The sequence below is a fragment of the Microbacterium sp. NPDC060132 genome, from assembly GCF_042729675.1.
GTDB lineage: Bacteria > Actinomycetota > Actinomycetes > Actinomycetales > Microbacteriaceae > Microbacterium > Microbacterium sufflavum.
In genome coordinates, this window is the sequence record NZ_JBHWXU010000001.1 from 1,166,988 (window position 1) to 1,220,920 (window position 53,933).

Consider the following 53,933-nt stretch of genomic DNA (forward strand, 5'->3'; position numbering starts at 1 on the left):
ACCACATCGCCGAACGACCGCGCAACGCGGCCACGCGCACGGCGATCGGTGTCGCGGGCGTCCTCTTCTATGCGGTGCTGTGGGCGGCGGCGTCGTCCGACCTCATCGCCACGCACTTCATGCTCACGATGGAGGGCGTGATCCACACACTCCAGGCGCTGCTGATCCTCGGTCCCGTGCTCGGGTACGTCCTGACGAAGCGGATCTGCCTGGCGCTGCAGAAGAAGGACCGCGAGATCGTGCTGCACGGCTTCGAAACGGGTCGCATCGTGCGACTGCCCGGCGGCGAGTTCGTCGAGGTGCACCAGCCCGTCGACGAGTACGAGCGCTGGAAACTCATCGACGTGGAGTCGTATCAGCCGCTGGTCGTACGGCCGAACGCGAAGGGGCGCATCCCGTGGCATCAGAACCTGCGCGCCGCCGTGTCCCGGTGGTTCTTCGAAGACAGGCTGCTGCCGCTCACCAGGGCCGAGGTGCACGCGGCCGACAGCGCCCACGGGTCGCACGCGGCGGTGGAGGCTCCGGACGCGGACGGCACCGCGGGGGACGGCCCGGAGCATGGCGCACACACCGACCGTTGACGCCGGCAGGCACCGCGGGGCGCGGGTGGCCCTGGGCGTGGGGGTGGTCGTGGTCGCGTTCCTCGTCGCTGGCACGCCGGCGGCCCTGGGGGCGTTCGCCATCGTGGTCGGGTTCGGCGCGGTCCGCCGTGCCCGGCGCCGCCCGGAGCGACTACCCCGCCTGACGTTCACGTTCGCCGTGGTCGATGTCGGCGGCGACGGCGCCCCGTGCCTGCTGCTGTCTCTGCCGCCCGACGCGGACGAGACCGTGGCGGAGGTGCTGCGTGCGCACGGGTGGAGCACCCTGGAGCCGCCCGTCAACGGTCCGGTCGCACCGGTGCGGCGGGTGGGCGTGGAGTTCCGCGGCGACGACGGCCTGCGGCTGCGCGACCTCGGGGTGCCCCGGCCCGCCTACGCCGAGGCGATGCGCCGGGGGGCGTGCCGGGCGGGTGGGGTGCGGCCGCCGAGCGGACGGGGTGGGTGCTGCTGCTCGCGGTGCCGGAGCAGGCGTGGCCGCTCGACCCCGACCGCACAGTGCGCTCGCCGGTGCTCGGCGCGTACGGGTTGCTGCACGGCTCCCGGGCGGGAGGTTCCCCTGCGGGATCGGTCAGGCGGTGATGCGCGGACGCCGGGGGATCCAGCAGGCCACGCGGTCGCGGTAGGCGCGGAAGTCGGCACCGAACCGCGCCTCCAGGTCGGCTTCCTCCAGTGGTCGCACGAGCGCGTTCCACACCAGCGACCCGCACAGGGCGTACAGCACCACGAGCCACGAGCCCGCCATCAGGCCGACCGCCACGCCCTGCGCGATGCCGCCGACCGCCATCGGGTTGCGCACGAACCGGTAGGGCCCCGCGACCACCAGCCGCCGGGGCATCGCCGAGGGCAGAGGTGTGCCCTCGCCCTGCACCGACATGGACGCCGCCGACCACATCGACAGCGCGAACGCGAGCGCGAACAGCACCGCACCGGCGATGCGCACGGCCACGGGGAACGGCACATGCAGCCCCCACCGATGCTCGGCGACGACGATCACGGCGGGCAGTGCCACCAGGAACACGGCGGAGAACACGAGGATCTGCACGGCCGTGCGGGACAGATGCGCCACGGGCCGGGCGGTCGCCGCGAGCCGGAACCGGAACGGCCCCCGCAGCAGCCACTCGGACGGAACCCGGCCGGTGAGCACGAGCACGGCGGCGCCGATCGACCCCAGCGCCGCGGCTGCCATGAGCAGCGCGCCCCATCCGGCCGCGCCCGTGACGGTGGCGTACAGCGCCATGCCGGCCGCGACCAGGGTCGTCCAGCCGGTGGTCGACCACACCGCGGCGCGCAGTCCCGCTGCCGCGAGGGCCGACCCGAGCACGAACAGCGGGATGTCGAGCAGCGCGACGAGCGAAGCGTCGAGAGAGCCGAGGGTCGCGGTGCGGATTCCGGGCCACACGAACACCGCGATCCACCACGCGGCGCCGGCGAGGGCCTGCGCTCCGAAGAACAGACGACCCCAGGAGCGCGGCGACATCCGGCGCCACAACTCCCCCATGCGGTCAGTCTAGGTCAGGCCGCGGCTCCCGCCGGCGGTGTCGCGTCAGCTCTGCGGGGCGTCGTTCCACGACCAGATGTCGTCGCCGCGCAGCACCGCGTCGGCCCCGCCGTCGCAGTAGATCGTCTGACCGGCCATGTGCGTGTTCGCCGGGCTGGTCAGCCACACCAGCAGTTCTGCGATGGACGACGCCGGCTGGTGGTAGTTGAGCGGCATCGGCACGGCGGCGTCCACCTGCGCCAGGCCCTCGGGCGACCCGAGCAGACCGGCGGTCATGGCGGTGATCACGGTGCCGGGGGCGACGGCGTTGAGGGGGATGCCGGCTCCGGCCCACGCGGGCGTCACCGACTCGCGGCGCACCCACCGCGACACCGCGCGCTTGCTCGACGAGTAGTTGAGGAACCCGCCCTCGGGGGTCGCGGCGAGCCGGTCGCCGATCTCCAGCGCGCGGGCCTCGTCACCAGCGAGGGCGGCGTCGACGAGCTCGGCGGACACCGGCTGCAGCGACGCCATCGACGACACCACGGCCGCACGCGGAGTATCGGCCAGGCTGAGCGTGGGGCGCAGGGCCTCCAGGAACTCGGTCACGCCGAAGAAGTTGATCGCCATGGTCTTCGCGATGGGGGCGGCGATGCCGGCGCACGCGATCACGGCGTCGATGCTGCCGTCCGCGGCTTCGATCGCGGCTTCCGCGGCGGCGATGCGGCCGTCGTGCGTGGAGAGGTCGCCCGCCACTTCAGCGCCGGCGAGGTCCACACCGATGACGGTGTGCCCCTGGGCGCGCAGCAGCGAGGTGGTGGCGGCTCCGATTCCGGATGCCGAGCCGGTGACGACGTAGGTGCGGGTCATGATGATTCCTCCTGGATGGACGGTGCCGACGGCGTGCCGGCGAGGGCGAAGACGAAGCGCGTGAGCTGGTGCCGGAACGCGGAGATCTCGTCCGCGTCCCAGCCGGCGAGGGCGTCTGCCACCAGGCGGTGACCGGCGTCGACCAGGCGCGCGTAGGCCTGCTCGCCGGCGGGTGCGAGGCGCACCTCGACCGTGCGGCCGGTGCGGATCGGGTCGACCACGCCCTGCGCGGCCATGCGGGCGACGAGCTTCGACGTGGTCGGGCGCGACATCGAGGCGTGCTCGGCGAGGGCACCGAACCCGAGTGCTCCCCCGTGCAGCCCGAGCAGGTACACGGCGCGGATGGCGGTGGGGTCGAGGGCGACGCCGACGCTCTCGGCCACCTGGGCCTGCACGTCGCTCTCGCTCCACGCCGACACCACGTTCACGAGGGCGACGTGGATGTCGGCGATGCTCTGGGCGTTCGCCATGCCCTCAGTCTACGCCTTTTGTTGCTTGAGGCAACTGTTCTCCGTCACGTACCCGGTCGAGCCCGAGTCGTCCACCAGCACATACGGCACCACATCAGCGGAGCTCCCGCGTCCACGACGCCAGTGCCGCTCCCGGCCGTCGCCGTACTCCAGCACGATCGCGCCCGGCACGGCACCGGCGGGAGCCACCACGTAGGAGCTGCCGCCCAGACCCGACGAGCGCAGTTGCACCACGATCCCGCCGTCGTTCGGTCGCGGAGGTGTCGTGTGCAGATCCATCGGCGTCACCGGCAGTGCGTACTCGCCACGCACCTGCAGCACCGCTGCGCCGGCGGCGCGCGGGCCCAGCGGCCTCACTCCGCCGCTCCGATGCGCGCAGCCCAGGCGGCCGTGTCCCGCACGCCACGGGCGTCGAGGTACGCGCGCACCGTGTCGTGCACGAGCCGGATCTCAGCCTCGTTGCCCATCGCGGCCTGCATCGTGCCGACGTCCGGGGTCGGCTTGCCGTCGATGCGCTCGAGCGCCTCCCACACGATGTCCTCGCGGGCGCCGCGTCCCAGGGCGTGCGGCATCGAGGTGAAGCGGATGCCGGTGCGGGCGGCTGGTCGTGACTCTTTCATGCGTGTTCCTCTCTCGTCCGGAGGGCAGGCTCGCGCGGAGGGGCCGGCGGCCCCTGGCGGCGCGCACGCCGGAGCGGGGGTCTCGCCCCCTGTGCGGTCGTGCGGTTCTGCGGCCCGCGGTGCTCCCCTGATCACCGTCGAGTGCGGCGCGGGAGCCCCGGTCTGGCCGTCCGGTTCCCTCCGACCGTAGCACGTTGTTTTGAGTCATTCAAAACAACGGATACCGAGCGGTGTGTCGTCTCAGGCGCTTCCGGACAACACCCGAGCGACGTACACCGCCGACGCACGCGACGCCCCGAGCGCCAGCACCGCCCGACCCGCGCGCACATCACCCTCTGCGGGCCACCCCGCATACACGACCACGGCGTCGGGGCGCACGGCGAGCACCGCATCCTGCACGGCCGCCTCGAACGGACTGCTCTGCGGCTGATTCACCAGCAGCACCACGTTTCCCGTCCGGTCCGCGGCGACCGCGGCCGCCCGTGCGGCAGCCGCCGTCGCATCGAGTCCGGCGAGCGATACGCGCTCCACCGGCATCCGCTCGCGCAGCGCCACGGTGAAGAAGTCCGACGCCTCCCCCACCGCGACACTGCGCTTCGTACGGGCGTCGACCACCGTGGCCGACGCACTGCCGAGGCGCACATCACCGACCACCGTGGCCGCCCGGGCGACGAGGTCTGCGCCCTCGAAGGCCGCCGGGCGCTCGGCGTCGTCCCCGTGGTCGCGGCGCCAGGCCGAGAGCTCGGCGAGCCGCGCCGCCGCCTCCTCCGCGCGCGCGACAGGCAACGCGCCCGACCGCAGCGCCTCGTACACGGCGTGCAGCACCTCCTCGAACTCGACCTGGTCGGTGCGCTCGCCGCCGACCTGCGGGTTGAGGGCGGGGTTGCCGATGCACACGAGGTCTGCGCCCGCGGCGAGGGCCCCGACCGCGCCGGGCCCCGAGCCGACCGTGCCGCGGATCGCCGCCATGTCGACCGCGTCGGTGATGAGCACCCCGTCGAAGCCCAGGTCGCGGGCCAGGCGCAGGCTCGTCGGGTTGAGGGTCGCCGGTGCGTCGCCGAGCGCGGGCACGCGGATGTGCGCCGTCATGAGGGTCTTCGCGCCCGCCTCGATCGCGGCGCGGAACGGCGGCAGATGCACGGCGTGCAGCTGTTCGAGCGTCACATCGGCGGTCGCCGGCGCCAGGTGCGAGTCGGTGACGGTGTCGCCGTGACCGGGGAAGTGCTTGGGGCACGCGGCGACCCCGGCGGACTGGATCCCCCGGACGGCCGCGGCGGCATGGCGGGCGACGACGTCGGGGTCGGCGCCGAACGAGCGGACGCCGATCACGGGGTTGCGCGGGTCGGCGTTGACGTCGACGGTCGGCGCCAGGTCGACGTCGATGCCCGCGGAGGCCACGAGCCGCCCGGTCCAGGCGGCGACGCGCTCGGTGAGGTCGATGTCGTCGAGACGGCCGAGCACCGCGTTGCCGGGCGTCGATGAGCCCGCGGCCGCTTCCAGGCGCGTGACGATGCCGCCCTCCTCGTCCACGCCGATCAGCGCTCCGGGGTGTCGTCCGTGGATCTCCGCCGAGAGCGCGCGCGGCTGATCCGGGTCGGCGGGATCGAGGTTCTGCGCGAAGTACACGACGCCGGCGAGACCGTGGTCGAGCGCTCGCCGGAGCCAGTCGGGGGCGGTGCGTCCGGCGAATCCGGGCCACAGCAGGCTGTGGGCGAGGCGGCTCAGGGCGGGGTCGCGCGGCGCGGGCATGAGCATCTCTCGATCGTGGGCGGCCTGTTCACGACGAAACTAAACTACGAACGCGCGACCGTCAATGAAAATTCATGACACCAGCACGCACGCCCGGATGACCGCCTGCACCACCACCGGCACCTGCTCCGGCGTGAGGCACTGCGGATTCAGTGCGATCTCGTCGCCGTCCACGCCCACCACGACCGCGGGATCGCCGGAGCGCAGACGCTCCGCAACCGCCGCGGCCGTCGCGTGCAGCGGCCGTACGTAGGCGCGCGGGATCGAGGCGGGCTGGATGCCGGGGCGCTCCAGCACGTGGCGCCGCACGCGCAGATCCGCGCACCCCGCGAGCCCCGCGACCAGCTCCGACACCATCCGCTCCCGGGCGGCCTGCTCCGCGGCCTCGTCCCGCCGAGCGAACAGCTCGACCGCCGCCACCAGCCCCACGATCGTCTCCTTGTCGGTCTTCATCCCCCGGGCGACACCGTGGTGCGGATAGGCGACGGCCGCGCACGCGGCCACCAGCTCGCGCCGACCGAGGATCATCCCCGACGACTGCGGCCCACGGACCTCCTTGCCACCGCTGAGCACCACGAGGTCGGCACCCTCGTCGAGCATCTGCCGCACCAGCGCCCGCGGCGGCACCTCGGCGGCGGCGTCCACCACCAGCGGGATGCCGTGCTCGTGCAGCACCGCGGCGACCTCCGCGAGCGGCGGCGAGCCGGGCAGCGACCGGGCCTCCGCCATCCACAGCAGGAGCGCGGTCCGGTCGCTGAGGGCACGGCGCAGCTCCTCCACGCTCGTCCCCGTCGCGTCCTCCACCTCGACCACGCGGGCACCCGCGACCGCCACCGCCGTGTCGTAGCGGTTGCGATGGCCGCGCAGCATCAGGCACTCGTCCGGCAGTCCGGAGGCGCGCGGTAGCCGGGCGCGCAGCTCCGGGTGGTCGCGGGTCATCGCGGCGGCCGTGGCGACCGTGAGCCCCGCGGCCGCTCCCGCGGTGACACAGGCGGCCTCCACATCGAGCGCGGCGGCGATGCGTTCCCCCGCCCGAGCTTGCAGGGCGTGCAGGTCGACGTAGGCCCCGGCGGCCTCGCGCATCGCGTCGAGCACCTCGGGCGCCAGGAGCGAGCCGCCGACCGCGGTCACCGTGCCCCACGCGTTGATCAGCGGTCGAAGTCCCAGGTCGCGGTAGACGCTCATGAGCGCACACGCTAGCGCCTCGATCGCTTCCGGCGGCCGTGCCATCACCCCGACCGCTCCCTCGCGAGACGCCGTTCCCGACCGGCCGGCGATGACGGCTTTTTTGCCGCTCAGCAGGAAATTTGACTTCTATGCCGTTCCGGGTATGGTCAGGGGTTACGCCAGCCACGAAAAGGGGAAGCGCACATGTCCGGAAAGTCCACCCAGGGTCGAGCGAGCAAGAAGGCCCCGCAGCTCTCACTCAAGGAGAAGCGGGCCGCCAAGAAGGCCAAGAACGCTCCAGACGAGTTCCTCAAGCCCCGCAAGGGCGCGAAGGGCTGAGGACTCCCCGGACGGCGGCATCGCGGCGGACGCTGCGGATGCGCGTCCGAGAGGTGCGCCGGATACCCGCGCGACGAGGTGCTGTCAACGGCCCTCCCCTCGTGCGGCATCCGGCGCACCCTGGACGTCTCATCCGACGAGAGGAGCACGCCATGACGCTCGACGAGGGCCACCTGAACGATCCGGAGCGCATGCAGCCGGAGGAGGAGGACAGGGTCGAGTCCGGCGCGGAGCCCACCGACCCCACGTATCCGTCCCCCGATGCCGGGTCCGCCCGACCCGGTGCCGGTCCGATCTCGGAGCACCTCGCCGAGCGGGGCGGGGACGACGCCGACCTCATCGAGAACGTGCCGGCGGGCGGTGCGGGGGCCGACGCGGGCGCCGGGCAGGCCGCCCGCGTGGACCCGTCATCCGACGCCTCGGTACCGGACGAGTCCGAGCACAACGACGAGCCCGGCATCGGCACTCGTCGCGCGGAGGACTGATCACCCCACGGTCACACCGTGGACGGATGCAGCACGACCTTGATGCAGCCGTCCTCCTTCTGCTGGAACGTGCGGTACAGGTCGGGTGCGTCGTCGAGCGGGGCGTGATGCGTGGTGAGGTCCATCACGCCGAGCGGATCGGCGGCGTCCTCCACGAGCGGCAGCAGGTCGTCGATCCAGTTCTTGACGTTGCACTGCCCCATCCGCAGCGTGACCTGCTTGTCGAACATCGTCTTCATCGGCAGGATGTCGGCGTCACCCGCATAGACGCCGCTCAGCGACACGGTCCCGCCCCGTCGCACCGCGTCGATCGAGGCATAGACCGCGGCGAGGCGGTCGATCCCCGCCTTGTCGAGCAGCTGTCGCGCGGCGGGATCGGGCAGCAGCCCCACGGCCTTCTGCACGAACTCGATGCCGCTGTTCCCGTGGGCTTCGAGCCCCACCGCGTCGACCACGGAGTCGGCCCCGCGGCCCTCGGTGGTGTCGCGGATCTCGGCGACGACGGTGTCGGTGAGGTCGAGCGTCTCGATGCCGTGCCGTTCGGCCATGGCCCGCCGCTCGGGCACCGGGTCGACGGCGATGACGCGGTGCCCGCGGTGACGGCCCACCCTGGCGACGAACTGCCCGACCGGGCCGAGGCCCATCACGGCGAGGGTGCCGCCCTCCGGCACCTGCGCGTACTCCACGCCCTGCCACGCGGTGGGGAGGATGTCGCTGAGGAACAGGTAGCGCTCGTCGGGAAGGTCGGGCGCGACCTTGATGTGGTTGTAGTCCGCAAGCGGCACCCGCAGGTACTCCGCCTGTCCGCCCGGCACCTGGCCGTAGAGCTTGGTGTACCCGAACAGGGCTGCTCCGCTGCCGTACTCGCGCACCTGCGTGGTCTCGCACTGCGACTGCAGGCCGCGACGGCAGAAGAAGCACTCCCCGCACGCGATGTTGAACGGAATGACGACGCGGTCTCCGGGCTGCAGCGAGGTGACGTTCGCGCCCACCTCGACCACCACACCCATGGGCTCGTGCCCGAGGATGTCGCCGCGACCCAGGAATGGACCGAGCAGCTCGTACAGATGCAGGTCGGAGCCGCAGATCGCCGATGAGGTGATGCGGATGATCGCGTCCTCCGGCTGCTGGATCTGCGGGTCGGGGACCTCCTCGACCGTCACCGTGCGCTTGCCCTGCCAGGTCAGTGCCTTCATGATGTCCTCTGCTCCGGTCGACTGTGGTCGTCCCAGCCTCCGCGTCGCCGGTCGGTGTGAACACCCGGTTGACAGGTGCCGTGGCGCATGCGATCCCGCGCTCAGTGGAAGGGGCAGCCGCGGCCGGAGCCGGCCGCGCGCACCCGTCCGCCGGACGCGGGCTTGGTGGGCAGCCGTCGTCGGTTCACCGCGAGGCCCTCGTCGAGCACGCGCAGCCGCGGGTCGCTGAGCACCGCGATCGCAGCCGTGAGTCCCGCGACCACGAGCTTCTCGCCGGGGCAGCGGTGTCCCGTGGCGACGTCGGCCCCGCCCTGCGGGATGAACGTCTTCACCTCTTCGTGGTCGGTCACGTCGGTGAAGCGCTCCGGGGCGAAGCGGTGCGCGTGCGCCCACGACTGCTCGTCGGTGTCGGTGCCGAGGATGTCGAGCACCACGCGACCGCCCTTCGGCACCCGCACGCCGTCGATCTCGATGTCGGTGAGCGCACGCCCCGGGAGCATCGGCACGAACAGTCCCGTGCGCCGCACCTCCTGCGCGAACCGGGTGGCGAGAGCGCCGCCCACGAGAGCCTGCCGTTCCGCGGTCTCGGCCGCGATGCGGGCGCGCCACTCCGGGTGGTCGTGGAGCTGCTTCGCCGCGAACGCCACGAACCGGGCGGCGGCGATCATCGGCCGGATGCTGTTCTGCAGTTCGATGCCCGCGGTCCTGGCGGGAAGCAGGGTGCCGTCGGCGCTGCGGTGCGCGGCCCACAGCGCGAGCGCGGTGCCCTCGGGAGCCGTGAGCGTTCCGGCGCGGACGGCCTCGATGAGGCGCTGAGCGTGCCGGTCGGACCACATCCGGTTCGCGGTCGCGGCGAGGTAGGCGGGCGAGTACGGCGCGCCGAACCCGTCGACGATCTGGGCCAGCCGAGCGGCCCAGCGCGTCTTCGCGGCGGGGGTCCCCGGAAGGCCCGCCCAGCCCATGATCGCGCGTCCGAACGCCCCGACGGCCGCGTCATAGGCGCTGCGGGTGCCGCCGTCGAGCCAGGCGTCGCGCTCCCGCGCCCACTCCCGCTCGAGCCAGGGCGTGAGCCGCGCGACCTGCTCGTCCTCGTAGGCGACCGCGACGAACGTCGCCTTGCGGTGACGGTGGGCGTCGCCGTCGAGGCTGTGCACGGAGCCGTGCCCGAACAGCGTCTCCTGCACGATCGCGGGCATCGCACCGTGCCGGGCGATGCGACTGTCGTCGTAGAACAGGTCGATGCCCTCGGCGCCGCGGACGAGGGCGGCCTCGTCGCCGAGCAGGCGCATCGGGGCAGACCGGGCGCCCGGTCGTGCACGCCGCCAGATGCGGGCTCCGAAGTCGTAGCCGCGGGTCAGGAGGAACGGGGAGTCGTCGCGCACGATCGTCTCGACGCCGTGCGAGATCCGGCCGGTGAGTCTGTGGAGCATGACTCGACCCTCGCAGCGCTGGGACCGGTCCTCCAGGGGGGAGCGTTCGGCGATGGACTGTGCTAGCGGTGAGGGGACGACGCTTGTCAAGCGCCTGTGCAGGCGGTGTGCGCGCCCGTCACACTGGCGGCGGAACGGAGGAACCATGGCGACGAACACCCGAGACCTGGCGTGCACCACCGAGGACGTGTTCCGTGTGCTGGCGGACGGCTGGCTGTACCCCGCGTGGGTCGTCGGAGCGTCGCGCATGCGCGATGTCGACGCTGCCTGGCCCGCTCCGGGCGCGCAGCTGCACCATTCGGTCGGCGTGTGGCCCGCGCTGCTCGACGACACGACCGAGCTGCTGCAGTGGCATCCGCCGCACCGGGCGGTGCTGCGTGCGCGCGGCTGGCCGGTCGGCGAGGCGCAGGTCACCCTGCGGGCGAGGTCGACGGCGACCGGCTGCCAGGTGCGTATCGACGAGGAACCCGTGAAGGGCCCGGCGACCCTGCTCCCCCGCTTCCTGACCGCACCGATCCTGCGGTGGCGCAACGCCGAGACGCTGCATCGGCTGGCCTATCTGGCCGAAGGGCGTGCCGGGTGATCGGTTGCGCGGGGATTCATGCCCCGGATCGCATATAGTCTTCGGCGGCCTGGACCTGGGCCGGCGTCGGACGCACACCGGTGTAGAGCACGAACTGCTCGAGCGCCTGGAGGGTCGCGACCTCGGCGCCGGTGATGACCGTGGCGCCCGCCGCACGCCCCGCAGCCACCACGGGGGTCTCCGCCGGCAGCGCGACCACATCGAACACCACCGTCGATGCCGCGATCGCCTGCTCGCTGAACGAGAGCGCGTGCTCCTCGCCCCCGCCCGCCATGCCGATCGGCGTGACGTTGACGAGCACGTCCGCTGTCGCCTCGCCGGGCTCCGGACGCCAGTCGAAGCCGTACTGGTCCGCGAGGGCACGCCCGCGGGCTTCGTTGCGGGCGACGATCGTGAGGTCGGTGAAGCCCCCGTCGCGGAAGGCCGCAGCGGTCGCCTTCGCCATGCCGCCCGAACCCCGCAGCAGCACAGACGACCGCGGGTCGATGCCGTTGCGGGCGATCAGGGTCGCGATCGCCGAGTAGTCGGTGTTGTAGGCGGTCAGTACCCCGTCGTCGTTCACGATGGTGTTGACGGAGTCGATCGCGCGCGCGGAGGCGTCCATCTGATCGACGAGGGCGATGACATCCTCCTTATAGGGCATGGAGATCGCGCATCCGCGGATGCCGAGTCCGCGGACACCGGCGATCGCCTGGGCCAGATCGGTCGGCGCGAAGGCCTTGTAGATCCAGTTGAGCCCCAGTGCCTCGTAGAGGTGGTTGTGGAAGCGGGTTCCGTTGTTGCTGGGTCGCGCGGACAGCGAGATGCACAGCGTCATGTCCTTGTTCAGCATCGTCACCGCCTCAGGCTACCGGCGGCGAGGATCCGTGGCGGGAACGGTCGTCCTCCCCTATGGTGAAGGTGCATGCACAGGGGATTGATCGTCTCCGTCTCTCCCCAGGAGACGGACGGCCCACCCCAGGGGCACGACGATCCGTGTATGCGATTGGGCCCTCTCGAGTAGTTCAGTCCCCAATGGGCTACTCGAGGGGGCCGCTCTCGTTCATTCTCCCACCAATTTTCGGATTTGTCCCCCAAAAGGGGGACAAGGAGGTCCGAAAGGGGTTAGGCTGTCTCTGACGCACCCTCCGGTCGTCTTCGGCCCTCATCGCTCCCCCCGCGGTGAGGGCCACACCATTTTCCGGGAGCGGATCGAGAGCCCCGCCGCGCTGGTCGCATGACGCTCATGCAACATTTGGATTACCTTCTTGCCTCTCCTATTGCCGCCGGGGTCGCCTCCACTAGCGTTAGCGATGTCGGTGCACCCCTGCGTCGGCTTCTAGATCAGCAGAACAGGCAGTACATGAGCACCCAGGGCACGGTCAAGTGGTTCAACTCGGAGAAGGGCTTCGGCTTCATCTCCCCCGACGACGGAGGCGCTGACGTCTTCGCGCACTACTCCGCCATCCAGTCATCCGGCTACCGGTCTCTCGACGAGAACCAGCGAGTCGAGTTCGATGTGGCGCAGGGTCCGAAGGGCCTGCAGGCAGAGAACATCCGCCCGCTCTGACGCGGACGACACCGGGACTCCCCGTCTGAAGAACGCACTCGAGCGTCCTTTCGACGGGGAGTTCCGTTTTCTGCGTCAGTGGTGACGGGCTCAGCCGAGCAGCAGAGCCCGCAGTTCGTCGACCGAGGCGACGCGGAACGCCGCGTCGTCTCCCTCGTGCGGGTCGCTGAAGCCCCACTCGACGAAGATCACGGGGACGCCGTTGGCCTTGCCGCCCTCGACATCATGATGGCGGTCGCCGACGAGGACGGGGCGTGACGTGTCGACGCCGAGCGCGCCCAGGCGGCGCAGGGCTTCGGCGACGATGTCGGTCTTCGACGCGAGCGTCGCCTCGTCCGGAGTCGCGCCGACGGTCGTGAGGAAGGCGGGCCGGAGACCGAAGTGGTCGACCAGCGCATCGACCTGGTTCTCCGGCTTGGAGCTCGCGGTCGCCTGCGGCACTCCCGCGGCATGCAGGTCGTGGATGAGCTCGGCGACACCGGGATACGTGCGCACGTCCGTGGTGTAACCGTCGGCCTTGCCCAGCGTGCGGTAGAACGCCACGGCCTCGGCGGACTCCGCGGGCGTCATGCCGGCCTGGTCCTGGAACGACTGGAACATGGGCGGCCCGATCCAGTGCACCAGTTCCTCCCGCGTCGGGGCGGGACGGCCGAAGTGCGTGAGGGCGACGTGCAGCCGACGGAGGATGCCGACCGAGGCGTCGACGATCGTGCCGTCGACGTCCCAGAGCACGCAGGTGTAAGGGGAGGGGGCCATCTCTCCAGCCTATGGGTCCGCGGACGCCTGCCCGGTCCTGCTGCACGGGTGTGCAGTCTCACGCGTGCTCCCCGGATCGCGTGGCCGCGGCGCGAACGGCGGAATGCTGCACCGTAGGGTCGTGACAGCGGCGGGAACGCGAGTGAGACTGGGGAGATGTTCGTGTCGATGGAAGTGATCACCATCCTGGGGTCGACGGTGACGATCATCGTCGCGATGGCAAGCGGCTTCGGCTGGCTCGTCACGCGCATGGATGCGCGATTTGCAGCGTCGGATGCGCGGATGGCTGAGCGGTTCGCGATGGTCGAGGGGCCGTTCTCGGGCATGGAAGAGCGGATGGATGCGCGGTTCGCAGCGTCGGATGCGCGGATGGATGAGCGGTTCGCGATGGTCGAGGGGCGGTTCTCGAGCATGGAAGAGCGGATGGATGCGCGGTTCGCGGCGTCGGATGCGCGGTTCGCGATGGTGGAGGAGCGATTCTCCGGCATGGACGCGCGTTTCGGGGCCCTGGAGGAACGGCTGACGGGGATCGAGCACGAGGTGACCGAGGTCAGGATCGCGGTCGCCCGGCTGGAAGGGCCACCGCGACGGCTGATCTCCGTGCGCTGACCGCGGCGAGCGGTGTCAGAACAGCCGGGGGATGCCCGACTCGATGCCCTTCATGTCGTCGTAGTCGAGCACCAGGCAGCGGATGCCGCGGTCTTCGGCGAGCACGCGGGCTTGCGGCTTGATCTCCTGCGCGGCGAAGACGCCCTGCACGGGGGAGAGGTGGGGGTCGCGGCCCAGCAGCTCCAGGTAGCGCGTCAGCTGCTCCACGCCGTCGATGTCGCCCCGGCGCTTGACCTCCACGGCGATCGCAGCGCCCTCCGCGTCACGCACCAGCAGGTCGACCGGACCGATGGCGGTCGGATACTCCCGGCGCACCAGGGTCGCGCCCTCGGCGATGAGCTCGACCTGCTCGGCCAGCAGGCGCTGCAGGTCCGCCTCGACGCCGTCCTTCTGCAGCCCGGGGTCGATGCCCAGTTCGTGCTGCGAGTCGTGGATGATCTCGTAGATCTGCACACGCAGCGCATCGCCCGTCTTCTTGTGCGTGACGCGCCACACCTCGACGACGCCGGCGGTCGCCTCCTCCTCGCCCGGGACCTCCGTGGCGAGGGAGCAGGGCGGGCTCATCCAGTTGAGGGGCTTGTAGCTTCCCCCATCGGAGTGCACGAGCAGGCTCCCGTCGCCCTTGTGCACGAGCAGGCGCGTGGCGAGCGGGAGGTGGGCGTTGAGCCGGCCGGAGTAGTCCACCGAGCAGCGGGCGATGACGAGACGCACCCGACGAGCCTACTTCGTCGCCGACGCTGCGCCGACCGGCTCAGAGGATCGAGCCGAGCGCGTCGAACAGCCCGAGCTCGGTGGCGGCCGACCGCGCGATCAGGAACCCGATGATGCCGATGATCCATGCCGTGTTCTCGGCGCCCGTGCGCTCCATCCACGCCGCGAAGCGCTCCAGCGGGCGCTGCACGAGCGGCGCCGCCACGAGCCGCAGCACCAAGAGGACGAGGGCGGGCGCGATCATGAGCGCGCAATAGCCGACCAGCGCGAGCACGCGGAACGGGGTGTCGACACCCGCGTCGGCGAGCATCGCCATGGCCACGAGGTAGGGGAGCATCGTGGCGACCTCGACGAGCCCCGCGGCGATCGCGACCGCCATCACCGCGAACCCTCGCGTGCGCGGGTCGAGCAGGCGTTCGCGCCACCGCATGAGGCGTCCAGGGCGCGCGGGTGCGTGCCCCGTGGTCGCGGACTCGGGGCGTTCGAGAGCGGAACCCGTGGCGGCGACGGGCGAATCGGACGACGCGCCGGTCCATCGCGGTTCGGGCTCCGGGTCGGAGGCGGCCGCTCGAAACAGCGGGGCCGGGTCGGGTGTCGCCGCGGAGGCGCGACCGGAGGCGGACGGCCTCCCGGTCCACGGCGACACCCGCGGCGGCTGCCGCTCCCCATCGCCGACCGCTGCGGGCTTCGAGGTGGGCATCGCGAACGCGGTGATCAGCAGCGCGACGCCCACCAGCAGCCGCGTGATCATCCCCGCCGGGGACGCGAGGAAGTCGGACGCGACGTCCGCCAGGTTCACCAGTCCCCACAGGAACAGCAGCCCGACCGCCAGGTAGAACCCCGCGATCGTCACCAGATACAGCACGATGCGACCCGCTCGCACGCGCCCCGGGTGCAGCAGCAGGAAGACGGGGATCAGCAGGGTGCCCACGCTGAGCCCGTCGATGAGCGCCAGCACCGCGAGCGACAGGGGGAGGGGGAGTCCGCCGAAGAGTTCCATGCCTCCACCGTCGTGGCCGGCGCGGCCGGGCGGATCGGGCGAAAGTACCGTCTGCCGCACGACCCTCATCCCTTCGTCGGATGCGACCCCGCGGTCACCGTGGTTGCATGAGGTCATGCACGAACGGGGCGAGGGCGGTCTCGGCGCCTGGTATCGGCGCCACCGCTGGTGGGCGGATCCGCTCGGGGCGCTGGTGCTCTCCGTGGTCATGGCCGCCTTCGGCTTCCACGGGCTCTGGGGTCCGTTCTCGCTGCTGTCGGACGACGTGTCGCCGTGGTGGGCGCTGGTGCTCGCGGTTCCGGCGTGCGTGCTCTCGCTCGGCAAGGCACGACGGCCGTGGACGGTGCTGGTGCTGGTGGCGGTGCTGTTCCTCGCCGATCTGCTCACCGTGGGGGGCGTCGGCACCCTGGTCGTGCTGCTGGACGTGCTGTGGATGGCGGCGTTCCGCGCCGGACCGCGCGGCCGCCGCGTGCTCCTGATCTCTCTGGGCACGGCGACCGCGGCGCTGTTCTTCGCCGCACTGCTGTTCGCCGACGTCGACGTGCCGGTGGCCGTGCTGTTCGGAGTGCAGTTCGGGGCCATCTTCGGAACCGACTACTGGTGGGCGGTCGCGGTCTCGCAGGCGCACGAGCTGGCGGAGCTGCACCGTCAACGCGCCGAGGACGCCGCCGCCGCCGCGGAACGCGACCGCACCGAGGCCGTGCAGCGGGAGCGGGAGGCCATGGCGCGCGAGCTGCACGACGTGGTGGCCGGGCACGTGCTGGCGATGGCGATCCGGGCCGAGGCGGCGCTCGCGACGCGTCCGGACCGCTCCGACGACCGGGCGGCGCTGCGGGCCGTGCGCGACGCGGGCCTCGACGCGCACGGTGCGTTGCGGTCGATGATCTCGGTGCTGCGCCGCGGCGGCGGCCCGCTCATGCCCACGCCGAGCTGGGCGGACCTCGACGGCATCGTGCAGGAGGCGCGGCGGTCGGGGCTGACGGTCCGCCTCGACGCGGCGGAGCTCGGCGACCTCGGCGATCTCGGCGGGGGCGGCGAGCAGGCGGTCGTGCGGGTGGTGCGGGAGGCGCTCGGCAACTGCGTGCGGCACGCGCGGGGTGCGCAGGTCGAGGTGCGGATCGCACGCTCCGGCGACGAGGCGCTGGTGCGGGTGCGGTCGCTCGGCGGGACGGCAGCGGTCGCCCCGATGCGACACGACAGCGAGGGGTGGGGGTTGCAGATGCTGCGGGAGCGGGTGGCGGCGCTGGGGGGCGTGTTCCAGGCGGGGCCCGACGGCGACGGCTGGACCGTGGAGGCGCGGCTGCCGGCGGGAGCGCGGTCGTGAGCGCCCCGACGGTGCTGCTGGCGGACGACCACGGCGCGATCCGTGCGGGGCTGCGCATCATGCTCGAGACGCACGACATCGTGGTGGCGGGCGAAGCGGCCGATGGCGAGGTGGCCGTGCGCAACGCCGCCGCCCTGCGCCCCGACGTGGTGCTGATGGATCTGCGCATGCCGGGGCGCGACGGCGTCTCGGCCACGAGGGAGATCGTCGACCGGGGTCTGGCGGACGTGCTGGTGCTCACCAGCTTCGACGAGGACGAGCTCGTGCTCGCGGCGATCCGCGCCGGGGCCGTGGGGTTCCTGCTCAAGACCGTGGATGCGCCGACGCTGGTGCAGGCGGTGCGCGGGGTCGCGGCGGGCGAGGGCGCCCTCGACCCGCGCGTGACCAGGCGTGCGCTCGCCGCGGTGGCGGAGTCCGCGGTCGACGGTCCGCCCGCCGCCGCCACCCCCGCCCTGGGCGAGCTCACCGCGCGGGAGCAGGAGGTGCTCGACGGGATCTTGCAGGGCTGGTCGAACGCGCAGCTCGCCGCCCGGCTGCGCATCTCGGTGCCCACGGTGAAGACGCACGTGTCGAACGTGCTCGCGAAGCTGGGTGCGCGCAGCCGCTCGCACGCGGCGGCACTCGTCCGGGCGTGCGGCGGCTGAGCCTCAGCTCCGGGCGGCGGTCGTGGCGGGGGTCTTCTCGTCGTCGCGCAGCGGGCGGGCGGCCCCGGAGAACAGCCCGGAGACCACGACCAGCGCGACCAGGATGAACAGCGTGTTGAGCAGGCCGATGTGCTCGCTGATCACGCCGAGCACGGGCGGGCCGCCGAGGAACGCGACGTAGCCGATCGTGGCCGCGGCGCTCACGCGGGCGGCGGCCTTGGCCGGGTCGTCGGCCGCGGCGGACATGCCGAGCGGGAACCCGAGCGAGGCGCCGACACCCCAGAGCGCGGCGCCGAGCAGCACGAGCGGCAGCGTCGGCGCGAGGATGAACAGCAGGATGCCGCTGGCGGCCGTCGCGGCGAGGATGCGCAGCACCAGCACCCGGCCGAAGCGGTCGACCAGGGGGCCGCCGAACAGGCGCACGACGGTCATGCCGGTCGAGAACACGGCGAGGGCGACGGCACCGGAACCCTCGGCGAGACCGTGGCCCTGCTCGGTGCCGAGGGCGATCCAGTCGTTCGCGCCGCCCTCGGCGAACGACATGCCGAGCATGACGGTGCCGAGCAGGTAGGTGCGCGGTTCGCGCCACGCCTCCAGCGCGGTGTGCAGGCGCTGGCGGAACGGCGGCTTCTCGTGCTCCTCCGGGTCGAGGGCCGCCTCTCGCACCGGCACCTGGAAGAAGCAGATCACCGCGATCACGGCGATCAAGACCCCGACGGAGATCGCGTGCGTGCCGACATCGATGCGAAGGTGCGCCGCGAGCGCACCGATACCGGCGCCCAGGACGGTGCCGAAGCTGAAGAACGCGTGGAAGACGGGAAGGATCGTGCGGCCCATCTGCTGTTCGATCGCGGTGGCCTCGACGTTCATCATCACGTCGACGCAGCCGTTGCCGAAGCCGAACAGCACCATGCCGACCAGCACCAGGGGGACCGAGGCGAACACGGTGGCTCCGAGTCCGACGAGCGCGATGCCGGCGGCGAACGTGAGCATCGACAGGAGCATGCCGCGACGCGCACCCGTACGCGCCATGACCGCGGGGCTCGTGGAGATGCCGAGGATGGAGGCGATGCCCATGCCGAGCAGGATCAGTCCGACCTGCGCGTTGTCGAGACCGAGGGCCTCCTTGATACCCGGCACGCGCGATGCCCAGGTCGCGATCGAGAGGCCGCTGGCCAGGAAGATGGCGAAGATCGCGGTGCGCCAGCGCACGAACTGCGAGCGGGTGAGGGCGGTGTCCATGACCCACAGCCTATATCGAATCGATTCGACGCCGGAGTGCAGATCCCGGCTATCCTCGGAGTATGAGCAGCAGGGAGACCCCGCGCCGACCCACGATCGCGGATGTCGCGCGCGAGGCGGGGGTCGCGACCTCCACCGCGTCCGTGGTCTTCAGCGGCAAGGCCAAGGTCGCCCCCGCCACGCGCGACCGCGTTCTCGCCGCGGCGACCGAGCTCGGCTACACCGGACCCGACCCCCGCGCCGCCTCGCTCCGTCGCGGCCGCAGCGGCATCGTCGCGGTCGTGCTGGAGGGCCACCTGCGGGCCGCGTTCCTCGACCCGGTGACGACCGCGATGATGGACGGCCTCACCGATGGACTCGCCGACCTCAGCGCCGGGATCCTGCTGATGCGCGACGAGCCGGGCGAGGACGGGTCCGCGATCGCGAGCGCCCCGGTCGACGCGGTCGTGCTGATCGGGTGCTCCGGGCGCACGCGGGCCTCACTCGAGATCGTGCGGGGGCGCGGCCTCCCCGTGGTCGTGATCGAGGGCGACGCCGGGCTCGACGTGCCGCGCATCACGCTCGACAACGTGGCCGCCTCCGCCGACGTCGCCCGGCACGTCCGCGAACTCGGGCACCGCGACGTCGCACTGGTCACGCTCGCGCTCGACGCCGACCGCGAGCGCACCCTCATCACGCCGGAGCGACTCGCCACCGCGACCGTCGACGTCACGGTCGACCGGCTCCGGGGAATGCGCGAGATCTTCCCCGACGCCCCGGCGATCTCCGCGTCGGGCAGCCTGATCGACGAGGGCATCCTGGTGGGCCGCATGCTGCTGTCCGACCCGGAGAAGCGTCCGACGGCCGTGCTCGCGCAGAGCGACCTGCTCGCGGTCGGCGTGATCCGCGCGGCGGAGGAGCTCGGGCTGCGCGTGCCGGAGGACCTGTCGGTGGCGGGGTTCGACGGCATCGCGCTGGACGGCCTGGGCGACCTCACGCTCACCACGAGCGTGCAGCCCGCGGTCGAGAAGGGTCGCGCGGCGGGGGAGCAGGTGGCGCGCATGCTCCGCGGGGAGCCGGGCGAGACGCAGGACCTCTCGTGCCGCTTCCGCGCGGGCACCACGACCGCGCCGCCCCCCGCGCGCTGAGCCGCCTGCCCTCAGGAATGCGCGGGACCGAGGCGCAGCGCCGTCTCGCCGAAGTCCAGGATGCGGTACCGCCCGCACTCGATCGTCGCCACCGGTTCGACCCCGGCGGGCAGCTGCCACGGCACGGTCTGCGCGTCCTCCACCAGGAACGACACCTCCCCCACCGTGAAGTCCCGCCGGTCGACCAGCCAGGCGTAGCCGTTCAGCGCGTGGTCGACCTGCACCAGGCGTGACGGGTCGTCGAGGTGCAGCTTGGGCAGCCGCACGGTCCAGAACTGCCCGGCACCCGTGCGTCCCGATGCGTCGACCCAGTCGGTGACGCAGGTCAGGTCGGCGTCGGGTGCCTGCGCGGCGGCCGCCAGTCGCGGCACGCTCAGTCCGGCGGCGAGGAGCAGCAGGGCACCCAGCGCCGCGACCGCACCGCGCACGAGCCGGGACGACGGCAGCACGGCGCGCGGATCGGCGACCAGGGCCAGGACCGGCGCGAACGCCAGCGGCTGGAGGTATCGCGCGGCCTGGGTGCCGAGCGCCACCGCCCCGAGCAGCACCAGGGCGGGAGCAACCCACGCGACCGCGGCGACGAGCCGCGCGCCGGGCGCCGATGCCCGCCGCATGCGCATCACCGCGAGGGCGAGGAGGGCGGCGACCACGACCAGCGCGAGCACCCCCGGCGGCGTCGAGAGCCGGCCCGCGAACAGCCCGGCGTACAGCTCGAGGGACTCCCGCCACCGCCACGGCTGCACGTAGCCGGCGCCCGTGTTCGCGATCCATGCCGAGAACGGAATGCGACAGAGGAAGCCGAGCAGCGTGCCGCCGAGCAGGGCCGCGCCGAGCAGCAGCGCGGGCCGCCGGCTCCGGACGGAGAACCCGAGCACGACCAGCACGGCCAGCAGCGGCACCGTGGCCCAGGCCGCGAACAGCGGATTGGTCAGCGTGGACACCGCGGCCGTCGCGCCGAGGGCCCAGAGCAGCACGACCCCGCCGCCCGGGCGGTCGAGGAAGCGGCGGGCCAGACCGACCGCGGCGACCGCTCCGATCGTGGTCGCGGCGTAGTAGGTGGTCGTGAGCGAGAGCGACGCGAGCTCGAGGGCATCGCGCGACGGCGACGCCTCGGTGAACACGAGAAGCGCGAACACCCCGAGCGCCGCGAGCGACCACGCGACCGGGGCGGCACCCGCGCGGCGACGACCGGCGACGAGCCGCGCCACGCCGTAGAACCCGAGCAGGTTGACCACCGCGTTCACCGCGAGCAGGCCATCGACGTCGAGCGGCAGCAGCGCGCCGAGGGCGACGTGCACGGCGGACTCCGGAAGGAACAGCACGCTCGACAGCGCCCACTCGCCGACCCCGCCGCCGTCGAGGATCGCGCGCGAGATCAGTCCCACGACCAGGGAATCCCCGTCACGGAAGAGCAGCGAGGAGCGGGGCGATGCGGCGAGCTGACCCGCCGCGACGAGGGCGATCGCGAGGGCCGTGAGCCACCCCGCCAGCTCCCTCCGTGCGCCCCCGTGCATGCGAACACTCTGGCACGTCGCGCAGACCCGCGAACCGCCCGGCCCCATCATCCCGGTAAACTGGACGGACACCGCCCGCCTGAGCCGCAAGGCCGACGAGCCCCGAGGAGCCGCGTATATGCTGATGCTCCTCGCCGTGTTCCTCCTCGGGTCGCTGCTGTTGCCCGTTCTGGTGCGCTGGCTGGGAGCACAGGCTTTCGCCGTCGCCGCGCTCGTCCCCGCCGCCGCGTTCGTGCACGCGCTGGTGCTCACGCCGCAGGTGCTCGACGGCCCTGTGCCGTTCGAATCCGTGCCGTGGATCCCGCAGCTCGGGCTCTCGCTCTCCATGAACATGGACGTGCTCGGGTGGGTCCTCACCCTGATCGTGACCGGCGTCGGCGCGCTCGTGCTGCTCTACTGCCGCTGGTACTTCCACGACGACGCGGCCGGCATCGGCCAGTTCGCCGGGGTGCTGCTCGGCTTCGCTGGCGCGATGTACGGCCTCGTGCTCACCGACGATCTGGTGATGCTCGTGATGTTCTGGGAGGTGACGAGCATCCTCTCGTACCTCCTGATCGGGCACTACCGCCGCCGCGCCGCCAGCCGTCGAGCCGCGCTGCAGGCTCTGCTGGTGACGACCCTCGGCGGCCTGGTGATGTTCGTCGGCGTCGTGCTGCTCGTCGTGGACGCCGGCACGTCGAGCATCCGCGAGATCCTCGCGCTCGCCCCCACCGGGCCCCTGGTCGACGCCGCCATCGTGATGCTGCTGATCGGCGCCATCAGCAAGTCGGCGCTGTTCCCGTTCCACTTCTGGCTCCCCGGTGCGATGGCCGCCCCCACGCCGGTCAGCGCCTACCTGCACGCCGCCGCGATGGTGAAGGCGGGCATCTACCTCATCGCGCGCTTCGCCCCGATCTTCGCGCTGAGCGCCACCTGGCGACCGATCATCATCAGCCTCGGCATCCTCACCATGCTGCTCGGCGGGATCCAGGCGCTGCGCGAGACCGACCTCAAGCGCGTGCTCGCCTTCGGCACCGTCAGCCAGCTGGGGTTCTTCGCCGTCGTGGTCGGCTACGGCACGCAGGCCGCCGCCCTCGCCGGACTCGCGCTCGTGATCGGGCACGCCCTGTTCAAGTCGGCGCTGTTCCTGATCGTCGGCGTGATCGACCGGCAGCTCTCCACGCGTGACATCACCGAGCTCTCCGGGGTCGGACGGCAGGCGCCGGTCATGGCGACCGCGGCCTTCATCTCGGTCGCGTCGATGGCGGGCATCGCGCCCACCATCGGCTTCGTCGCCAAGGAGTCCACGCTCACGGCGCTCCTGGACGACGCGCAGGGCGGCTCGATCTGGGGACTCGTGGCGCTGATCGGCGTCGTCCTCGGTTCCATGCTCACCGCGGCATATGGCGTGCGCTTCCTGTGGGGAGCGTTCTGGACCAAACGCGACGACCGCGGCGAGCGGCTGCCCGACACCGCGTGGCCCGACCCGCCCGTCGGCTTCCTCTCCGCGCCGATCATCCTCGCCGGGGTCACCCTCGCGGCGGGCATCGGCGCCCCCGCGCTCGACATCGCCCTGCAGCCCTACGCGCTCACCGCGAACCCCGGCCTCGACCACGAGGGCGCCGCCGTCGAAGGCCCCGGTCACCTCGCGCTCTGGCACGGGTTCGAACCAGCGCTCGGGATCTCGATCCTCACGGTCCTGCTGGGCATCGGGCTGTTCCTGCTCACGCGACGCAGCGGCTGGGACCGTCGGCCGCGCCTGCTGCCCTTCACCGCCGCCGACGCCTACTACCTCGTGATGCGCGGCATCGACCGGCTGTCCGTGCTCAGCACCACCCTCACGCAGCGCGGCTCGCTGCCCGTCTACGTCGGCACGATCTTCGTGGTGTTCGTCGCGGCCGAGGTCACCGCGCTCATCGCGAGCGACATCGACCGCTACCAGCTGTCGCTCTGGCACACCCCGGCACAGCTCGCGGTCGCGCCGATCATGGCGGTCGCGGGCGTGGTGGCGGTGCGCGCTAGGAAGCGGTACACCGGCGTCGTGCTGGCCTCGGTCACGGGTCTCGGCATGGTCGTGCTCTTCGCGACCAGCGGCGCACCCGACCTCGCGCTCACGCAGATCCTCGTCGAGACGGTCACCATGGTCACGTTCGCCCTGGTGCTGCGGCGGCTCCCCGCGCGGATGGGCGAGCACAACGCCTCGGTCAGCCGCATCCCCCGGGCGCTGCTCGGCATCGGCGTCGGCCTCACCATGGCGTTCGTCGCGATCGTGGCCACCCAGTCGCGCGTCGCCGACCCGATCTCGGAGATCTTCCCGCAGATCGCCTACGAGATCGGCCACGGCAAGAACGTGGTGAACGTGGCCCTGGTCGACCTGCGCGGCTGGGACACGATGGGCGAGCTGTCGGTTCTCGTGCTCGCGGCGACCGGTGTCGCCTCCCTCGTCTTCGTGACCCACCGCGCCGATCTGCTCGCCGCGACCAAGACCCTGCCGCGCTCCGTGCGCAAGGCCGCCCGCAGCCGTCCGCTCGTCGAGACCACCGACGGCGTGCGCTTCCAGACGTCCGAGAACCGCAGCGCCCCGCGCGCCTGGCTGGTCGGCGGACAGAAGATGAAGCCGGAGAACAGGTCGATCCTGCTCGAGGTCATCGTGCGCATCCTGTTCCACACCATCATCGTGGTGTCGATCTTCCTGCTGTTCGCGGGTCACAACCTGCCGGGCGGCGGCTTCGCCGGCGGACTCGTCGCGGGCATGGCGCTCGTGATGCGCTACATCGCCGGCGGCCGCTGGGAGCTCGGTGCCGCCGCACCCACCGACGCCGGACGCCTGCTCGGGGCGGGCCTCATCCTCGCGGTCGGCACGGCCGTGGTGCCGCTGTTCTTCGGGATGGCGCCGCTCACCAGCACCTTCTGGGAGTGGGAGATCCCGGGCATCGGTCACATGGAGTTCGTCACCTCGACGATCTTCGACGTGGGTGTGTACCTCGTGGTGATCGGGCTCGTGCTCGACGTGCTGCGCAGCCTCGGCGCCGAGGTGGACCGGCAGTCCGCGCTCCGCCCCGGTCAGAGCACCGCGATCGACTTCACCTCACGGACAGGGGGGAACGGCTGATGGACGTCTCCCTGGCCCTCATCGCGATCATGGCCGTGCTCTTCGCGTGCGGCGTCTACGCGATGCTCGAGCGCAGCCTGACCCGGGTGCTGATCGGCTTCCTGCTGCTCGGCAACGCCACGAACCTGCTGCTGCTGATCGTGATGGGCGTGCCGGGCAACGCCCCCTTCTTCGGCACGAACGGCGACCTCAGCGATCCGCTCCCGCAGGCGCTGACCCTCACCGCCATCGTGATCACCTTCGCGGTGTCGGCGTTCCTGCTCGCCCTCATCTACCGCTCCTGGCAGCTCGGCCAGGCCGACACGGTCGAGGACGACGAGGCCGACATCGCCCTGCGCGAGCGCACCGACGCCGACGAAGACCTCATGGACGACGAGTCGGAGACCGACGACGACGAGGCGACCACCGACTTCGTCGGCGTGCAGACCGCGCCCATCACGGTGCTGCACATGCGGGACCACCCCGACATCCACGACGACGCCCCCTACGACTCGCCGTACAGCGCGCAGCGGGAGGACGAACCCGAACCCGAGGCCGACGAGGATCCAGACCACGACCACACGACAGACGGGGAGGGCAGGTCATGACCACGCTCGTCCCGCTCCTGGTCGCCCTGCCGCTGCTGGGCGCCGCGGTCACCCTCGTGTTCGGGCGCAATGCCCGGCTCCAGGTGCTCGTCACGGTCGCCACCCTCGCGATCGTCTCGGTCATCGCCGCGGTGCTGCTGGTCGTGGTCGATGCGGGATCCCCGCTCGCGGTCTCGGTCGGCGGGTGGCCGGTGCCGTTCGGCATCGTGCTCTACGTCGACCGGCTCGCCGCGCTGCTCGTGCTCGTGTCGAGCGTCGTGCTGCTCGCGGTCCTCCTCTTCTCGATCGGTCAGGGCGTCGCAGACGGCGCGGACGAGACCCCGATCTCGATCTTCAACCCCTCCTACCTGATCCTCGCGGCCGGCATCTTCAACGCCTTCATCGCGGGCGACCTGTTCAACCTCTACGTCGGCTTCGAGATCCTGCTCGTCGCGTCGTACGTGCTGATCACGCTGGGCAGCACCGAGTCGCGCATCCGCACGGGTGCGGTGTACATCGTCGTCTCGCTCGTGTCGTCGATCCTGTTCCTCGCCTCGATCGCGATGATCTACGGCGCCCTCGGCACCGTGAACATGGCGCAGATCGCCGAGCGCATGTCGGAGCTGCCGCAGGACACGCAGCTCGTGCTGCACCTGATGCTCGTGGTCGCCTTCGGCATCAAGGCCGCCATCTTCCCCGTCTCCTTCTGGCTGCCCGACTCCTACCCGACCGCGCCGGCCCCGGTCACGGCGGTGTTCGCCGGACTGCTGACGAAGGTCGGCGTGTACGCGCTGATCCGCACCGAGACGCAGCTCTTCGCCTCCAACAGCATCGACACGCTGCTGCTCATCATCGCGCTGGCGACCATGGTCGTCGGGGTGCTGGGTGCCGTGGCGCAGGCGGAGCTGAAACGGATCCTGTCGTTCACCCTCGTGAGCCACGTGGGCTACATGATCTTCGGCCTGGCGATCGCGACGCCCGCGGCGATCGGCGCCACCGTGTACTACATCGTGCACCACATCGTGGTGCAGACCACCCTCTTCCTCGCCGTGGGACTCATCGAGCGTCGGGCGGGAAGCACCTCGATCCTGCGGGTGAAGGGGCTGCTCAAGATCGCGCCCGTGATCGCGGTGCTGTACTTCATCCCCGCGATCAACCTCGGCGGTCTGCCCCCGTTCTCCGGGTTCATCGGCAAGTTCGCGCTGTTCGAGGCCGCCGCCTCCGTGGGCACGCCCCTGATGATCGTGCTGATCTTCGGCGGCATCATCACCTCGCTGCTCACGCTGTACGCGCTCATGCGGGCGTGGAACCTGGCGTTCTGGCGCGAGGAGGAGGACTCCACCGAGACCGAGGGACGCATCTCCTACCTGACGGGCGCACCCGCGGCCGACGAGCAGCAGGAGACCAGGCGCATCCCGAAGATCATGACGGTCGCCACCGCGGGCATGGTCACGGTCACGGTGGCCCTGACGATCTTCGCCGGTCCGCTGTACGCTCTGTGCGATCGCATCGGGGCTGGCCTGCTGCAGCCGGTCAACCTCGTCCAACTGGAAGACGAGGTGGAGGGATGAGGCCGGAGACGCGGCGCCTGTGGCGCGACATCGGCATGCAGCTGCCGTTCCTCGCCTGGCTGATCGTGCTGTGGATGCTGCTGTGGGCGCAGTTCACCGTGCTCTCGTTCCTGACCGGGCTCGTGGTCGCGATCTTCGTGACGCGCGTGTTCCGGCTGCCGACGGTCGAGCTGTCCGGCCGCGTGAACCTCTGGTACGCCGCGCTGTTCATCGTGCAGTTCCTCTGGGCAGTGCTGCGCGGCGCCCTGTCGGTCACGGTGCAGGTGTTCGACTTCCGCCGGCAGCCGGGCACCGCGATCGTCGCCGTGCCGCTGCGGTACGCGGACGACCTCGTCATGACGCACGTCGCGGTGGTGTCGTCGCTGATCCCCGGTTCGCTCGTGGTGGAGGCCGACCGCGACCGGCGCATCCTCTACCTGCACGTGATCGGCGTGCGCAGCAAGGAAGACGTCGAGGAGCAGCGGCAGGGGGTGCTCGGCTGGGAGAAGCGGGTCGTGCGCGCGCTGGGCGACCCGTCGCAGTACCGCCGCCTCAAGGCCGACGAGCGCGCGGGTCGCATCGATCCGGCCAGGGTGGGGGGTGCCCGATGAACGTGCTGCTCCTGGTGATCATGGCGGTGTTCGGTGTCGCCGCGATCCTCGCCGTCATCCGCATCGTGCGTGGTCCGTCGATCCTCGACCGCGCGGTCGCCGCCGACGTGCTGCTCACCGAGGTCATGTGCGTGCTGGGCGCGGAGATGGCGATCAACGGTCACACCCGCAACATCCCGGTGCTGCTGATCATCGCCGCCGTCGGCGTGTTCGGGTCGATCGCGGTCGCCCGGTTCGTCGCGAGAAGGGACAACACGACGCCATGAACGTGTTCGGCCTGATGATCCCCGACGCCGTGATCGACGTCGCGGTGCTGGTGCTGATCCTGATCGGTGCGCTGCTGTGCCTCTCCGCCGCGGTGGGGCTGCTGCACTTCCGCGACGTGCCGACGCGGTTGCACGCCGCGACCAAGCCGCAGGTGCTCGGGCTGCTGGTGATCTGCGTGGCGATCGCGCTGTCGCAGCGGTCGATCGGCGGCGTGCTGTTCGGCCTGGTGCTGGTCGCCCCGGTGGTGCTGATGCAGTTCGCCACGGCGCCCCTGTCCGCGCACATGGTCGGGCGGCAGGCGTATCGCAACGGCACGATCGAGCAGCGCGGGCTCGTGGTGGACGAGCTCGCCGAGTCCAAGCAGACGCCGCCCGCCGCGGGCTGACCTCGCCCGCGCGTCAGGTACGGTCGGCGAACGCCTCGATCAGGCGTGCGGCGGGTTCGGAGTCGCTGATGAGGGTGCCGTGCCCGTGGTCGGGGATCACGGAGAGCTCCGCGCCGGGGATGGCGTCGAGGATGACCTGACACCAGCTCATCGGGGCCAGCGGGTCGTCTTCCCCGCGCAGCACGAGCACGGGGCAGTGGATGCGGCGGAAGGCCTTCTCGGGCTGATGCACGATGGTCGCCCGCATCTTGCGGATCAGGTGCGGACCGCCGCGGAGGTACTCGCGCGCGCCGCGCCAGATGACGAGCGGCCGCTCGCCCACGAGGTCCTGCAGCAGGTAGCGCGCCTGGGCCCCGATGTTGCGCGCGGCCTTGTCGACCGTCGGTCCCGCGAGCACCACCCCCGCCACGAGCTCGGGGTGCCGGGCGGCGAGCTCGGCCGCGATCTGGCTGCCCATCGAGTGCCCGATCACCACCACGGGTTCCGCGTCGACGTGGCGCAGATACGCGGCGACCAGGTCGGCGTGGCGCTGCATGGTGAGGGTGCGCGTGGGCTCGGGCGCTTCGCCGAACCCGGGGAGGTCGAGCGCGATCACGCGTCCGTTCAGCCGCTGGGTGAGGTCGAGGTACACGCTGCGGCCCATGCCGATGCCGTGCAGCAGCAGGTAGGTGTGCGGCCCCTCGCCGAAGCTCTCCGCGATGAGGGTCGCGCCGCCGTGCTCGAACTCCAGCAGCGTCGCGGTCGTCCCCTTCGGGGCGAGATAACTGGAGGGCACCGGTCCACGCTAGCCGAGGAACCTCTGCGGGTCTCTCAGCCGGCGGGGGCCAGGATCAAAGTGTCGCGCGCGGACCGGCCGACCGCGCCCGGTGTGAACGCCCAGGGGCGCTGCACGCCCGAGGCCCAGTCCTCCGTCTGGTCGACGTAGTGCTCGTGGTAGGCGTGACCGGAGGCACCCGTCAGATGGATCCACGTGGAGGCGTCGAGGTCGTCGAGGTCGACCACCATCCGCATGGAGGGCACGGTCGTGGTGGCGTACGACTCGCCGATGGTCCAGCCGGTCGCGTCCACCACCGATGCGCCGCCGCCGACCGGGTAGGGTCCGCGGTTGAACAGTGCCTCGATCGGGGCGATTCCGGACGAGCCGAACGTGCCGCTACGGAGCGTGATGGCGTGCAGGTCGCCCCAGTTCCAGCGCGTCGTGTCGGTGCCCTGCAGCGCGGCGAGCTCGTCGTACGCCTCCTCGGCCGACCGGGCCAGCATCTGGGGCATGCCGTCGACGTCGATGCGGTCGTTGCGCCACAGCGGGTCGGACGGGTCTTCGAGCAGGTCGCCGACCACGGTGAACAGCCGTCCCTGGCCGTCGGTGGGCAGGGGCACGGCGCGCTCGGCGAAGAGGTTCTGCACGAGGCGCGACCACAGCACGTTCGCGTACGCGGCGGCCGCGGAGGTCTTGTCGTTCTGCGCGTCCCACGTGCGGAGCAGCTCGACGGCCGTCCGCGGTCCGGTACCGTCGACCTCGACGTCGCCCATGGCGCTGACCAGCTGCTTGCCGATCCACATCTCGCCGTCCATCTGGATGTCGCGCAGGTCCTCCGCGGTCAGCGGCGCGGCGGCCGCGCGGCGCTCGATCAGGTGGGCGATGCGGGCAGCGCGGTACCCCTGGTCCCAGTCGCGCGACAGGAAGTACTCGTAGTCGTCGGTGACGATCGCGTTGTTCGCGGTCACGATGTAGCCGGACGCGGGGTTGTACGCCACGGGCAGCTCCTCGAACGGGATGTAGCCGGTCCAGTCGTAGCCGCTGTCCCACCCCGGCTGCGGCATCCACCCGTCGCCGGCCCCGCGGATGGGCAGCCGCCCCGGCGTCTGGTAGCCGATGTTGCCGTCGACGTCGGCGTAGATGAGGTTCTGCGCCGGAACGTCGAACAGGGCGGCGGCGGCGCGGAAGTCGTCGAAGTCCTGCGCGGTGGAGAGGGCGAAGATCGCGGTCGCGGTGGTGCCGGGGTCGAGGGCCGTCCAGCGCAGGCTCAGGGCGTATTCGGCGGCGTCGCTTCCCGGTGGAGCGGGGGCGGTGCCCTCGGCCCGGAGCGCGGGGTCCGGCGCGTCGGCGATCGCGGTGAAGTCGTCGGTGAGGCCGGAGATGATGGGGCCGTGCACGGTGGAGCGGATCGTGAGCTCGATGTCGTCGCCACCAGCGACCGCGATGGTCTCGGTGGTCTCCTCGAGCGGCACGAGCGCGCCGTCGCGCCAGTACGCGTCGCCCTCGATGCGCTCGACGTACAGGTCGGTCACGTCGGTGGTGAGGTTGGTGAAGCCCCATGCGACGCGCTGGTTGTGGCCGATCACGATGCCCGGGAGACCGGAGAACGAGAAGCCCCCCACGTCGAACGGGCAGTCGGCGTCGACCGTCGAGCACTTCAGCTGCACCTGGTACCAGACCGAGGGCAGGGAGGCGCCGAGGTGCGGGTCGTTCGCCAGCAGCGGCATGCCCGACGCGGTCAGCTCTCCCGAGACGACCCAGGAGTTGGAGCCGATGCCCTCGCCGGCGTCTCCGACCAGGACGCTCGCGGCTTCGATCACGTTCGCCGTCTCCTGCCACTCGATCGTGGTGACGGCCTGCTGCACCTCGCCGTCCTTCGGCGGCAGGCTGAACGCGGCGGCGTCTGCGGTGGTGTCGAGCGGCTCCACCGTGGAGATCTGCGGCACGATCACCGGGTTCCGGTCGAACGGGTAGGAGGGGTACAGCTTCGCGAGCAGGGCGTGCGTGTCCTCCGGGTCGCCGCCGTCGGCGAGGGCGCCCGCGAGCAGCGCGCGCTCCGTCTCATCCTCGACGTTGGTGCGGAGGTCCCAGGCCATGGCCTTGAGCCACGCGACGGAGTCGGCCGGCTCCCACGGCTCCGGTTCGTAGTCGGGGTTCTGCAGGCCCAGCACCGCGTACTCGAGCGACAGCTCCGCTCCGGACCGGGACGACAGGTAGGCGTTCACACCGTCGGCGTACGCCTCGTAGTAGCCGCGGGTCGTGTCGTCCATCGCCTCGACCTCGGCCTCGGCGACCTTGCGCCAGCCGAGCGTGCGCAGGAACGCATCGGTGCCGGCCTGGGACGCACCGAACAGCTCGGCCACGCGGCCCGACGTCACGTGCCGACGGAAGTCCATCTCGAAGAAGCGGTCCTGCGCGTGCACGAACCCCTGCGCGAAGAACAGGTCTTCCGAGGAGTCGGCGGTGATGGTCGGGATCCCGCTCGCGTCGCGCTGCACGGTCACCTCGGCGGCGAGGCCGTCCAGCCGCAGGGTGCCCGAGGTCTGCGGGAACGAGCGCTGGATGGTCCATGTCACGAAGAACGCCGCGGCCACCGCGATCACCACGATCGCGGCGACGACGAGGAACGCGATGCGCCCGATGCGGACACCGAGCGACTGGCGGGAGGGTGCGGGTGACACCGGCGAAACGGTCATCATCGTCGAGAACTCTTTCGGGTCGCGGTTGGGACTCAGTCCCACCGAGCCCCGGTGCGCGTTTCAGGGCCGCGCTCTCGCATCCTAGCCCGCCCGCGCTCGCCGCGGCACGTCCCGCGGCGAGCGACCGCGTCAGCCGATCAGGCTGGGCTGCAGATCGCGCAGCGTGCGGCGATGCGTCATGCGCGTCACCCCGATCGCCGCGAGCACGAGGGCACCGACGAGCCACACCCCGAGCACGGCCAGATCCCACCCGGCGCGGGCGTAGTCGCCGCCGTACATCAGCTGCCGCATCGCGTCGACCACGTAGCCGAGCGGCAGCACGTGGTGCAGGGCGGCGAGCGGGGTGGGCAGCGTCTGCCAGGGGAACGTGCCGCCCGCGGTGACCAGCTGCAGCACCATGAGCACGAGGCCGAGGAACTGTCCGACCGAGCCCAGCCAGACGTTCAGCGCCAGGATGATCGCCGCGAACGTGGCAGAAGCGAACATCAACACCCCGAGCGTGCCGAGGGGGTGGTCGAACGTGAAGCCGAGCGTGAGCGCCAGGATGCCCATGAGCCCGAGCATCTGCACGGCGCCGAGCATGGCGGGTGTGAGCCAGCCGGCGAGCGTGATGCGCACGGGGGAGTGCAGGGCGGTGACGGCGCGGCGCGAGATGGGCTTCACGATGAGGAACAGCGCGTAGATGCCGATCCAGGCCGACAGTGCTGCGAAGAAGGGGGCCAGTCCGGCGCCGTAGTCCTCCGCGGATGCCACCTTGTCGCTCGACACCTTCACGGGGTCGGCGATGGTGTCGGCCTGCTGGCTGCGAAGCTCTGGGGTGGACTCCGGGATCTGCTGCACCCCGTCGGCGAGGCCGTCGCGGAGTTCGACGGTGCCGGACGAGAGGGTGGCGAGACCGTCGCGCAGCTGGGCGGCGCCGGCGTTCGCGGAGGCGGCGCCGGTCGCGACCGTCCCCGCGCCGCTCGCGAGGTCGGTGGCGCCGGAGGCGAGGGCGGCGGCGCCGGCCGCGAGCTGGTCGACCTTGCCGACCGCAGCCTGCACCTGCGCGTTGCCCTCCTCCAGGCGGGTGCCGAGCGGGTCGAGCCGCGCCAGCACCCGGTCGATCTCCTCGGGGGTGAGGCCCTGGTCGGCGAGGGCCGTGGCGATGTCGGAGCGCACCTGCGGCAGGGCGGCGGTGGCCTCCTGCACGGCGGCGCCCGCACGGTCGGCCACGTCGGCGAGCTGGCGGTTGCCCGCGCTGACCTGCTGCGCGCCGTTCGCGAGGGTCTGGGCGCCGCTCGCGAGCTGCGCCGTGCCGTCGGCGAGCTGGGCGGTGCCGTCGGCGAGGGCGGAGCTGCCCGACGCGGCGGTTCCGGCGCCGTCGGCGAGCTGGCTCGCGCCGTCGGTCGCCGACACGAGGCTGTCGCGGATGTCGCTCAGCCCGGTGAGCAGCCGTTCGGCGGCCTCGCTGCCGACCATCTCGGCGACGGAGCTGCGGATCTTCTCGACCGCCTGCGTGCCCATGGAGGAAGCGAGGTAGTTGTTGGCGTCGTTGGTCTCCAGCTCGATGCGCGCCTGGTGCGGGTCGGTGCCCGCGGCCGAGGTGAGGGCGGCGGAGAAGTCCGACGGGATGGTGACGGTGAAGTCGACCGTGCCGTGGCGCAGTGCGTCGGCGGCCTCGTCGGCGGTCATCCGCTGCCAGTCGAACGCGTTGCCGTCGAGGAGGTTCTCGGCCACCTCCTCGCCGTAGTTCACGGTCTCGCCGGTCGCGGACTCCGTGCCCGTCGTGGGGGCGGGGGCGCCCTCGTCGTCGACCACGAGGGCCACGGGCACCTCGGGGAACTTGGCGTACGGGTCCTGGTTGGCCCACAGGTACAGGCCGCCGTAGAGGATGGGCACGCAGACCAGGGCGACCAGGGCGAGGATGCCCATCCGGCTGGCGGTGAGACGCCGGAGCTCGGCGGCGATCATGGACGGGACCTTCATCGCGCGTCTCCTCTCTCTTCGGCCTCGGGTTCGGGTTCGGGTTCGGGTGCGGCCCCGAGCTCGGCTTCGGCCTCGGGTTCGGCCTCGGGTGCTGGCTCGGGTGCAGGTGCCGGCTCGGTTTCGGGTTCGGGTGCTGGCTCGGGTGCGGGTGCCGGCTCGGGTGCGGCCTCGGGTGCGGGTACCGGCTCGGGTGCGGCGAGGACCAGCGGCTCGACGGGGCCTGAGGCGTTGACGGCGTCGAGCTCGTGCATGCGCTCGAGGGCCACGGCGGCCGAGCCCCCGACGATCACGAGCATCGCGTAGCCGCGGTCGGCGAACTCGCCCGCGATGCGCCACCAGCCGTCCGGGCTTCCGCCGTGGCGGTCGGGGGCGACGAGCACGATGCCCTCCACACCGCGCCGCAGGACTGCGAGCTCGCACAGCAGGCGCACGCGCGCGGCGGGGTCGATGTTCCCGATGGGGACCGACGCGAGCTCCTCGAACCCGAGTCGCGCGAGCCAGCGCCGCGCGTGCAGCGGGGTGGCACCGGCCCCGGCGAACATCAGCTCCTCGCCCACGACCCCCGCGAGCGTGATGTCGGGGTGGGGGTCGCTGACGTCGGGGGCGTCGACGAGGGCGACGCGGTGGCGCAGGTCTTTGGCGTCGCTCGCCCCGTCGATGCTCACCCGCCCGCTGTCGGGGCGCATGCGCCCGCTCGCGATGAGGCCGAGCACGGTGGGCCGTTGCTCGGTCTCGGCGAGGGCGTAGCGCACGGCCCCCGTGTGGAACTCCAGACTCGTGACCGGGAGCGCCTGGCCGTTGCGGCCCTTGCTCACCTCGTGCAGGGCGATTCTCATGCGCGGACCTCCTGCCCGGTCGCGGCGAGCTCCGGGTGGTCGGAGAGCAGCTCGTCGACCTCGCGCCACGACAGCCCGGCGATGCTCAGGACCGCGCGCACGGCGAGGTCGCCCGTGGCGGGGTCGGCGGCCTCGGTGCGCGAGACGACGGTGCGGGCGATCTCTTCGATGAGCCGCGCCAGCGTCGGTCCGCTCAGGTCGGTGCGGAAGCTGCCGGCGTCCTGCCCCGACCGCACCAGGGCCGCCAGGGTGTCGCGAAGCGGGGAGAGCGCCGCGGCCGTGTGGGTGACGTGCGCCTCGTCGAGGGCGAGGGCTGCGGCGACCTGCACGTGCACGGCCTCCCGCCACAGCAGGGAGGCGAGGCGGGCGAGGGCGACGCGGGGGTCGGCGTCGTCGACCGAGGCGGCGATGGCGTTGAAGCGCTGCGCGCCGCTGGAGACGAGTTCGCGGATCAGTGCCTCGCGGTCGTCGAAGTGGCCGTAGAGCGTGCGGCGCGACAGGCCGGCGCTACGGGCGATGGCGTCGATCGAGGCGTGCGGGTCCAGGGCGAGGGCGGCGCGGGCGGCGGCGAGGATGCCGGCGCGGTTCTCCACGGCGTCGCGGCGGGGGGCACGGGTGGTCATGCATTCAGGATACTTTTCATGCACAAGGTTGTGCAAGATAGTTTTCGGATTGCTGGTCGCTACGGCCGCGCTGACATGTCGGTCCTTCCCATTTCAACTGTGTTATGTTACGCGTTGCGCTCGGGCGCGGATTCAGGGGGGCCCTGTGGATCGGAGCGAATCCGACGGCAGCGGTGTCCGAGGAGGCGGGGGGAACCGCCATGACGGAGAGGGGTGCGGTGTGCCTGGGATGGACAGTCCGCTGGAGCGGCGGACGATGAGCGACGACGTGTACGACCGATTGCGCGAAGCGATCGTGACGGGCGAGCTGCGACCGGGGGAGCGGCTGCGGGATCACGAGCTCGCCGACGCTCTCGGGACCTCGAAGACGCCCGTGCGGCATGCGCTCGACCGCCTTGCCGAGCTGGGCCTCGTGGACATGCAGCGCAATCGCTTCACCCGGGTCGCTCCGATCGACCTCGACGACGTGCGCGACGCGATCGCCCTGTTCGGCGACGTCTGGATCGGCTCGGTGCGACACGCCACCCCGGTCATGGGCGACGACGACGTGACCTATCTGTCGGAGCTGGTGGAGGACATGTCGTCCGCCGTGGATGCGTCCGACGTCGCCGCGTTCAGCGCTGCCCTGCGCACGATCGCGGTGGCGTACGCGCGCATCGAGGGAAACGCCACGCGCTCGAACGTGATCGAGTTCCTCGGCCCGCAGATCCGTCGCTTCAGCGCGCAGGCGAGGGGCGACTTCGACTTCGCGGCACTCCGCTCGGCCACCGCCGGGATCGGTCTCGCCATGACGCAGCGCGACGCGGTCGGCACGCGCGCCGCTCTCATCACCCTGTTCGACACCGTGCTCCCTGCGGTCATCGACCGCGCCGAGGAGCGCAGCCGCCACGTGGACGTGCCGCCGGCCGACGCCTGACACGACGAAGGGGCGCTCCGCGTGGAGCGCCCCTTCGCCGTGACCGTGCTCAGTCGGTGCCGGAGTCGAAGGCCGCGCGCTCCGATGCCGTGTCCACCGCGTCGGCCAGCGTCTCGTCGGCCTCGGAGACCGAACCCTCGACGGCGCCCGTGATCTCGGCGGACTCGCCCGCGGTCACGCGACCGACGAGCTCGCCCGTGGCGCCGCCGACGAGGCCGAGTCCCGCGTACTGCTCGAGGCGTGCGCGCGAGTCGGCGATGTCGAGGTTGCGCATCGTGAGCTGACCGATGCGGTCGACCGGACCGAACGCGGCGTCGCCGACGCGCTCCATCGACAGCTTCTCCGGGCCGTACGACAGGTTCGGCGACACCGTGTCGAGGATCGTCCAGTCGTCGCCGCGGCGCAGGCGGATCGTGACCGTGCCGGAGATCGTCGAGCCGACCCAGCGCTGGATGGACTCGCGCAGCATGAGCGACTGCGGCTCGAGCCAGCGGCCCTCGTACATGAGGCGGCCGAGGCGGCGGCCCTGCTCGTGGTAGGTCGCGAGGGTGTCCTCGTTGAGGATGCCGTTGACCAGGCGCTCGTACGCGATGAAGAGCAGCGCCATGGCCGGGGCCTCGTAGATGCCGCGCGACTTCGCCTCGATGATGCGGTTCTCGATCTGGTCGCTCATGCCCAGCCCGTGACGTCCGCCGATCGCGTTCGCCTCCATCACGAGCGCCACCGGGTCGGCGAACTCGACGCCGTTGATCGCGACGGGACGGCCGCCCTCGAACGTGACCGACACGTCCTCGGACTCGATCGCGACGGACGGGTCCCAGAACTTCACGCCCATGATCGGGTCGACGGTCTCCAGCGACACGTCCAGGTGCTCCAGCGTCTTCGCCTCGTGCGTCGCGCCCCAGATGTTCGCGTCGGTCGAGTACGCCTTCTCGGCGGAGTCGCGGTACGGGAAGTCGTGGGCGACGAGCCAGTCGCTCATCTCCTTGCGTCCGCCGAGCTCGGTCACGAAGTCGGCGTCGAGCCACGGCTTGTAGATGCGCAGTCGCGGGTTGGCCAGCAGGCCGTAGCGGTAGAACCGCTCGATGTCGTTGCCCTTGTAGGTGGAGCCGTCGCCCCAGATGTCGACGCCGTCCTCGCGCATCGCGCGCACCAGGAGCGTGCCCGTCACGGCGCGGCCCAGGGGCGTGGTGTTGAAGTAGGTCTTGCCGCCGGAGCGGATGTGGAACGCGCCGCACGACAGCGCGACGAAGCCCTCCTCGACCAGCGCGGTCTTGCAGTCGATCAGCCGGGAGGCCTCGGCGCCGTACTCCAGCGCGCGGCCGGGGATCGATGCGATGTCGTCTTCGTCGTACTGCCCCAGGTCGCCCGTGTAGGTGAACGGCACCGCACCCTTGTCGCGCATCCAGGCGACGGCGACGGAGGTGTCGAGTCCTCCGGAGAAGGCGATGCCGACGCGCTCGCCGACGGGCAGGGACTGGAGGACCTTGGACATGCCTTCCAGTCTATCGGCGGGCGGCGTGTCGCCTTTCCGTGCGTCAGATCAGGCGTACCTGCACACCGAGTGCCGCGTAGGTGCCCAGCGCCCGCCCGCGCGTGACGTCGAGCGCATCGCCGTGCGCCGGGTTCTGGTCGTGGACGGCCACGCCGGGGCTTGGCGTCCGAAGTCCTCTTCCCGTGCCAGAGTGGGGCCGGAGGTGCGTATGGGTGGAGCGATCCTGTGGGGAGCCGTCGCCGCGGCGCCGCTGTTCGTCGGTGCGGTCCTGGCCCTGCTGCGCACCTGGCCGCCGCGCTGGCTCGGCATCGTGCTCGGCTTCGGCGCGGGAGCCCTCATGGCCTCCATCGCGTTCGAGCTGTGGGAGGAGGGGCTGGACCGCGGCGGACCGCTCCCTCTCGTGGCCGGTGTCGCGCTCGGCGCCCTCAGCTACTACGTCGCCGCCCGCATCCTCGACGCCCGCGCCGCCCGCACGAAGGGGCAGGCCGGGGGCGGGCAGCTCGCCGTCGGCGCTCTGCTGGACGGCATCCCCGAGCAGCTCGTGCTCGGCATCGGTCTGGCCTCGGGGGAGCCGGTGAGCATCGCGCTCGTGGTCGCCATCCTGGTGTCGAACCTGCCGGAGTCGATCGGGTCCGCCGCCGACCTGCTCGACGGCGGGATGGCGAAGTCGCGCGTGCTGCTGCTGTGGCTGGGGGTCGCGGTGGCGTGCGCCGCCGCCACGGTCGCCGGGTTCGCCCTCGCCAGTGTGACCGGCGATGTCTTCCGCTCCGGGGCGAGCGGCTTCGCGGCCGGCGCGCTGCTGGTCATGCTCGTCGACTCGATGGTGCCCGAGGCGCAGTCCAAGGCCAAGGAGTCGACGGGGCTCGCGACCGTGCTCGGCTTCGCGCTCGCCGCGGGGCTCGCCTTCGCGTCCTGACGCGGGGTCAGACCTTCGGGGTGCGGCTGTCGCGCTGCACGCTGCGGCCCGACATCGTCTCGATGTGCAGCAGCAGGGCCAGGTCGCGGTCCTCTCCGGCCCACGGGTGCACGCGGGCCGAGATGCCGGCCGCATCCTCCTCGGGCGCGCGCGACAGGGTGCCGTGCATCAGCACGCTCCACGCCGTGGCGCCCAGCGGGTCGTGATAGTCGACCTCGAACGCGACCGCCGCCGGCACCGTCGTCACGGCGGCCAGCAGCCCCTCCGCCGAGGTGCGCAACAGGATGTCGCGGCCGGACAGGGCGTAGTTGACCGGGTGGATGTGCACGCGGCCGTCGTGCAGGAAGCCGATGCGGCCGACCGTGGTGGTGGTCAGCAGTTCGTAGGACTGATCGGGCTCGAGCTCTCGGATCATGCGGATGCTCCCTCCGTCTGGCGCCAGTGTAGCCAGCGGCCGGTGGATGTTCGAGGGCCCATCGCCCGGACCGGACGAGGCTCCTTCGTTCGGCCCGGCTTCGTTCAGCCCGGCCAGGCGCGCAACTCGGCCGTGAGCTGCGCGAAGTACTCGGGTGGACCGGCCTCGGCGAACCACAGCCAGAGCTCCGCGGCGTGGATCGGGAACCACGCCCGCACCGCCGCGGGGTCGGCACCGTAGCCCTCGATCAGCGCATCGGCCGAGCGGGGATCCTTGCGCGCGGCGCCCCATGCCGCGCGGGACAGCTCGCGCACCGGATCGCCCGCGTGCGCGGCCTCCCAGTCCACGACACCGGTGATGCGGCCGTCCGCCGCGAGCACGTTGCCGTCGGTCCAGTCCCCGTGGCAGAAGACGACGCCGGCCGAGGGCGGGATCGCCAGGGGAAGGGCAGGACCGTCGGCGGCGCGGTACCGGGCGATGATCGCGGCGTCGTCGGGCGCGGGCGGCAGGTCCTCCGGGGCGACGAGGTCGTGCAGCCGCCGGAGGAGGACGGCCGACGCCCGCAGTGCGGCGAGCCGCGTGTCCGCATCACCCTCGTCCAGCCGGGCGCCGGGCAGCTCGGTCATCAGGATCACTCCGGCGCGCTCCTCCACGACCTGTGGCACCGGCAGCCCCGAATCCGCGAGGGCACGCAGCGCGCGCACCTCGGTGTCGTGACGCGCCGGGTCGGACAACCGCTTCTCGACCAGCCGGCGCCCGTCGCGCTCGACCAGTCGCACCGTCCCGACCGCACCCTGCCGCATCCCGCCATCCTCGCAGCACCCCGACGGAAGGCGGAGTGATCGGCCCGTATCCGCCGCAGGTGGCGGGTTACCCTCGGGTGCGGCCCGCACGATCCTGGGGGCATGCCACCGCGTCGGGGCGAGGACAAAGGAGTTCTGATGACCGACACGCTCGCCCGTCCCCCGTTCGACCCCGAGCTGGAGGCGGCCCTCGCCCTGGTCGGCGACCAACTGCCCCCCACGCTCACCGCCGACATGATCCCGCTCCTGCGCGAGAGCCCCGTCAGCGGCGAGGACGAGATCTTCTCGGTGCTCTCGGAGCGCGGCTTCACCTGGCGCGACGTGTCGATCACCGGCCACGACGACGGAGAGATCGTGGTGTCGGTGATCGAGAAGCAGGGCCGCACCGGCACCGGGCCCGGCTTCTTCCACACCCACGGCGGCGGCATGATCATCGGGAACCGCTGGCTCGGCGTGGTCGGCTTCCTGGACTGGGCCGAGCGTTACAACGGCGTCATCGTGACCGTCGAGTACCGGCTGGCCCCCGAGTTCCCGGATCCCTACCCGGTGGAGGACTGCTACGCGGGGCTGCGCTGGGCGGCCGACCACGCGGACGAGCTCGGCATCGACCCGACCCGCCTGCTGATCGGCGGAGGCAGCGCCGGCGGAGGCCTGGCGGCCGGCACGGCGCTCCTCGCCCGAGACCGGCGCGGCCCCGAGCTGATCGGGCAGCTGCTGATCTACCCGATGCTCGACGACCGCGACGCCACCGTCTCGACGCGGCAGATCGACGGCATCGGGGTGTGGGACCGCGGCTCCAACCTCACCGGATGGACGGCGCTCCTGGGTGACCGCCGGGGCGGCGACGACGTCTCGATCTACGCGGCACCGGCCAGGGCCACCGACCTCAGCGGTCTCCCGCCCGCGTTCATCGACTGCGGCAGCGCGGAGGTCTTCCGCGACGAGGACGTCGCCTACGCCACGAAGCTCTGGGAAGCGGGCGTGCACGCCGAGCTGCACGTCTGGGCCGGGGGCTTCCACGGCTTCGACATGTTCGCCCCGCACGCCGCCGTCGCGCAGGCCATGCTGGCCGCCCGCGACAACTGGGTGAACCGCCTGCTCGCCTGAGCCCCTGCTCGACCCGCTCCCGTCGCCCGTTCCGTCGCCCGCCAGCGCCGGGAGCGAGGAGACGGCGACGGGAGCGGCCGCAGTAGGGTGGAACCCCCGCGCGATGGAGCCCGACATGCAAGATCTGCTGGGGCGGATCACCGCCCTCGATCCCGATGCCAGCGAGACTCTGAAGGTCGTGACGTACTTCGACGCGCTGGTCTCCCGCTCCGTCGGCGTGGAGAGCATGCTCAGGGGTGCGGCCGTGCTCAGCGGCGCGACGGTCGGCCAGAGGGATGGTGCGCAGGTCGTGCGCGTCCGCGCCGACGGCGTCCGCATCGATCCCGTCGTGCTGTCCTCGACCTGGCCGACGCGCGAGAGCGGCCCGGACGCGGTGGTCTGGATCGAGCGGGAGGGTGAGCTGCACACGAACGACGCGATGATCCTGGAACGCCTCGCTCTCGCGCTCGGCATCATCCGCGCTCGGCGACGGGTCGGCGAGGACGGCGCCGTCGAGCTCGCCATCAGCTCCTACGCGGCCGTCGACGAGCGGGCGGCGGTGCTGCCCCGACTGCGTCTCGCCCCGGGAGCACTGCGGGTGGTGGCGTCGCCGCCCGATCCGTCGCCGTCGCCCGCGCACCCGTCGGCGATCGTCGCCACTCGCCACGGCCTCACGCGCGCGACGATTCTCCCCGCCGACGTCGAGCCGGCGTCCGCATGGGAGGCCTCCGGCGCGGTGCGGCTCGGTGCGGGCACGGTCGCGCGTGCAGAGAACCTGCCTTCGTCCTGGTCGGCGGCGCTCGTGGCCGTCCGGCTGACCAGCGATGAGCGACCATTCGTCGACGCGACCGACCTGGGCGTCCTGCTCCTGGTCGCGCAGACCGCGGACGGCGATTCCCGGCATCCCGACGTGGTGGCCCTCAGCCGCATCGACGCCCGCAATCGCGAACTGCTCGATGCGGTCGTGGACGAGCACAGCGTGCGCGCCGCTGCCGTGCGTCTGGGACGGCATCACTCGAGCGTGCAGGAGCGGCTCACGGCACTGATCGAGACCCTGGGCTACGATCCCCGTACTCCGCTCGGGCAGGCTCGATACGTGGCGGCGCGAATGCTGCTCGCCCTCGGGGACTGAGGTCACTCGAAATATTCGTGTTCGGCAATAAAGATCAATAAAGATGTAGATTGCCCAGGTGGAGCCGGAGTGCGTCCTCCCGAGCTCGGCGGTCTCATCATGTACGGCCTCCGCGGAGTGGGAAAAACCGTCCTCCTCAATGAGTTACAGCAGCTGGTCGGCCGCGCCGGATGGGTGACGGTCCAGCTCGAAGCCAGGCCGGGTCAGTCCGGGCGGCTGGCCGTTCGTCAATCGCTCGGACGAGGCATCGCCATGGCAGGACGGCAGATGGCTCGATTCCGTTCCGCCGTCGAGGAGGTCAAGACGGCGATCTCGACGATCTCGGCGTTCTCGTCCACCGTCGCGGGCGTGTCGATGAACCTCGGCGTGGACCGCTCCGACCATCGTGCGAACTCCGGGCTCCTCGAAGTCGATCTCGAAGAACTCGTGGCCGACCTGGCTCAGCCGCTGAGGAAGAACACAGTGCGTTGGCGATCTTCGTCGACGAGATGCAGGACCTGGATGTCGATCTGCTGACGGCGCTCCTCGCCGTTCAGCATCGCGCAGTGCAGTCGGATTGGCCTTTCTTCATCATCGGAGCGGGACTGTCGACGCTTCGCCCCACGCTCGCGGAGGCCCGCTCCTACGCGGAGCGGTTCACGATCCGCGAGGTCGGGGCGCTGCCGGACGAAGAAGCGAGAGCCGCGGTCAGAAACCCAGCGACGGCGCTGGGAGCGAAGATCTCCGATGATGCGTTGGAGGCGATCCTCGGCGAGGCGCAGGGGTACCCGTTCTTCCTTCAGACGTTCGGGAAAGCCGTCTGGGACATCGCCCCCGATCGGAACATCGATCGTGAGATCGCCGTCGCGGGAATCGCCGAAGGCAACGCCGATCTCGATCAGAGCTTCTTCCCGGCTCGGTGGGATCGCACGACTCCCGGTGAGCGGCAGTACTTGCGCGCGATGGTGGACGTGGGAGGGGGAGACATGGCGAGCACGTCGGCGATCGCGGAGCAGCTCGGAACCGCGGCGACGTCCTTGAGTCGCGTTCGGCAGTCTCTCATCGAGAAGGGGATCATCTATGCCGAACGTCGGGGGTACGTCAGCTTCACGGTGCCCAACATGGACAGGTTCATCCGGCGCCAGGCGGACACCGACGAGTAGGCAGCGCGACTGACTGAGGTCACTCGAAGCCGGGGTAGTCCTGCAGCTTCTCCTGGAACTCGGCACGGTCGGCCTCGCTCAGCACGGCGCTCGCGATCACCACGAGCTGCAGGCCCTCCAGTGGCTCGCCGGTGCGGGCGCTCTGCGCCTCCCGCGAGGTGCGGAAACCGCCGTCGACGTCGTTCGACAGGTCGTAGATGTTGGCGTAGAACCGCAGCGGATCCGGGTAGTTCTCGGTGTAGTACTCCCAGGTGGTCTGCGTGCGCGGGTCGTCGCTGCCGTAGAGCTTCGCGATCATCGACGGGTCGATGCCCGAGTTCGCCGGGTCGTTGAACGCGTACAGATCCCACAGCCCGTGGTCGAGCACGACCTCGTTCACCACGCGCATGACCTCGAGCTTGCGGTCGTAGTCCTGCACCGGCTCGTTCGTCGCCCACGCGGCCGTCGTGAACTCGTACAGCATCGACTCGCCGCCGTAGCCGTTGCGCTCCGGCCGCAGGTCTTCCGCGCCCACCGGCGTCCACGTGTAGCCGAACTCGTCCGTGAGCCGGGCGCGCACATCCGCGAACAGCTCGTCGGCCGTGGCCCGCACCTCCTCCAGCGACTGCTGCGACAGCGCCTGCTGGGGGTCGGTGCCCTTGATGCCCGGATACCCCTCCGCGTGCCGCTGCTCCGCGGTCTTCACGCCCTCGTAGTCGCCCGAGGCGGACGTGCGCAGGGCGCTCAGTGCGCCGACGGTCGCCACGTTCAGCAGCACCGTCACCACCAGGGCGATCGCGCCGAGCCGTCGTGCACCGGGGGAGAACAGCGCCGCGACCACGACGCCGAGCACCACCAGCTGCAGGGCGAGGAACGTGACCCCGTACAGCAGGTCGGTGCCGCCGGCGGCCAGCACCCCGAGCAGGGTCAGGGAGAACAGGATCGCCGCGACGAGGGCGATCCAGCCGAACGCGGAGCCCGGGGTGCGCTTCTCGTCGACCGGTGCCGCGGGCAGCGGCGGAGGTGTGAGGTCGGGCTGTCGCCGCTTGGCCCCCGCATACCCGCCGGGGGGAGGGACGGGCGGCGCACCCTCGGCCCCGCCCACATAGCGGGCGCGCTGACGCTCGTTGTCGCTCACCATGGCTTGTCCGTTCCCGAGCCGCCCGGATCGTCGCCCTGCTGCTGGTCGCGCTCCTGCGTGCCCTGGTTGAGCTTGTCCTGGAGGTCCTGCAGCTTGTCGTCGGACGGCTGCGGCTGCTCCTCCTGCTCCTGCTCCTCGGGCTCCTGCGGCTGCTGCTCCTGTTCCTGCTCCTGCTGCTTCTGCTTGAGCCGGTCCTCCGCGCCGTCGAGGGTGTCGGACATGTCGCGCTGCGGGTCGGGCGACTGCTGCTGCGCCTCCTCGCTGCGGCACTCCTCCGGCGTCTCCACCGTGAGCGTGAGGGCCTCGCCGTAGAGCTCCGCGGCCGCGGCACCGTCGCCGTCCGCCCTGGCCGCATCGCCCATCCGCTCCACGACCAGCGCGAGGTTGATGCGCACCGCGCACACCTCCAGTCCGGTGGCGAGGTCGAGCGCCCGCTCCAGCTCCGCTCTGGCCGCCGGCAGCTCCTCCGCACCGGCGAGGGCGGTGCCGATGTTGTACGGCGCCTTGTACGGCTCGAACCAGTTCAGGAACTCCTGGCCGCGGGCGGCGGACTCCGACCCGGCGAAGTCGTCGACCACGTACGACGTGATCGACTGGTGCGCGAACGCGTACATGCTCAGGATCTTGCCCACCACGAGCAGTGCGGCGAGGGTGAGCGGCAGCGTGCCGATGGCCACCCAGCGGCGGATGCGGCGGCGGCGTCGGTGGGACCGCAGCAGCGCGGCCGCCGTGTCGTCGTGCGCGGTCATGCGCCGCCTCCGTCTCTCGCGGGTGCGGGGTCGACGGAGTCGCGGCGGCGGGCGGGTGCGAGTCCCCGAAGCCGCGCGATGAGCGTGGTCGCCCGCAGCAGCTCGACCCCGAGGAGCGCGAGCAGCACGAGCGCCGCGATCCAGTACAGCTCTGTGACGTTGCCGACCTCGCCCGATTCGGCGTAGCTGGTCGTGGTTGACGGCGCCTCCGGCAGCACGGGCTCGGTGTCGGCGGTGCGGTGCTGGTACTCCACGCCCAGCTGCTCGGCCACGGTCTGCAGGTTCTGCTCGTCGATCACCGACAGCGCGTCCGAGCCCTCGTACTGGATGTACTCGCCCTCGCCGCCGCTCACGCCGCCGCTTGTCACCCGCATCGGACCGCCCTCCGCGGTGCCGTAGCCGAACACCGCCCCCGCATCCGTGTACTTCGCGCTCTTGTCGAACGACTCGGGCGTGGTGCCCGTGGTCTGCTCGCCGTCGCCGAGGTAGAACACCATGCGCGACCGGTCCGGCGAGGCCTCGGCGGCGGAGCGCAGCGTGTCCTCCAGCAGCCCGGCGGCGACCCCGATCGAGCTGCCGCGCGACTGGCTGGTGACCTCGGGGCGCAGCACGTCGAGCGAACCGATCAGCGCGGTGGTGTCGGTGGTCAGCGGCATCCGCAGCTGGGCGGACGCGTCGGAGGTGATCATCGCGAACCGTGCCCCCGGGTACTGCGCGACCAGCTCGCGCACGTCGGCGCGCACCCCGTCGAGCCGCGGAGAGCCCTCGTCCCAGTCCTCCGCGACGATGCTGGCGGTGGTGTCGACCACCAGCACGACGTCGGTGTCGGTCGCGAGGGTCTGGGTCGCGCCGCCGGGGATGCCAGGGCGCAGCAGCATCGCGAAGCACGCGAGCACCATCAGCAGTCGCAGGGCCCACAGCGAGCGGTGCGCGGCGATCGCACGGCGGTCGGTCACGCGCTCGCCGCCGGCCCGGGGTGCGCGCACCAGCATCCACACCGCGGCGGCGGCCACGGCACCGCACAGCAGCACCACGAGGATCAGGGGGAGGACGGGCTGGAAGATCACAGTCGCACCCTCCACGCCAGCAGCACGAAGCCGAGCGCCACGACCGACAGCACCGCGATCCACAGGTTCGGGGCGTCGGTCCACACCACCTGCGCCTCACCGCGCAACGCCGTCGCGTCCTGCTCCTGCACCTGGTCGACGATGTCCGACACGGTCGTGGTGTCGCGCAGACCGAAGGCCGCGCCGCCGGTGGCCTCGGCGGCGGCGGTCAGCTCGGCGCTCACCGCGGCGTCCTTGCCCTCGACCGGGTTGATCGCGAAAACCCGCACGCCGTTCGACGCGGCGTACGCCGCCGCCTCCTGCAGCGTCACGATCGAGGCGCCGTTCACCTCGTTGTCCGTCGCGAAGATCACCGACCGCGACCGGTCGTCGTCGGGATGGTCGAAGCCCATCGCGCACGCGGCCAGGCCGTCGCCGATCAGCGAGGCGCCGTCGCCGTTGAGGGTCCCGACCCAGTGCTCGGGGATGCGGTCGACGTAGTCGAAGCTCGACACCATGCTCGTCAGGTGCTCGCGGATGAAGTCGTAGTCGTCGGTCAGGGGGAAGATCTGCACGGGCGAGCTGTTGAAGATCGTCAGCCCGATGCGCTCGCCCTCGAAGCCGTCCAGCAGCTCCTCGAACACCGACAGCACCTCGACGTCGACCTCGCTCATCGACCCCGACACGTCGAGGCACAGCATGATGTCGCGGCTGCTGTTGACCGGCTGGATGGTCTGCGCGGCCATGGGTCGCGCGGCCACCACGCCGGCCACGAGCGCCGCGACCGCGCCGAGCGCCAGGATCCCCGACAGTGCGAGCACCCGCCGTGACAGCGCCTGGCGGAACGACGGCAGCGTGCGCAGCCGTTCGGCTCGCGCGACCCGCGCGGTGTCACCGGCCGCACGACCGCCCCGCCGCCGCAACCCCAGCACGAGCCCGACCGCGACCGCCACGATCACGACGGCCGCGGCGAGGATCAGCATCCACACGTTCGCTAGTGCCATGCGCGCACCACCGTCCTGGCGGCCGCGGCCCCCGCCACGGGGTCGATCGCCGGACCCTGCCGGAAGATGCTCGGGTAGTAGTGCCGGCCCATCGCGTCGATCAGGGCCGGGTTCACGCCGCGGGCGACCAGGTCGTCGAGCGCGAGCACGGGCGCCTCCAGGCCGCTGTACTCGTTCACGAACGCGCGCACCACGCGGCTGAGCTCGAGGTTGGCCTGCCGCGCCGACAGCCGGCGCCCGAGGTAGTCGTTCTCCACGGCCTGGATGCGGTCGAGGTACTCCGTGCGCAGCACCGACAGCACGTCGAGCGTCGAGGGCGTCGCGCCCGTGGCGGCCGGGGCCGCGGTGCGCGGGGGTCGCGTGAGCACGATCAGCAGCCACGCGCCGAGCACCAGCAGCGCCAGGATGCCGAGCGCGAGCAGCATCCAGCCCCAGCCGTACTGCGCCGGCGGGTAGAGCTCGTCAGAGCCGGGCATTCGACCTCCGGTTCAGCAGCCGCAGCAGCTGCGGCACGGCGTCGTCCTGTCCGTCGAGCGCGGCGTGGCTGATCTCCATGCGGGTGAGGAGGTCGGCGAGGCGGGCGGCGTCGGCATCGCGCTGCGCCGTGAGCTCCTGCACGATGCCGCGGTCGCCCTGCACGAAGTCGGGCACCTGCCACCGGCTGTCCACGTCGACGCGCAGCCGCCCGGTGCGGTGGTCGAGCACGGGGTCGGCGTCGCGCAGCGTGAGCCACAGCACGTCGTGCTGCACGCGCAGCCTCCGCAGCAGTCGCTCGGTCTCGGAGGTGACCGGGGCCTCGTCGGTGAGCACGACCACGATCATGCGGCGGGCGACGGTGCGGGTGACGAACGACAGCAGCGCGTCGCGGTCGCTCGGGGCCGCCGCGTCGTCCACCGCGCGATCGAGTGTGCGCAGGGCGTGCTCGAGGGCGCCCTCGCTGCGACCGGGAGCCAGGCGGCGCACCCTGGACGCATCGCCGTAGACCACGGTGAAGTCGTCGCCGTGGCGCAGCGTGAGCACGCCGAGGGCCCCGGTGGCCAGGATCGCGAGCTCCTTCTTCGAGCGCTCGTCGGCGGCCAGGGCGGCCATCGAGCGACCGGTGTCCACCACGAACATCACGGTGTGCATGCGCGTGGCCCGCGACCGCTTCACCAGCGGCGTGCCCAGCCGGGCGGTCGCGCGCCAGTCGATGTCGCGCACCTGATCGCCGTACTCGTACTTGCGCAGGTCCTCGAAGTCGAGGCTCCGTCCGTGCAGCAGCGACGCGTAGGCGCCGTCGAGCGCGTGCAGGGATTTGCGCGACGAGTGGATGAAGAGCTTGCTCTTCACCTGGGTGATCAGGCTGGCCATGGCGGTGCGTCAGGGCGTGGGGACCGAGGCGAAGATCTGGTCGATGATCTCCTCGCTGCGGATGCCCTCGGCGTCGGCCTCGAACGTCAGCAGCACGCGGTGGCGCAGCACGAGGTGCCGGAGGGCGCGGATGTCCTCCGGCAGCACGTGCGCGCGTCCGTTCAGGAGGGCGAGGGCCCGCGACGCCTGCAGGAACGCGATGCTCGCGCGGGGGCTGGCGCCGTACTTGATGTAGCGGGCGCGCTCCTCGCCGATGTACGGCGCCGGATTCCGGGTGACGTAGGCGAGCGAAACGATGTAGTTGCGGATCGCGGGGTCGACGTAGATGCGGCTCGCGACGTCTTGCAGCAGGTGCACGTCGTCGAGCGTGACGGCGCTGGACACGTGCCGGTCGGGGTCGAGCACGCCGGAGTCGATGCGGCTGAGGATCTCGAACTCGTCGGCGGGGCTCGGGTACTCGACGATCTCCTTCAGCAGGAACCGGTCCATCTGCGCCTCGGGCAGCTCGTAGGTGCCCTCCTGCTCGATGGGGTTCTGCGTCGCGATCACGAGGAACGGCTTCGGCAGCGGGTGGATCTCGCCGCCGATCGTGGTCTGGTGCTCCTGCATCGCCTCGAGCATCGCGCTCTGGGTCTTGGCGCTGGAGCGGTTGATCTCGTCGAGCAGCACGAAGTTGGCGTGCACGGGGCCGAGCACGGTGCGGAACGTGCCGGTCGCGGCGTCGTAGATCTGGTTGCCCGTGATGTCGCTGGGCAGCAGGTCGGGCGTGCACTGGATGCGCTTGAACTGCGCCTTCACGGTGTCGGCCAGGGTGCTCGCGGCGGTGGTCTTCGCGAGACCCGGCACGCTCTCCAGCAGGATGTGGCCGCCCGCGATGAGCGAGACGAGCAGGCTGGTGCGCAGACGCTCCTGGCCGACCATCTTCGCCGAGTACGCGTCGGAGATGGTCTTCAGCACGCCGGTGGCGCGGGCCATCTCGGCCTCGGTGGGTGCGGGCTTCTCGCCGGGCGCGGGCGTCGGAGCCGGGGTGGCGGCGGGCGAGGTCGCGGCGGAGGGAGCGGGCGGGGGCGGGGGTGCGGAGATCGTCGGCGGAGTCTGCGCGTCGGGCTCGGTCATCGGTCGGTTCGTCTCCCTCGTTCACACGCGGGACCACGTCGTGCCCCTCCGCCGACCAGCGTAATCGCAACGACGGGACGCGCGCCCGCCGAACAGGGCGGCGTCGGCCTCGGGGAACCCGCGGATCAGCGGGCGCGGCGCCAGCGCAGGCGCGTGATGAGCACCCCGAGCAGGCACAGGGCGCCACCGACGAACATGAGCGGCGTCGGCACCTCGCCCAGGATCATCCACGACATCAGGATCGCGAGCGCCGGGACGACGTAGGTCGTGGCGGAGGTCTTGCCCGCGGTACTGCGCTGCAGCACGTACGCCCAGGTGGTGAATGCGATCGCCGTGGGGAACACGCCCAGGTACACCACCCACAGGGTCGCGTCGAGGGGCGCGGACTGCACGTCGGCCACGAGCGGACCGATCCACGGCAGCAGGGCGACCGTGCCCGCGGCCGCGCCGAGCCACGTGAGCGTGGTCGCGTCGGCACCCCCGCTCAGCAGGTGCTTCTGCAACAGCGTGCATCCGGCGTACATGACCGCGGCCAGCAGAGCGAGCAGGAGCCCGGTGATGTCCGGACCGGTGCTGCTCGTGGAGTTCATGCCGATCAGCACCACGCCGAGGAACGCGATGGGTGCGCCGATGATCAGCGGGCGAGGGAAGCCCTCCCGCAGGAACAGTCCGCTGAACACCACCACCATGAGCGGAGCCAGATTGACCACCATCGCCGCCGTCCCCGCGTCGAGCGTGCGCTCCGCACTGTTCAGGGCCAGGTTGTACACGCAGAACCAGCCGACGCCCCACAGCACGATGAGCAGCCACTGCCGCCGGTCGGGGAGGCGGATGCCGTGGCGGAGCGCGATCACCGTCAGCGCGAGCGTGCCGACGGCCATGCGCAGCAGCGCGAGTGCACCGGGGTCGTAGTGCGGGCCCGCTCCGCGGATGCCGATGAACGCCGAGGCCCAGAGCACCACCGTGACCACGGCGGCGAGGAGGACGAGCACGCCCTGACGGCGGTCGGGCGCGCGCTGCTCGACCGTGGGCTCTGGCGCGGGGGTGTGCGGCACCGTCCGATCCTCCCACCGGCCTCCGACAGCGGGCGATCCTCGGGAGCGACAGCCGTCGTCGCTTTCCCGCCAGGCCGCCGGTGGGGCACTGCTAACGTCGAAGAGCAGCCACTGTCCGGGCAGGTCGAGCGTTCCGCTCCCCCCGGAGAAGGACTGTCCTCCTCACCCGGATACGGCTGCGCCCGATACATGACGACGAGTGTGAGGACCATACGTGACGAACAGTGAACGAGTAGCGATCATCGGTGCCGGCCCCTCGGGGATGGCACAGCTGCGGGCCTTCGAGTCCGCGGCCCGTGCGGGGGCGGACATCCCCGACCTGGTCTGCTTCGAGAAGCAGGCCGACTGGGGCGGCCAGTGGAACTACACCTGGCGCACCGGACTGGACGAGTTCGGCGAGCCCGTGCACTCCAGCATGTACCGCAACCTGTGGTCGAACGGCCCGAAGGAGGCGCTGGAGTTCGCCGACTACACCTTCGACGAGCACTTCGGCCGTCCGATCTCGTCGTATCCGCCGCGCCCCGTGCTGTGGGACTACATCGCCGGACGCCTCGCGAAGACGCGGGTGCGCGACCTGATCCGCTTCCAGACCGCCGTGCGCTGGGTGGAGTTCGACGAGGAGCGCGAGGTGTTCACGCTCACCAGCGAGCACCTGCCCACCGGAGCGACGACCACGGAGGAGTTCGACCGCGTGGTGGTGGCCAGCGGGCACTTCTCCTTCCCGAACGTGCCGCACGTCGACGGCATCGAGACCTTCCCCGGATCGATCTCGCACGCGCACGACTTCCGCGGTGCCGAAGCGCTGGCCGGCCGCGACGTGCTCGTGATCGGGTCGAGCTACTCCGCCGAGGACATCGGCAGCCAGGCGTTCAAGATGGGCGCCCGCTCCGTCACCGCCAGCTACCGCTCCGCGCCGATGGGGTACGACTGGCCGGAGGGCTTCGAGGAGCGTCCGGTCGTGCAACGGTTCGACGGCAGCGTGGCGCATTTCGCCGACGGCACCTCCACGCGCGTGGATGCGGTGATCCTCTGCACCGGCTACCTGCACCGGTACCCCTTCCTCCCGGGCGACCTCGCACTGTCGTCGCCCAACAACGTCTACCCGGACGGGCTCTACCGCGGTGTGCTGTGGCAGCAGAACCCGCGGCTGGCGTACCTGGGCGCGCAGGACCAGTGGTTCACGTTCAACATGTTCGACGCGCAGGCGTGGTTCGTGCGCGACGTGATCCTCGGTCGCATCGAGCTCCCCGACGAGGCGGAGCGGGCGGCCTCGATCGCGCAGTGGCGGGAGCGCTTCGACCGGATCGACTCGGCGGCGACCGAGATCCGCTTCCAGGCGGACTACATCCGTGACCTCCTGGAGTGCACCGACTATCCGGCGTTCGACCTCGACCGCGTCGTCGAGATCTTCCTGGCGTGGAAGCGCGACAAGAAGGCGGACATCATGGGGTACCGCGACCGCGTGTACGCCTCGGTCATGACGGGCACCCTCGCCGCCGTGCATCACACGCCCTGGCTGGAGGAGCTCGACGACTCGCTCGACCGCTACCTCGACGTGGACCCGGATGCCCGTGGTGCGGCGCTGCTCACCGGCGACCCGGCGGCGGACGACGACGAGCGCGAGGCGCTGCTGCCCGCCTGATCGGATTCGTCGGGGTGCTCTCGCGACGATCAGCCCCCTGGGCGGCGCGAGAGCACCTCGTCGGGTGCCGTCCTTGGCGGGGTAAAGGGCGGAGCCCGACGCCACCGTCCGCTGCACCCAACGGTTCGGTGGCGACAGGGGTAGCGTGACACCGGGTCACGCGCTCCACAAGATCAGCGGCGGGCGATCACCCGGGTGATGTCCGCTTTCGTCGACGTCGGTGTTACACCGCAGACTGCTGGTGTTACACTTGACGCATGCCGACCAAGCACCCGCGGACCAACATCACGCACACGCCGCAGGTCGCCCGCGCCCTTGACGTGGCACGACGGCGGTGGCCGGAGGAGGAGCGCGACAGTGCCCTGATCCTCCTCCTTCTCGAGGAGGGCGCCCGCGCTGTCGAAGAGCACGCGGATGAGCGTGATGCCCGGCGGGCGCAGCGACTCCGTTCTCTCGCCGGACGGTACTCGGGTGTCTACGGCGACGATTACCTGGAGCGCGTCCGCGAAGGCTGGGACGAGTGATCGTCGTCGACGCGGGTGTGCTCATCGGTCTGCTCGACGACCGCGACGCGCACCACCGGGCGGCACTGGAGATGCTCGAGCGCACGCCGCCGCCGTACCTGGTGCATCCGCTCACGCTCGCCGAAGTGCTGGTCGGGCCGGCCAGGGTCGGTCGCGAGGCTCAGGCCTGGGACGACCTGAAAGAGATCGGCGTCGAGGTCGCGGCCCTCGGCCCTGACGAGCCGCTGGCTCTTGCACGGTTGCGCGCCGAGCACCGGTTGAAGATGCGGGACACGTGTGTGCTCGCCACGGCCGTGCATCACGGGTGCCGTCTCGCGACGTTCGACCGTCAGCTGGCCGCGGCCGCCGCGCGCAGCGGACGCGCGCTCGACTGACCGCGCCGTCACTGCGCGCGGACGACACCCCGTCGGCGGCCGACCCACACGACCAGTGCGGCGGTGGCGAGGATGATCGCGGCGATCAGCAGCACATACAGCGCCACGGTCCCGTAGCCGCCCGGCTGGTGCGGGTTGAGGAACGGGTAGGGGTACCACCAGTGCTCGCCCGTCCCCGGGGAGACCACGAGGTTCGCGCGCACCAGGGTGTACACGACCCAGACGATCGGGAAGACCGCCGCGACCGCGACGGCGCTCCACCGCAGTGCGCGTCGACGCGGGGCGACCAGCACGTCGAGCAGCATCAGCAGGGGGATCACGACGTGCAGCACCTCGTTCGACCACGCGACCGTGGCACCCTGCGGCAGGGCGATGCCGCGCAGGAGGGTGTTGTAGACGACGCCGGTCACGATCATGTAGCTGCTCGCGCACATCAGCAGGACCGCGAGCCAGCGCGGCTCGGGGTCGGTCGTGTCGCGGTGGCGCAGCGCCCACACGGCCCCGGCGGCGAGGGCGACCGCCGCGAGCACGTTCGACTCGATCGTGAAGAAGCTGAAGAAGTTCGCGATCACGGTGGGGAGGTGGCCGCCCCACGCGGTGTCGGCGTCGCGCGCGATCTCCAGCGTGCGCAGGAGCTGGGCGACGATGGCCGCCACGGCGAGAGCCGATGCTGCGAGCCGCGCGTAGGGCCACCACCGTGTCATACCGACCTCCGTCGCACACTGTAGCGGCACGGAATCCTGCCCACCGCCACCCGGTGTCCGTTGCGTACGACAGGATGGGGCAGACGATGCGGAGGGGGTGGCTCGATGTCGTACGACCTCGAGGTGTACGGAAAGGTCTCGCTGACGGCGAAGGAACTCGCGAAGGTGGTGTCGTCGGTGCGGGGACTGAAGGCCACGGTCGACCGGCGCGCGCAGACGATCTCCTCCATCGTGCACAAGCGCGGCCGTGCGGCGGCGTTCGAGCTCGACGGGCCCAATCTGCTGGAGCCGGAGGACATCCCGGAGGAGTGGACGGAGGCGGCCGGCTCCACGGTGCTCTACAGCATCCACGTGCCGTATGCCGTGCAGTCCGACGGAGGGTTCTCGTTCCGTGTCGACGAGCGCGATCTGGCGGCGGCGACGGCTTTCGCGGCGCGGCTGGCGGAGCGCATCGACGGCACGGTGATCGACTCGCAGACCGTCGAGCCGCGCGAACCAGAGCCCGCGCCGGAACCCGAGCCCCCGCGCCCGCG

58 protein-coding genes (2 of these 58 cut by a window edge) are annotated in these 53,933 nt (G+C 71.6%); 26 read left to right on the forward strand and 32 right to left on the reverse strand.

Annotated features, from left to right (window positions below):
• A protein-coding gene (locus ACFWCH_RS05815) for a cytochrome bc complex cytochrome b subunit (RefSeq protein WP_378803109.1) crosses the window boundary here: on the forward strand, positions 1-581 show its end. 1,129 nt of this gene lie to the left of the window's left edge; only the last 581 of its 1,710 coding nucleotides appear in the window; the start codon falls outside the window, past its left edge; its stop codon occupies positions 579-581.
• Between the two features lie 417 nt (positions 582-998).
• Positions 999-1,178 (forward strand): hypothetical protein, encoded by a 180-nt coding sequence (locus ACFWCH_RS05820; protein ID WP_378803110.1) that lies wholly within the window; start codon positions 999-1,001, stop codon positions 1,176-1,178.
• On the opposite strand, the gene ACFWCH_RS05825 is transcribed toward ACFWCH_RS05820, so the two are convergent.
• From ACFWCH_RS05825 to ACFWCH_RS05855, 7 genes are all read right to left on the reverse strand, one after another.
• Entirely contained in the window at positions 1,168-2,097 is a 930-nt protein-coding gene (locus ACFWCH_RS05825; RefSeq protein WP_378803111.1) for a methyltransferase family protein, read from the reverse strand. The two genes, ACFWCH_RS05820 and ACFWCH_RS05825, sit on opposite strands and share 11 nt — an antisense overlap.
• Positions 2,098-2,142: 45 nt before the next feature.
• A complete protein-coding gene (locus ACFWCH_RS05830) occupies positions 2,143-2,946 on the reverse strand; it encodes an SDR family oxidoreductase (RefSeq protein ID WP_136044313.1) in 804 nt (267 codons plus the stop codon).
• Positions 2,943-3,416 (reverse strand): MarR family winged helix-turn-helix transcriptional regulator, encoded by a 474-nt coding sequence (locus tag ACFWCH_RS05835; RefSeq protein ID WP_136036218.1) that lies wholly within the window; start codon positions 3,414-3,416, stop codon positions 2,943-2,945. Before ACFWCH_RS05835 ends, ACFWCH_RS05830 begins: the two co-directional genes overlap by 4 nt.
• A 9-nt stretch (positions 3,417-3,425) precedes the next feature.
• On the reverse strand, positions 3,426-3,773 hold the full coding sequence (locus ACFWCH_RS05840) for a hypothetical protein (protein WP_136034335.1): 348 nt from the start codon (positions 3,771-3,773) through the stop codon (positions 3,426-3,428).
• The gene (locus ACFWCH_RS05845) at positions 3,770-4,036 is read right to left on the reverse strand and encodes a hypothetical protein (RefSeq protein ID WP_378803112.1); all 267 of its coding nucleotides are present in this window, start codon (positions 4,034-4,036) and stop codon (positions 3,770-3,772) included. The genes ACFWCH_RS05840 and ACFWCH_RS05845 overlap by 4 nt, the downstream gene beginning before the upstream one ends.
• A gap of 240 nt (positions 4,037-4,276) precedes the next feature.
• Complete coding sequence (locus ACFWCH_RS05850) at positions 4,277-5,791, reverse strand: glycoside hydrolase family 3 N-terminal domain-containing protein (protein ID WP_378803113.1); 1,515 nt, start codon at positions 5,789-5,791, stop codon at positions 4,277-4,279.
• A 66-nt stretch (positions 5,792-5,857) separates the two neighbouring features.
• On the reverse strand, positions 5,858-6,970 hold the full coding sequence (locus ACFWCH_RS05855) for an aminotransferase class V-fold PLP-dependent enzyme (RefSeq protein ID WP_378803114.1): 1,113 nt from the start codon (positions 6,968-6,970) through the stop codon (positions 5,858-5,860).
• A 186-nt stretch (positions 6,971-7,156) separates the two neighbouring features.
• On the opposite strand from ACFWCH_RS05855, the gene ACFWCH_RS05860 reads away from it, so the two are divergent.
• Together ACFWCH_RS05860 and ACFWCH_RS05865 are read left to right on the forward strand one after the other, a co-directional pair.
• Positions 7,157-7,291, forward strand: a complete 135-nt coding sequence (locus ACFWCH_RS05860) for a hypothetical protein (RefSeq protein ID WP_275089379.1) — start codon at positions 7,157-7,159, stop codon at positions 7,289-7,291.
• 152 nt (positions 7,292-7,443) lie between these two features.
• Positions 7,444-7,776: a hypothetical protein gene (locus ACFWCH_RS05865; RefSeq protein WP_378803115.1), complete on the forward strand. Its 333-nt coding sequence runs from the start codon at positions 7,444-7,446 to the stop codon at positions 7,774-7,776.
• A gap of 11 nt (positions 7,777-7,787) precedes the next feature.
• Here the strand turns inward: ACFWCH_RS05865 and ACFWCH_RS05870 are convergent, their stop codons facing one another.
• Both ACFWCH_RS05870 and ACFWCH_RS05875 read right to left on the reverse strand, forming a co-directional pair.
• Positions 7,788-8,972 carry a zinc-dependent alcohol dehydrogenase gene (locus ACFWCH_RS05870; RefSeq protein WP_378803116.1) on the reverse strand — a complete coding sequence of 395 codons (1,185 nt, stop codon included), beginning with the start codon at positions 8,970-8,972 and terminating at the stop codon, positions 7,788-7,790.
• A 101-nt stretch (positions 8,973-9,073) separates the two neighbouring features.
• Positions 9,074-10,402 (reverse strand): cytochrome P450, encoded by a 1,329-nt coding sequence (locus tag ACFWCH_RS05875; protein WP_378803117.1) that lies wholly within the window; start codon positions 10,400-10,402, stop codon positions 9,074-9,076.
• Positions 10,403-10,547: 145 nt separating this feature from the next.
• Here ACFWCH_RS05875 and ACFWCH_RS05880 point away from each other — a divergent pair, with 145 nt between their 5' ends.
• Positions 10,548-10,985, forward strand: a complete 438-nt coding sequence (locus tag ACFWCH_RS05880; RefSeq protein ID WP_136036882.1) for an SRPBCC family protein — start codon at positions 10,548-10,550, stop codon at positions 10,983-10,985.
• Between the two features lie 16 nt (positions 10,986-11,001).
• On the opposite strand, the gene ACFWCH_RS05885 is transcribed toward ACFWCH_RS05880, so the two are convergent.
• Positions 11,002-11,823 (reverse strand): shikimate 5-dehydrogenase, encoded by an 822-nt coding sequence (locus ACFWCH_RS05885; RefSeq protein WP_378803118.1) that lies wholly within the window; start codon positions 11,821-11,823, stop codon positions 11,002-11,004.
• Between the two features lie 504 nt (positions 11,824-12,327).
• Between ACFWCH_RS05885 and ACFWCH_RS05890 the strand changes: the two genes are divergently transcribed.
• Positions 12,328-12,534, forward strand: a complete 207-nt coding sequence (locus tag ACFWCH_RS05890) for a cold-shock protein (RefSeq protein ID WP_136034351.1) — start codon at positions 12,328-12,330, stop codon at positions 12,532-12,534.
• Between the two features lie 90 nt (positions 12,535-12,624).
• On the opposite strand, the gene ACFWCH_RS05895 is transcribed toward ACFWCH_RS05890, so the two are convergent.
• Positions 12,625-13,290 (reverse strand): HAD hydrolase-like protein, encoded by a 666-nt coding sequence (locus ACFWCH_RS05895; RefSeq protein WP_136034353.1) that lies wholly within the window; start codon positions 13,288-13,290, stop codon positions 12,625-12,627.
• A gap of 156 nt (positions 13,291-13,446) precedes the next feature.
• Between ACFWCH_RS05895 and ACFWCH_RS05900 the strand changes: the two genes are divergently transcribed.
• Positions 13,447-13,899, forward strand: a complete 453-nt coding sequence (locus tag ACFWCH_RS05900; RefSeq protein ID WP_378803119.1) for a response regulator — start codon at positions 13,447-13,449, stop codon at positions 13,897-13,899.
• 15 nt (positions 13,900-13,914) lie between these two features.
• On the opposite strand, the gene nucS is transcribed toward ACFWCH_RS05900, so the two are convergent.
• Both nucS and ACFWCH_RS05910 read right to left on the reverse strand, forming a co-directional pair.
• Positions 13,915-14,610 carry an endonuclease NucS gene (nucS, locus tag ACFWCH_RS05905; protein WP_136030957.1) on the reverse strand — a complete coding sequence of 232 codons (696 nt, stop codon included), beginning with the start codon at positions 14,608-14,610 and terminating at the stop codon, positions 13,915-13,917.
• Between the two features lie 40 nt (positions 14,611-14,650).
• Positions 14,651-15,610, reverse strand: coding sequence for a GAP family protein (locus ACFWCH_RS05910; RefSeq protein ID WP_378803120.1), 960 nt, complete (start codon positions 15,608-15,610; stop codon positions 14,651-14,653).
• Positions 15,611-15,725: 115 nt separating this feature from the next.
• On the opposite strand from ACFWCH_RS05910, the gene ACFWCH_RS05915 reads away from it, so the two are divergent.
• On the forward strand, positions 15,726-16,934 hold the full coding sequence (locus ACFWCH_RS05915; RefSeq protein WP_378803121.1) for a sensor histidine kinase: 1,209 nt from the start codon (positions 15,726-15,728) through the stop codon (positions 16,932-16,934).
• The gene (locus ACFWCH_RS05920) at positions 16,931-17,578 is read left to right on the forward strand and encodes a response regulator (protein ID WP_378803122.1); all 648 of its coding nucleotides are present in this window, start codon (positions 16,931-16,933) and stop codon (positions 17,576-17,578) included. The genes ACFWCH_RS05915 and ACFWCH_RS05920 overlap by 4 nt, the downstream gene beginning before the upstream one ends.
• Positions 17,579-17,581: 3 nt before the next feature.
• Here the strand turns inward: ACFWCH_RS05920 and ACFWCH_RS05925 are convergent, their stop codons facing one another.
• On the reverse strand, positions 17,582-18,820 hold the full coding sequence (locus ACFWCH_RS05925) for an MFS transporter (protein WP_136036518.1): 1,239 nt from the start codon (positions 18,818-18,820) through the stop codon (positions 17,582-17,584).
• Between the two features lie 62 nt (positions 18,821-18,882).
• Between ACFWCH_RS05925 and ACFWCH_RS05930 the strand changes: the two genes are divergently transcribed.
• Positions 18,883-19,947, forward strand: coding sequence for a LacI family DNA-binding transcriptional regulator (locus tag ACFWCH_RS05930; RefSeq protein WP_378803123.1), 1,065 nt, complete (start codon positions 18,883-18,885; stop codon positions 19,945-19,947).
• Between the two features lie 11 nt (positions 19,948-19,958).
• Here the strand turns inward: ACFWCH_RS05930 and ACFWCH_RS05935 are convergent, their stop codons facing one another.
• A complete protein-coding gene (locus ACFWCH_RS05935) occupies positions 19,959-21,461 on the reverse strand; it encodes a hypothetical protein (RefSeq protein WP_378803124.1) in 1,503 nt (500 codons plus the stop codon).
• 118 nt (positions 21,462-21,579) lie between these two features.
• On the opposite strand from ACFWCH_RS05935, the gene ACFWCH_RS05940 reads away from it, so the two are divergent.
• From ACFWCH_RS05940 to mnhG, 6 genes are read left to right on the forward strand one after another with little or no spacing between them, the layout of a single operon-like run.
• The gene (locus ACFWCH_RS05940; protein ID WP_378803846.1) at positions 21,580-24,552 is read left to right on the forward strand and encodes a Na+/H+ antiporter subunit A; all 2,973 of its coding nucleotides are present in this window, start codon (positions 21,580-21,582) and stop codon (positions 24,550-24,552) included.
• Positions 24,552-25,139 (forward strand): Na(+)/H(+) antiporter subunit C, encoded by a 588-nt coding sequence (locus tag ACFWCH_RS05945; protein ID WP_206252106.1) that lies wholly within the window; start codon positions 24,552-24,554, stop codon positions 25,137-25,139. The genes ACFWCH_RS05940 and ACFWCH_RS05945 overlap by 1 nt, the downstream gene beginning before the upstream one ends.
• On the forward strand, positions 25,136-26,689 hold the full coding sequence (locus ACFWCH_RS05950; RefSeq protein ID WP_136033097.1) for a Na+/H+ antiporter subunit D: 1,554 nt from the start codon (positions 25,136-25,138) through the stop codon (positions 26,687-26,689). The genes ACFWCH_RS05945 and ACFWCH_RS05950 overlap by 4 nt, the downstream gene beginning before the upstream one ends.
• Positions 26,686-27,279, forward strand: a complete 594-nt coding sequence (locus ACFWCH_RS05955; protein ID WP_136033099.1) for a Na+/H+ antiporter subunit E — start codon at positions 26,686-26,688, stop codon at positions 27,277-27,279. The genes ACFWCH_RS05950 and ACFWCH_RS05955 overlap by 4 nt, the downstream gene beginning before the upstream one ends.
• The gene (locus ACFWCH_RS05960; protein WP_136033102.1) at positions 27,276-27,545 is read left to right on the forward strand and encodes a monovalent cation/H+ antiporter complex subunit F; all 270 of its coding nucleotides are present in this window, start codon (positions 27,276-27,278) and stop codon (positions 27,543-27,545) included. The genes ACFWCH_RS05955 and ACFWCH_RS05960 overlap by 4 nt, the downstream gene beginning before the upstream one ends.
• Positions 27,542-27,931: a monovalent cation/H(+) antiporter subunit G gene (gene mnhG / locus ACFWCH_RS05965; protein ID WP_136036515.1), complete on the forward strand. Its 390-nt coding sequence runs from the start codon at positions 27,542-27,544 to the stop codon at positions 27,929-27,931. Before ACFWCH_RS05960 ends, mnhG begins: the two co-directional genes overlap by 4 nt.
• A gap of 13 nt (positions 27,932-27,944) precedes the next feature.
• Here mnhG and ACFWCH_RS05970 read toward each other — a convergent pair whose 3' ends face one another.
• From ACFWCH_RS05970 to ACFWCH_RS05990, 5 genes are all read right to left on the reverse strand, one after another.
• A complete protein-coding gene (locus ACFWCH_RS05970; protein ID WP_136033106.1) occupies positions 27,945-28,706 on the reverse strand; it encodes an alpha/beta fold hydrolase in 762 nt (253 codons plus the stop codon).
• 35 nt (positions 28,707-28,741) lie between these two features.
• Positions 28,742-31,384, reverse strand: a complete 2,643-nt coding sequence (locus ACFWCH_RS05975) for a penicillin acylase family protein (RefSeq protein ID WP_378803847.1) — start codon at positions 31,382-31,384, stop codon at positions 28,742-28,744.
• 132 nt (positions 31,385-31,516) lie between these two features.
• A complete protein-coding gene (locus ACFWCH_RS05980) occupies positions 31,517-33,352 on the reverse strand; it encodes a YhgE/Pip family protein (protein WP_378803125.1) in 1,836 nt (611 codons plus the stop codon).
• A complete protein-coding gene (locus ACFWCH_RS05985; RefSeq protein WP_378803126.1) occupies positions 33,349-34,188 on the reverse strand; it encodes a hypothetical protein in 840 nt (279 codons plus the stop codon). Before ACFWCH_RS05985 ends, ACFWCH_RS05980 begins: the two co-directional genes overlap by 4 nt.
• Positions 34,185-34,811: a TetR/AcrR family transcriptional regulator gene (locus ACFWCH_RS05990; RefSeq protein WP_136029645.1), complete on the reverse strand. Its 627-nt coding sequence runs from the start codon at positions 34,809-34,811 to the stop codon at positions 34,185-34,187. The genes ACFWCH_RS05985 and ACFWCH_RS05990 overlap by 4 nt, the downstream gene beginning before the upstream one ends.
• A 256-nt stretch (positions 34,812-35,067) precedes the next feature.
• Between ACFWCH_RS05990 and ACFWCH_RS05995 the strand changes: the two genes are divergently transcribed.
• Positions 35,068-35,727: a GntR family transcriptional regulator gene (locus tag ACFWCH_RS05995; protein ID WP_378803128.1), complete on the forward strand. Its 660-nt coding sequence runs from the start codon at positions 35,068-35,070 to the stop codon at positions 35,725-35,727.
• 49 nt (positions 35,728-35,776) lie between these two features.
• On the opposite strand, the gene argG is transcribed toward ACFWCH_RS05995, so the two are convergent.
• Entirely contained in the window at positions 35,777-37,222 is a 1,446-nt protein-coding gene (gene argG, locus ACFWCH_RS06000; RefSeq protein ID WP_136029641.1) for an argininosuccinate synthase, read from the reverse strand.
• Positions 37,223-37,430: 208 nt separating this feature from the next.
• Here argG and ACFWCH_RS06005 point away from each other — a divergent pair, with 208 nt between their 5' ends.
• A complete protein-coding gene (locus ACFWCH_RS06005; protein WP_136029639.1) occupies positions 37,431-38,138 on the forward strand; it encodes a ZIP family metal transporter in 708 nt (235 codons plus the stop codon).
• A gap of 7 nt (positions 38,139-38,145) precedes the next feature.
• Here the strand turns inward: ACFWCH_RS06005 and ACFWCH_RS06010 are convergent, their stop codons facing one another.
• Together ACFWCH_RS06010 and ACFWCH_RS06015 are read right to left on the reverse strand one after the other, a co-directional pair.
• Positions 38,146-38,553 (reverse strand): pyridoxamine 5'-phosphate oxidase family protein, encoded by a 408-nt coding sequence (locus ACFWCH_RS06010; RefSeq protein WP_136029637.1) that lies wholly within the window; start codon positions 38,551-38,553, stop codon positions 38,146-38,148.
• A 104-nt stretch (positions 38,554-38,657) separates the two neighbouring features.
• A complete protein-coding gene (locus ACFWCH_RS06015) occupies positions 38,658-39,356 on the reverse strand; it encodes a phosphotransferase family protein (RefSeq protein ID WP_378803129.1) in 699 nt (232 codons plus the stop codon).
• A 138-nt stretch (positions 39,357-39,494) separates the two neighbouring features.
• Here ACFWCH_RS06015 and ACFWCH_RS06020 point away from each other — a divergent pair, with 138 nt between their 5' ends.
• The 4 genes from ACFWCH_RS06020 (at position 39,495) to ACFWCH_RS06035 (ending at position 42,716) form a co-directional block, all read left to right on the forward strand.
• Positions 39,495-40,463, forward strand: coding sequence for an alpha/beta hydrolase (locus tag ACFWCH_RS06020; protein WP_378803130.1), 969 nt, complete (start codon positions 39,495-39,497; stop codon positions 40,461-40,463).
• A 115-nt stretch (positions 40,464-40,578) separates the two neighbouring features.
• Complete coding sequence (locus ACFWCH_RS06025; RefSeq protein ID WP_247638067.1) at positions 40,579-41,574, forward strand: hypothetical protein; 996 nt, start codon at positions 40,579-40,581, stop codon at positions 41,572-41,574.
• Between the two features lie 69 nt (positions 41,575-41,643).
• Entirely contained in the window at positions 41,644-42,090 is a 447-nt protein-coding gene (locus ACFWCH_RS06030; RefSeq protein WP_378803131.1) for a hypothetical protein, read from the forward strand.
• Complete coding sequence (locus tag ACFWCH_RS06035) at positions 42,042-42,716, forward strand: ATP-binding protein (RefSeq protein ID WP_378803132.1); 675 nt, start codon at positions 42,042-42,044, stop codon at positions 42,714-42,716. Before ACFWCH_RS06030 ends, ACFWCH_RS06035 begins: the two co-directional genes overlap by 49 nt.
• 19 nt (positions 42,717-42,735) lie before the next feature.
• Here ACFWCH_RS06035 and ACFWCH_RS06040 read toward each other — a convergent pair whose 3' ends face one another.
• The 8 genes from ACFWCH_RS06040 to ACFWCH_RS06075 form a co-directional block, all read right to left on the reverse strand.
• Positions 42,736-43,836, reverse strand: coding sequence for a hypothetical protein (locus tag ACFWCH_RS06040; RefSeq protein WP_136029627.1), 1,101 nt, complete (start codon positions 43,834-43,836; stop codon positions 42,736-42,738).
• Positions 43,830-44,585 (reverse strand): hypothetical protein, encoded by a 756-nt coding sequence (locus tag ACFWCH_RS06045; RefSeq protein ID WP_206252095.1) that lies wholly within the window; start codon positions 44,583-44,585, stop codon positions 43,830-43,832. The genes ACFWCH_RS06040 and ACFWCH_RS06045 overlap by 7 nt, the downstream gene beginning before the upstream one ends.
• Positions 44,582-45,652: a VWA domain-containing protein gene (locus tag ACFWCH_RS06050; RefSeq protein WP_136044726.1), complete on the reverse strand. Its 1,071-nt coding sequence runs from the start codon at positions 45,650-45,652 to the stop codon at positions 44,582-44,584. The genes ACFWCH_RS06045 and ACFWCH_RS06050 overlap by 4 nt, the downstream gene beginning before the upstream one ends.
• Complete coding sequence (locus ACFWCH_RS06055) at positions 45,649-46,635, reverse strand: VWA domain-containing protein (protein WP_378803133.1); 987 nt, start codon at positions 46,633-46,635, stop codon at positions 45,649-45,651. Before ACFWCH_RS06055 ends, ACFWCH_RS06050 begins: the two co-directional genes overlap by 4 nt.
• On the reverse strand, positions 46,626-47,111 hold the full coding sequence (locus tag ACFWCH_RS06060) for a hypothetical protein (RefSeq protein ID WP_136030821.1): 486 nt from the start codon (positions 47,109-47,111) through the stop codon (positions 46,626-46,628). Before ACFWCH_RS06060 ends, ACFWCH_RS06055 begins: the two co-directional genes overlap by 10 nt.
• Positions 47,098-47,985, reverse strand: coding sequence for a DUF58 domain-containing protein (locus tag ACFWCH_RS06065; protein ID WP_136030824.1), 888 nt, complete (start codon positions 47,983-47,985; stop codon positions 47,098-47,100). The genes ACFWCH_RS06060 and ACFWCH_RS06065 overlap by 14 nt, the downstream gene beginning before the upstream one ends.
• A 9-nt stretch (positions 47,986-47,994) precedes the next feature.
• Positions 47,995-49,101 (reverse strand): MoxR family ATPase, encoded by a 1,107-nt coding sequence (locus tag ACFWCH_RS06070; protein WP_205812810.1) that lies wholly within the window; start codon positions 49,099-49,101, stop codon positions 47,995-47,997.
• A 125-nt stretch (positions 49,102-49,226) separates the two neighbouring features.
• A complete protein-coding gene (locus ACFWCH_RS06075; RefSeq protein ID WP_206252092.1) occupies positions 49,227-50,156 on the reverse strand; it encodes a DMT family transporter in 930 nt (309 codons plus the stop codon).
• A 214-nt stretch (positions 50,157-50,370) separates the two neighbouring features.
• Here ACFWCH_RS06075 and ACFWCH_RS06080 point away from each other — a divergent pair, with 214 nt between their 5' ends.
• The 3 genes from ACFWCH_RS06080 to ACFWCH_RS06090 all read left to right on the forward strand — a co-directional run bounded on the left by ACFWCH_RS06080 (position 50,371) and on the right by ACFWCH_RS06090 (position 52,696).
• Positions 50,371-51,798 (forward strand): FAD-dependent oxidoreductase, encoded by a 1,428-nt coding sequence (locus ACFWCH_RS06080; RefSeq protein ID WP_378803134.1) that lies wholly within the window; start codon positions 50,371-50,373, stop codon positions 51,796-51,798.
• Positions 51,799-52,055: 257 nt separating this feature from the next.
• The gene (locus ACFWCH_RS06085) at positions 52,056-52,322 is read left to right on the forward strand and encodes a hypothetical protein (RefSeq protein ID WP_136037453.1); all 267 of its coding nucleotides are present in this window, start codon (positions 52,056-52,058) and stop codon (positions 52,320-52,322) included.
• Complete coding sequence (locus tag ACFWCH_RS06090; RefSeq protein WP_168443183.1) at positions 52,319-52,696, forward strand: type II toxin-antitoxin system VapC family toxin; 378 nt, start codon at positions 52,319-52,321, stop codon at positions 52,694-52,696. Before ACFWCH_RS06085 ends, ACFWCH_RS06090 begins: the two co-directional genes overlap by 4 nt.
• An 8-nt stretch (positions 52,697-52,704) precedes the next feature.
• On the opposite strand, the gene ACFWCH_RS06095 is transcribed toward ACFWCH_RS06090, so the two are convergent.
• A complete protein-coding gene (locus tag ACFWCH_RS06095; protein WP_136030835.1) occupies positions 52,705-53,400 on the reverse strand; it encodes a Pr6Pr family membrane protein in 696 nt (231 codons plus the stop codon).
• A 105-nt stretch (positions 53,401-53,505) separates the two neighbouring features.
• On the opposite strand from ACFWCH_RS06095, the gene ACFWCH_RS06100 reads away from it, so the two are divergent.
• A protein-coding gene (locus ACFWCH_RS06100) for a hypothetical protein (protein WP_378803135.1) crosses the window boundary here: on the forward strand, positions 53,506-53,933 show its 5' end (the start). 832 nt of this gene lie beyond the right edge of the window; 428 of the gene's 1,260 nt are visible here — the first part of the coding sequence; it begins with the start codon at positions 53,506-53,508; the stop codon falls past the right edge of the window.

What these genes read in the sequence shown, in the direction of transcription:
- ACFWCH_RS05895 (WP_136034353.1), bottom strand. Translation starts at nt 13,290, where the DNA reads ATGGCCCCCTCCCCTTACACCTGCGTGCTCTGGGACGTCGACGGCACG.
- ACFWCH_RS05915 (WP_378803121.1), top strand. Translation starts at nt 15,726, where the DNA reads ATGCACGAACGGGGCGAGGGCGGTCTCGGCGCCTGGTATCGGCGCCAC.
- ACFWCH_RS05930 (WP_378803123.1), top strand. Translation starts at nt 18,883, where the DNA reads ATGAGCAGCAGGGAGACCCCGCGCCGACCCACGATCGCGGATGTCGCG.
- ACFWCH_RS05850 (WP_378803113.1), bottom strand. Translation starts at nt 5,791, where the DNA reads ATGCTCATGCCCGCGCCGCGCGACCCCGCCCTGAGCCGCCTCGCCCAC.
- ACFWCH_RS06070 (WP_205812810.1), bottom strand. Translation starts at nt 49,101, where the DNA reads ATGACCGAGCCCGACGCGCAGACTCCGCCGACGATCTCCGCACCCCCG.
- ACFWCH_RS05825 (WP_378803111.1), bottom strand. Translation starts at nt 2,097, where the DNA reads ATGGGGGAGTTGTGGCGCCGGATGTCGCCGCGCTCCTGGGGTCGTCTG.
- ACFWCH_RS06040 (WP_136029627.1), bottom strand. Translation starts at nt 43,836, where the DNA reads ATGGTGAGCGACAACGAGCGTCAGCGCGCCCGCTATGTGGGCGGGGCC.
- ACFWCH_RS05835 (WP_136036218.1), bottom strand. Translation starts at nt 3,416, where the DNA reads ATGGCGAACGCCCAGAGCATCGCCGACATCCACGTCGCCCTCGTGAAC.
- ACFWCH_RS05860 (WP_275089379.1), top strand. Translation starts at nt 7,157, where the DNA reads ATGTCCGGAAAGTCCACCCAGGGTCGAGCGAGCAAGAAGGCCCCGCAG.
- ACFWCH_RS05830 (WP_136044313.1), bottom strand. Translation starts at nt 2,946, where the DNA reads ATGACCCGCACCTACGTCGTCACCGGCTCGGCATCCGGAATCGGAGCC.
- ACFWCH_RS06025 (WP_247638067.1), top strand. Translation starts at nt 40,579, where the DNA reads ATGCAAGATCTGCTGGGGCGGATCACCGCCCTCGATCCCGATGCCAGC.
- ACFWCH_RS05845 (WP_378803112.1), bottom strand. Translation starts at nt 4,036, where the DNA reads ATGAAAGAGTCACGACCAGCCGCCCGCACCGGCATCCGCTTCACCTCG.
- ACFWCH_RS05900 (WP_378803119.1), top strand. Translation starts at nt 13,447, where the DNA reads ATGTTCGTGTCGATGGAAGTGATCACCATCCTGGGGTCGACGGTGACG.
- argG (WP_136029641.1), bottom strand. Translation starts at nt 37,222, where the DNA reads ATGTCCAAGGTCCTCCAGTCCCTGCCCGTCGGCGAGCGCGTCGGCATC.
- ACFWCH_RS05880 (WP_136036882.1), top strand. Translation starts at nt 10,548, where the DNA reads ATGGCGACGAACACCCGAGACCTGGCGTGCACCACCGAGGACGTGTTC.
- ACFWCH_RS05985 (WP_378803126.1), bottom strand. Translation starts at nt 34,188, where the DNA reads ATGAGAATCGCCCTGCACGAGGTGAGCAAGGGCCGCAACGGCCAGGCG.
- ACFWCH_RS06060 (WP_136030821.1), bottom strand. Translation starts at nt 47,111, where the DNA reads ATGCCCGGCTCTGACGAGCTCTACCCGCCGGCGCAGTACGGCTGGGGC.
- ACFWCH_RS06010 (WP_136029637.1), bottom strand. Translation starts at nt 38,553, where the DNA reads ATGATCCGAGAGCTCGAGCCCGATCAGTCCTACGAACTGCTGACCACC.
- ACFWCH_RS06065 (WP_136030824.1), bottom strand. Translation starts at nt 47,985, where the DNA reads ATGGCCAGCCTGATCACCCAGGTGAAGAGCAAGCTCTTCATCCACTCG.
- ACFWCH_RS06020 (WP_378803130.1), top strand. Translation starts at nt 39,495, where the DNA reads ATGACCGACACGCTCGCCCGTCCCCCGTTCGACCCCGAGCTGGAGGCG.
- mnhG (WP_136036515.1), top strand. Translation starts at nt 27,542, where the DNA reads ATGAACGTGTTCGGCCTGATGATCCCCGACGCCGTGATCGACGTCGCG.
- ACFWCH_RS05960 (WP_136033102.1), top strand. Translation starts at nt 27,276, where the DNA reads ATGAACGTGCTGCTCCTGGTGATCATGGCGGTGTTCGGTGTCGCCGCG.
- ACFWCH_RS05935 (WP_378803124.1), bottom strand. Translation starts at nt 21,461, where the DNA reads ATGCACGGGGGCGCACGGAGGGAGCTGGCGGGGTGGCTCACGGCCCTC.
- ACFWCH_RS06015 (WP_378803129.1), bottom strand. Translation starts at nt 39,356, where the DNA reads ATGCGGCAGGGTGCGGTCGGGACGGTGCGACTGGTCGAGCGCGACGGG.
- ACFWCH_RS05910 (WP_378803120.1), bottom strand. Translation starts at nt 15,610, where the DNA reads ATGGAACTCTTCGGCGGACTCCCCCTCCCCCTGTCGCTCGCGGTGCTG.
- ACFWCH_RS05990 (WP_136029645.1), bottom strand. Translation starts at nt 34,811, where the DNA reads ATGACCACCCGTGCCCCCCGCCGCGACGCCGTGGAGAACCGCGCCGGC.
- ACFWCH_RS06085 (WP_136037453.1), top strand. Translation starts at nt 52,056, where the DNA reads ATGCCGACCAAGCACCCGCGGACCAACATCACGCACACGCCGCAGGTC.
- ACFWCH_RS05995 (WP_378803128.1), top strand. Translation starts at nt 35,068, where the DNA reads ATGAGCGACGACGTGTACGACCGATTGCGCGAAGCGATCGTGACGGGC.
- ACFWCH_RS05980 (WP_378803125.1), bottom strand. Translation starts at nt 33,352, where the DNA reads ATGAAGGTCCCGTCCATGATCGCCGCCGAGCTCCGGCGTCTCACCGCC.
- ACFWCH_RS05890 (WP_136034351.1), top strand. Translation starts at nt 12,328, where the DNA reads ATGAGCACCCAGGGCACGGTCAAGTGGTTCAACTCGGAGAAGGGCTTC.
- ACFWCH_RS05855 (WP_378803114.1), bottom strand. Translation starts at nt 6,970, where the DNA reads ATGAGCGTCTACCGCGACCTGGGACTTCGACCGCTGATCAACGCGTGG.
- ACFWCH_RS05950 (WP_136033097.1), top strand. Translation starts at nt 25,136, where the DNA reads ATGACCACGCTCGTCCCGCTCCTGGTCGCCCTGCCGCTGCTGGGCGCC.
- ACFWCH_RS05925 (WP_136036518.1), bottom strand. Translation starts at nt 18,820, where the DNA reads ATGGACACCGCCCTCACCCGCTCGCAGTTCGTGCGCTGGCGCACCGCG.
- ACFWCH_RS06055 (WP_378803133.1), bottom strand. Translation starts at nt 46,635, where the DNA reads ATGGCACTAGCGAACGTGTGGATGCTGATCCTCGCCGCGGCCGTCGTG.
- ACFWCH_RS05955 (WP_136033099.1), top strand. Translation starts at nt 26,686, where the DNA reads ATGAGGCCGGAGACGCGGCGCCTGTGGCGCGACATCGGCATGCAGCTG.
- ACFWCH_RS06005 (WP_136029639.1), top strand. Translation starts at nt 37,431, where the DNA reads ATGGGTGGAGCGATCCTGTGGGGAGCCGTCGCCGCGGCGCCGCTGTTC.
- ACFWCH_RS06045 (WP_206252095.1), bottom strand. Translation starts at nt 44,585, where the DNA reads ATGACCGCGCACGACGACACGGCGGCCGCGCTGCTGCGGTCCCACCGA.
- ACFWCH_RS05940 (WP_378803846.1), top strand. Translation starts at nt 21,580, where the DNA reads ATGCTGATGCTCCTCGCCGTGTTCCTCCTCGGGTCGCTGCTGTTGCCC.
- ACFWCH_RS05945 (WP_206252106.1), top strand. Translation starts at nt 24,552, where the DNA reads ATGGACGTCTCCCTGGCCCTCATCGCGATCATGGCCGTGCTCTTCGCG.
- ACFWCH_RS05865 (WP_378803115.1), top strand. Translation starts at nt 7,444, where the DNA reads ATGACGCTCGACGAGGGCCACCTGAACGATCCGGAGCGCATGCAGCCG.
- ACFWCH_RS06095 (WP_136030835.1), bottom strand. Translation starts at nt 53,400, where the DNA reads ATGACACGGTGGTGGCCCTACGCGCGGCTCGCAGCATCGGCTCTCGCC.
- ACFWCH_RS05875 (WP_378803117.1), bottom strand. Translation starts at nt 10,402, where the DNA reads ATGCTCCACAGACTCACCGGCCGGATCTCGCACGGCGTCGAGACGATC.
- ACFWCH_RS05975 (WP_378803847.1), bottom strand. Translation starts at nt 31,384, where the DNA reads ATGACCGTTTCGCCGGTGTCACCCGCACCCTCCCGCCAGTCGCTCGGT.
- ACFWCH_RS05870 (WP_378803116.1), bottom strand. Translation starts at nt 8,972, where the DNA reads ATGAAGGCACTGACCTGGCAGGGCAAGCGCACGGTGACGGTCGAGGAG.